The following is a 57,671-nucleotide window of genomic DNA, read 5'->3' as shown; positions in this document are numbered from 1 at the left end:
GAGCCGATTTTCTGGAGCAGGATTTGGTCATGACCAAAGATGACCGGTTAGTGGTGCTGCACGATCATTACCTTGATCGTGTGACTGACGTTGCCGACCGTTATCCCGCTCGTGCCAGAAAGGATGGACGTTACTACGCTATCGACTTCACGCTGGCAGAGATCAAAGGACTGAAATTCACGGAAGGTTTTACCGTGGAAAACGGCAGGAAAAAGCAGACTTTTCCAAAACGCTTCCCTCTGGGGAAATCTGATTTCCGCATTCATACCTTTGAGGAGGAGATCGAATTCATTCAGGGGCTGAATTACTCTACAGGTAAGAACATCGGGATTTACACTGAGATTAAAGCCCCCTGGTTTCATCGCCAGGAGGGCAAAGATATCTCGGCTAAGGTGCTTGATGTCCTGAAAAAGTATGGTTACAGCGATAAAAAAGATCCTGTTTACCTTCAGTGTTTTGATTATAACGAAGTGAAGCGGATCAAAACGGAGCTGGAGCCACAGCGAGGAATGGATCTCAAACTGGTTCAGTTAATCACTGAAACTGACTCAAAAGAGACGCAGGAGCAGCAGAATGGCAAATGGGTGAACTACAGCTACGACTGGATGTTCAAACCCGGCGCTATGAAGCAAGTGGCTGAGTACGCGGATGGGATCGGTCCGGACTACCATATGCTGGTAGAGGCGACTTCGACTAAGGGTCATATTCGTCTGACCGCGCTGGTGAAAGAGGCGCACCAGGCCAGAATGGTGGTGCATCCGTACACGGTCCGGGCAGACCAGCTTCCCGACTGGGTAGATAATGTCGATCAGCTCTACGATGTGTTGTACAACCAGGCCAACGTAGAGGGCTTATTCACGGATTTCCCGGATAAAGCGGTTCACTTCCTGCATCAGTAAACTTTTCCGCCCCGGTGCGCCGGGGCGGAAGATTACCGACTACACGTTATAAAGCTTACGCAGATAATGGGGCACAGCGTTATCCGCATTAGACCCAATCACTTCCAGCTCTGGCAGCAGATCTTTCAGACGATGGTGCGAATTGCTCATGATGCACCCCTTGCCCGCCATGGTCAGCATCTCTTTATCATTCATACCGTCGCCAAAGGAGATGCAGTCTTTCAGGCCAAAGCCCAGAGACTGAGCAACGGCGTCCAGTGCATGACCTTTCGAAACCCCACCAGCCATCACTTCCAGACAGGTCGGCAGCGAGAAACTGACGTTAACGCGGTCGCCCCAGCGAGCCACCAGCGCCTCTTCAAGCGGGATCAGCAGCTCAGGCTTACCGCAGGTAAAGAACACCTTGCTGATGCCATCCGTTGCCAGTGAACCCGGCTCATAGATCTGGTAATTGAAGTCAGATTCGCGGAAGAAATCCATCTCTTCAGGACGGTTACGGTTCAGGAACCACTCTTCATCACGGTAGACGTTGGTAAAAATATCCTCATGGCTGTGGTGCAGCGCAAACAGCTCACGGGCAATATCTTCGTCCAGATTGTGGCTGAAGACCAGCTCGCCAGCCGTGTTGTGCACACGCGCACCGTTAGAGGTGATCATAAAAGCGTCAATCCCCAGACTGTCCCGCATTTGAGCCACATCAATGTAGTGACGGCCAGTGGCGAAGATAAAATTCACCCCCTTGCGCGTCATCAGTTGCAGCGTTTCACGGGCAAAGGGAGATAAACGGTGATCCGGCGACAACAGCGTGCCGTCAAGATCGGAAGCAACAATAGGGTACATAAAACCTCTGGTTAGTCTGTTATCGGGCAGTCTGGCTGGCCCGCTACTGAGTCACATCTGAGTAGTGCAAAATTAATGTCTGGAGAAAAACGCCACAATGGCTTCCAGCGCTTCGGCACGCATGCTGTCTTTTTCAAACAAGATCTCATGACGCGCGCCTGCAATTACCTGCGGTTTTCCCCCTTCACAGGGCTGGCCCGCAGCGATCATGGCCTGACAGAAGAGATTCTGGGCCTGGTTATCCACCACTTTGTCCTCACCAGCCTGCAACAGCAGTAGCGGTGTGGAGATCTCCTTTGCCCGGCTGATAATACTCTGCCCGGCCTGCATCCCTTCACGCACCCAATGATAGGTTGGGCCGCCCACGCGCAGGCCGGGGTCATCAGCATAGAAACGCAGGTTGCGCCGGTAGCGTTCACGGCTGTGGGTCAGTTCATTGATGCCAAAGGGCCTGGCACGCCATTTCCCGGTGCCCATGGCGTAACCGTCCCGCAGCGCCGGGCGTTTTTCAGCCCACTCCAGGATGCGGTTCGCCATCCAGACCGGCATGGGAAGAAAGATACCGAACATTGGCGAAGCCAGCACCACCGCGTCAAAAGCCCCAGGCTTTCTTGCCAGCATCAACGCTAAAATTGCCCCGCCCATTGAGTGAGCCAGCGCATAACGGTGTTGGTAGTGGCGGCCAGCAACTTCCTTGAGATAAAGCGTTTCTAAATCGTCAACATAATGGTCAAACGCTTCGACGTGGCCGCGGTGAGAATCCTGCAACAGCCGACCAGAGCGGCCCTGACCACGGTGGTCAATAATGATGATGTCATAGCCGCACTGAAACAGATCATAGGCCAGCTCAGGATATTTCACATAGCTTTCGATCCTTCCCGGACAGAGCAGGATAACTTTATCGTGAAGCGCAGAAGTGAAGCGGACATAGCGTATTGTGACGTTTTCCACGCCGGTGAATTCGCACTCTTCGCGCTGCTGCCAGAAGTCCAGCAGCGGCCCCGTAGCAAAAGCAGCAAACGCTTTTTCACGCGTTGGCCAGCCATTTTTTTGACTTGTCATCGGCTTCAGCCCTTACTCCTTTTTCACCGCCCGGAAGGGATATCTCATTCCGTAGCGCAACCGCAAACAATGACGTATTGTGTCATACTTCTGCGCTATCAGGGAGCGTTACCCATGACCATCGAATGGTGGCTGGCTTATCTTTTAACCACCAGCATCTTAAGTCTTTCCCCCGGTTCCGGGGCGATCAATACCATGAGTACCGGTATCAGCCACGGCTATCGTGGTGCTGTGGCTTCCATTTCCGGCTTGCAGGTTGGCCTTTCGCTGCACATCATGCTGGTGGGCATTGGCTTGGGCGCCCTGTTCTCACAATCTCTGCTGGCTTTTGAGATCCTGAAATGGGCAGGCGCGGCTTATCTGGTCTGGTTGGGCATCCAGCAGTGGCGCTCTGCCGGTGGCATCGATCTTCAGGCGGTGGCCAAAGCTATGCCGCGCAGAAAGCTGTTTAAGCGCGCGGTTCTGGTGAACCTGACTAACCCGAAAAGCATTGTTTTCCTGGCGGCGCTGTTCCCGCAGTTCATCCTTCCCCATCAGCCTCAGGCTGTGCAGTATCTGGTATTGGGAGTGACGACGGTGGTGGTCGATATCATTGTGATGATTGGCTATGCCATGTTGGCTACCCGCATTGCCGGATGGATCAAGGGGCCACGTCAGATGAAATTGCTGAACAGAACGTTTGGCGGAATGTTTATGGCGGTAGGTGCGTTGCTGGCCTCGGCAAGGCGCATTGCCTGACAGTTTCAGGCCGGATCGGTCATCCGGCCTGAAATCTTAGCGTGAAAGGATCAGGTGGATGCCAAAACCGGCAAACAGGACGCCCGCAAAACCATCAATCCATTTTGCCAGACGCTGATAGCCCTGCCGCATCGCTGGCAGCGCAAAGATGCTGGCCACCAGGCTGAACCAGACAAAGGTTTCGCCGACAATCAGTAAAAAGAGTCCCCAGCGTTCCCCTGCGCCAACATTATCCCCGACAAACAGCGAGAACACGCTGCCAAAGTAGATTACCGCTTTGGGGTTTGAGAGGTTAGTCAGAAAGCCTTTCAGGAAAGTTTTGCCCTTTTTCGGCAGCACTACCGCTGCGGCATCTGGTTGTGTGGCCTGTTTGTGCTGCTGACGCGCAGAGCGCAGCATCTGCCAGCCCATCCACAACAGGTAAAGCCCGCCGCCAACCATGATCAGCTGATGCAGCCAGGCCATCTGTTGCAGGATCAGGTTCAGCCCCATCAGCGCCACGCCCGCCCAGATAACAATGCCCAGAGTAATTCCGGTAACGCCCAGCATCGCTTCCTTTCTGGAGCGGCTGACTGCGGTTTGCGATACAAAAAAGAAGTCCGGCCCCGGACTCATCAAAGCGACAAAATGAACCAGTGCCACCGTCAGGAATAACATCATCTTCTCTTCTCCTTTGACTCACTATCCAGGGAAACTACTCTTCATCATCAATATGCTCTTTAATCATCACCAGGAAGGGCTTTCCGAACCGTTCCAGTTTCCTCTGACCTACGCCGTTAATACTCAGCATCTCGGAGGCGGTAATTGGCAGCTGTTCAGCCATCTCTATCAGCGTGGCGTCGTTAAAGACGACATAAGGAGGAATATTTTCCTCATCGGCAATCGCTTTACGCAGTTTTCGCAGCTTGGCGAACAGCTTGCGGTCATAATTGCCGCCAAAAGATTTTTGGCTGTTATTACGGGGCTTAACGCTGACCAGCCTGGGCACCGCCAGCATCAACGGCGCTTCGCCGCGTAAGATCGGCCGGGCCGCTTCCGTCAGCTGTAACGCAGAGTGCATGGCAATGTTCTGCGTCACCAGCCCAAGGTGGATCAGCTGGCGCAGCACGCTCACCCAGTGTTCGTTGCTCTGATCTTTACCGATACCGTAGACGGGCAATTTATCGTGCTGCATATCGCGGATGCGCTGATTATTCGCTCCACGCAGCACCTCAACGATATAGCCCATACCAAAGCGCTGGCCTACACGGTAAATACCGGATAGCGCTTTCTGCGCTTCCACCAGCCCGTCATAACGACGCGGCGGATCCAGACAGATATCGCAGTTGTCACAAGGCTGCTGACGCCCTTCACCAAAGTAGTTCAACAACACCAGACGACGGCAGGTTTGCGCTTCAGCGAACGCGCCCATCGCATTGAGCTTATGCCGTTCAATATCCTGTAACGGCCCCGGCGCTTTTTCATCCAGACAGCGACGCAGCCAGGCCATATCCGCCGGGTCGTACAGCATCAATGCTTCTGCTGGCAGGCCATCACGACCGGCACGGCCCGTCTCCTGATAGTAGGACTCGATATTACGGGGAATATCGAAGTGCACCACAAAACGCACGTTGGGTTTATTGATGCCCATGCCAAAGGCGACCGTCGCCACGACAATTTGCAGATCGTCACGCTGGAACGCTTCCTGAACCTGCGCGCGATGGGCGTTATCCATTCCGGCATGGTAAGCACCAACGCTCAGCCCACGGCTTTGCAGCCTGGCGGCGGTGTCTTCCACCTTCGCCCGGCTGTTACAATAGATGATGCCGCACTTACCGCGCTGATCCTGCACATAGCGCAGCAGCTGCTCGGTAGGCTTGAATTTTTCCACCAGCGTGTAGCGGATATTGGGGCGGTCAAAGCTACTGATCTGGATCAGCGGATCGTTTAATTGCAGCAACCGGGCGATATCATTTCGCGTCGTTTCATCGGCTGTTGCCGTCAGCGCCATGACCGGCACATCAGGCAGACGCTGACGAAGCTGGCCCAGCGCACCGTACTCAGGGCGGAAATCGTGCCCCCACTGAGAAATACAGTGCGCTTCATCCACGGCCAGCATCGCCGGGTTCCAGTGCAGCAGGTTATCGAGAAAATTATCCATCATCAGGCGTTCTGGCGCGATGTAGAGCAGCCTGATCCGTCCCGTCCGGCATCCAGCCATCACCTCCTGTTGCTCTTCACGGGTCTGCGAAGAGTTGAGACAGGCGGCGGCCACGCCGTTGGCCAGCAGCTGATCCACCTGATCTTTCATCAGCGAGATCAGCGGAGAAACCACCAAAGTCAGGCCTTCTCTCACCAGCGCCGGAATTTGATAGCAGAGCGACTTGCCGCCGCCGGTCGGCATCACGACCAGGCAGTCACGCCCTTTCAGTGAAGCCTGAATAATGGATTGTTGTCCTGGGCGAAAGTGCTGGTAGCCGAAGGTCTCTTGCAGTACCTGTTCCGCCAGCGCTTCCTGATTGATTACAGCAGCCGTAGACACGAATTCCCCAAATCTGATGACAGGTGAGCGAACCTGAGCCGCTCACCGGAAAGGCATTAAAACAGATCGTTCAGCATCACACCCACACCCACGCGCGTCTGGCGGTGGTTATAATCAATCAGCGATTCGCCGTAGCCGCTGAAGACCTGGGTATAGAAACGAACGTGGTTAGTGATCGGGTAGCTCCAGCCCATTTCCGCGCCACCGTAACCGCTATTCCAGTTATAGTTGCTTTTGACGCTGAAAATGCTTTCGCCCCATTGATAGCCAACGGTCAGACGATAATACCCCATGTACTTGGTGATATCCGGGTTATCATCATTATTTTCGCTTTCTGGAATGCGGAACCAGGGTTTGGCTTCCACCATCCAGTTGCCGTTCTGCGCCATCAGTCGGGCATAGACCCGGTTCCAGCTGCGTGAAGTGGGTTCCGAGCGCCCGTTTGACTGGTGGTTCAGGCCCGTTTCCACATCTCGCAGTGTCCAGCCAGCGAAGCTATAATCTGTCGCCCAGCCCAGGAAAATCTGCGGCTGATAGTCGGTTTCGCGGAACGGCGAAGATCCGGCACGGTTAGAGAGCTGCCACCACGATGTCTGAGTATACGAGGCTGCCAGCACCGAGTTGTCACCCAAAATGCCACGCCACAGCGGAAAGGCCAGGCTGAGCTGGAATTTCACTTCATCGTGCTTGGCATTGTCTGTCCAGTTATAGCTCTGGATAGCCTCTTTATTAATGTTGCTGGTATCGGTATACAGAACATAGTTGCTTTCGTAGGGGAACAGAACGAAAGGATTGTCATGCTTTTCCAGCAGGTTAGCGATAATACTGCCACGCACGGCTGGCTGGTCATGGACCTCGGTAACCGTGGCTTCTTGTGCCAGAACTAACGTGGGAAACAGGAAGGCTGCTGCCAGCAATCCTCTCAGCATAGGCATAATGTTCTCCAGAACAGAAACGGGGTAAGTGGGTAAAAAGCACGCCATTCTACACAGAAACCGGTACGGAGATTAGCGCTGTTTTTGTAAATTACAGCGCGCCCGAGCCTGGCACGGGCACCAGTTATTCTGTATCGACCATTTTTTTTGCGAGGACTTTTCATGATCTCTGCTGTTCCTCTGGCTCAGGAGGCTGCACGCCGCCTGATCGGTAATATTTTTGTCTGTGACATGCCGTTTAATCAGGCGTTGGGCCTGAAACTGGAGAGGCTTGAATCAGACTATGCTGAGCTGAGTTTTGCTAACCAGACCAAACTGGTGGGAAATGTCGCCCAGAAAATTCTGCACGGCGGCGTGATTGCCTCAGTGCTGGACGTAGCAGCAGGCTTAGTCTGCGTAACCAGTGCGCTAACCCGCCAGGAGAGCATTACTGAAGAGGAGCTTCGGCAGCGCCTTGCAAGGATGGGCACGATTGATCTGCGTGTTGATTATCTCCGACCAGGACGCGGCGAACAGTTTATCGCCACCAGCAGTCTGCTGCGCGGCGGGAATAAAGTTTCCGTCGCCCGCGTAGAACTGCATAACGATGCGGGTGTATATATTGCCAGCGCAACCGCCACCTATCTTACGGGTTAGCTGTTGAGTTACCCCGTTTACCCTTATCCCAATCACTGTTCTTTTCGGAGCCACGTTACATGGATGCGCAACAAACCCGGCAGGGGATCTTCTTTGCTCTCGGCGCTTATTTCATCTGGGGCATTGCGCCAGCCTATTTCAAACTGCTTCAGCAGGTCGCCCCAGGCGAGATCATCACTCACCGGGTGATCTGGTCCTTCTTTTTTATGCTGCTGCTGGTCAGCATCAGCCGTAACTGGGGTAAGGTGAAGCTGATCCTGCAACAGCCGAAAAAGGTGCTGCTGCTGGCGGTCTCCGCTACGGTCATCTGCGCAAACTGGCTGATTTTTATCTGGGCAGTCAATAATCACCATATGCTGGAAGCAAGCCTGGGCTACTTTATTAATCCACTGTTGAACGTGCTGGTGGGGATGCTGTTTCTGAAAGAGCGCTTCCGCTGGTTGCAATGGCTGGCGGTAGCGCTCGCCGCCTGTGGCGTACTGGTGCAGCTATGGAAGTTTGGCTCGGTGCCGATCGTTGCGCTTGGCCTGGCCGTCTCCTTTTCGCTCTATGGCCTGATCCGCAAAAAAATTGGGGTGGATGCGCAAACGGGTATGATGGTTGAAACCAGCTGGCTGCTGCCGGTCGCGGCTATCTATCTGTTTGGCTTTGCAGAAAGCCCCACCAGTCATCTGGATCAGAATCCCTGGTCACTCAACATGCTGCTGATAGCGGCGGGCGTAATAACCACTATTCCGCTGATGCTGTTCACCGCAGCCTGTAGCCGCTTGCGGCTCTCCACCGTCGGCTTTTTCCAGTACCTTGGCCCCACGCTGATGTTCCTGCTGGCGGTGATCTTTTATGGCGAGCAGCTGACGCAGGATAAAGCCGTCACCTTTGCCTTTATCTGGGCAGCGCTGGCGCTGTTTATTTTCGACGCCGTCTGGACGCTGAAGCGCAGACCAGCCACGGTCGCCGAAAGTTGAGAGATAAAAAAAACCCCGCCATGCGGGGTTTCGTTTGTGCGGCCCGGCGTTAAAGCCAGTTCTTACGCTTGAAGTAGGCATAGGGAGCCAGCCCCGCCAGGATCATCAGCGCTATGGCACCCGGATAGCCGAAGCTCCATTTCAGCTCGGGCATGAACTCAAAGTTCATGCCGTAGCTGGAAGCCACCAGCGTTGGCGGCAGAAAGACCACCGAGACCACCGAGAAGATCTTGATGATGCGGTTCTGTTCGATATTGATAAAGCCCATTGCCGCCTGCATCAGGAAGTTAACCTTCTGAAACAGCGATTCATTGTGCGGCAGCAGGGATTCGATATCGCGCAATATTTCCCGCGCCTGCTCCAGTTGATTGCCCGGCAGCCGCGCCTTGCGGACTAAAAAGTTCAGCGCACGCTGCGTATCCATCAGACACAAACGCACCTTCCAGCCGATATCTTCCAGTTCTGCCAGCGTTGAGAGCGCCGCATCAAACTCATCGCCCTGATGTCCTTCCATGATCACCCGGCTTAGCTTTTCCAGGTCGCTGTAGATGTTTTCGATTTCATCAGCCAGCTGTTCGATTTTGGTTTCAAACAGATCCAGCAAGAGTTCGTAGGCGTTGCCGTCAATCAGTATCTGATTACGCGCGCGCATCCGGTAAAGGCGAAACGCAGGCAGTTCCCGTTCACGAAGGGTGTAAAGGCGGCCTTCACGAATGGTAAACGCCACCGTGGAGTTACCGGCATGGTCTTCTGCATCTTCATAAAAGAAAAAGGAGTGGATATGCAGGCCATCTTCATCTTCGAAGAAACGCGCTGAAGCCTCAATGTCTTCCAGTTCAGGACGGGTCGCCAGGCTCTGGCCCAGTTCGTTCTGCACGCGATCGCGCTCGTTCTCCTCGGGTTCGATCAGATCGACCCACACCGAACTGGTCAGCTTATCGTCAGGTTCTTCCAGCTCAAGGCGGGTTAAGCGGCTTTGGTCGAGTTTAAATGCGCTCAGCATAGCTGTACTCCCAATTCACGGTCACAAATGGGACAAAGCGCTTGTACACGGGAAACAGAGGTTTCAGTCAGTGACTATTCTGACTCAGAGCGACGGAGATGCGGGATCGCCAACAACCACGAAGGCTATCGGCAGAAGAGGATAGCCTTAGGAGTTGTACCTGCTGAGCAGGTCAATGAGCCAGTATCTACTGGGTGTGTCCAAGGCGAATGTCCTCTCAGGGTAATGGTGCGCGCATGTTACGCTGTGCTGAAAATGACGTCAACATCAGAGCCGGGATAAATGTGCACCAAACATTGACATGCGTTAGCAAAGGTTAACAACCGGGCGGGACGAAGAAATTCGTCCCGCTGACAGGGGGTTAGACCGTTTCCAGTTTGGCATAGGCGGCCACCAGCCACTTAATGCCCTGGCCCTGGAAAGCCACCTGCAAACGGCTGTGTTCGCCGCTGCCTTCCAGATTGACGATAGTGCCTTCGCCAAACTTGGCGTGCCGCACCCGCTGGCCTAATTTAAAGCCGCTGTCATTCTGCGCCACCGGCGTTCCCATCCGCTGATGATTTACCGGGCGGGTAACGCTGGCCCGCAGACGCACCTCTTCCACACACTCAACCGGCAGCTCGCCGATAAAGCGTGAGGGGCGATGATAGACCTCTTTGCCATACAGGCGACGGGTTTCCGCATAGGTGAGGGTAAGCTTCTGCATGGCGCGCGTGACGCCAACATAGGCGAGACGGCGCTCCTCTTCCAGCCTGCCGCCCTCATCCAGCGACATCTGGCTGGGGAACATTCCCTCTTCCATGCCGACAATAAAGACCTGCGAGAATTCCAGACCTTTGGCAGAGTGCAGGGTCATCAGCTGTACCGCATCCTGCCACTTATCGGCCTGGCCTTCGCCCGCTTCCAGCGCAGCGTGGGAGAGGAAAGCTTGCAGCGGCATCAGATCTTCATCTTCATCCTGATAACTGTACTGCCGCGTGGCGTTCACCAGTTCCTCAAGGTTTTCAATTCGCGCCTGCCCCTTCTCGCCCTTCTCCTGGTCATACATCAGCCAGAGGCCGGAATCTTTGATCACCCGGTCAGTCTGCACATGCAGCGGCATCTCACTGGTTTCCTGTGCCAGAGAATCCACCAGCTCCGTAAAGCGTTGCAGCGCAGAAGCCGCCCGGCCCGCCAGCGCCTTTTCCTGCAACAGCGCGCGTGAACTTTGCCACAGCGTTAGCTGACGCTCACGAGCGGTCTGCCTGACAACATCCAGCGTCCGGTCACCGATGCCACGCGTGGGCGTGTTCACCACGCGCTCGAAGGCCGCATCATCGTTGCGGTTAGCAATCAGACGCAGATAAGCCAGAGAGTCTTTAATTTCCTGACGTTCGAAGAAGCGCATACCGCCGTAGATCCGGTAAGGCATGCTGGTTTGCAGCAGTGCCTCTTCCAGCACACGCGACTGGGCGTTGCTGCGATACAGAATGGCGCAGTCATTCAGCGCACCGCCCTTCTCCATCCAGACCTTAATACGGTTCACCACGAAGCGGGCTTCATCCAGCTCGTTGAAGGCGCAGTAAATAGCGATTGGCTCGCCGTCACTGCCGTCCGTCCACAGCTCTTTACCAAGACGACCGCTGTTATTGGCAATCAGGGCGTTCGCCGCTTTCAGGATGTTGTTGGTGGAGCGGTAGTTCTGCTCCAGACGGATGGTTTCCGCGCCCCTGAAGTCGTTAAGGAAGCGTTGAATATTCTCTACCTGCGCCCCACGCCAGCCATAAATCGACTGATCGTCATCGCCAACAATGATCACTTTCCCGCTGTCGCCCGCCAGCATGCGGATCCAGGCGTACTGAATATTGTTGGTATCCTGGAATTCGTCCACCAGCACGTTAGTGAAACGCTCGCGGTAGTGGTTAAGAATATGCGGCTTATTGAGCCACAGCTCATGGGCACGCAGCAGCAGCTCGGCGAAGTCGACCAGTCCGGCACGATCGCACGCTTCCTGATAGGCCTGATAGATCCGCAGCCAGGTTTGCTCAATGGGGTTGCCGTAGCTTTCGATATGCTTTGGTCTTAAGCCTTCATCTTTTTTGCCGTTGATGTACCACATGCCCTGCCGTGCGGGCCACTGTTTATCATCCAGGTTCATCGCCTTAATCAGGCGCTTCAGCAGTCGCAGTTGGTCTTCGCTGTCAAGGATTTGGAAATCCTGGGGCAGGTTAGCATCCAGGTGGTGCGCACGCAGCAGGCGGTGCGCCAGCCCGTGGAAGGTACCGATCCACATCCCGCCCTGACTGGTGCCGATCAGTTGCTCAATGCGGTGGCGCATCTCCGCAGCAGCCTTGTTGGTAAAGGTCACCGCCATGATCGAATAAGGAGAGCAGTTCTCTACCGCCAGCAGCCAGGCAATCCGGTGAACCAGTACACGGGTTTTGCCGCTGCCAGCCCCTGCCAGCACCAGCAAATTGCTGCGCGGCGCGGCTACGGCCTCGCGTTGTTTGTCATTCAAGCTGTCTAGCAGGTCTGAAACGTCCATAGGCACCGTCAGAAAAGGGGGAGCGACAGGCGCTCCACTGGATATTTAACCAGTTTATTATATCAGCGCAGTCAGCGATGCCAACTGCGAAATTTCCAGCGTGGGCAGCAGGCGGGCATCGGCGATATGCCGCAGGTTACCGTTATGCAAATTGATCCAGCAGGCTTGCATGCCGCAGCGCACTGAACCTGCCACATCGGTGGTCAGGTCATCGCCCACATGAAGAATGCTTGCCAGCGGCAGATTGAGCTTTTCCGCGGCCGCGTGATACATATCTTCATAAGGTTTGGCGCGACCATCCGGCCCGGCGCGCAGGATAAATTTAAAGTATTTATCCAGGCCAAACAGATGAGGCTCTGCATTACCGTTGGTGACAGCCACCAGCGGGATACGCTCTGCCAGCGCCGCCAGCGTAACGTGCGTCTCTTCCGGCACCTCAATTTTGCTGCGCCACTGGGCGAAGTTGGCCATCACAGCCCGGGAACCTTCATCAGCCTCACGGGCATTGAGACCCACTTTCAGCATCGCCAGCTCCACCGCACGACGACGCCATTCGCTGACGTCATGGTAGATCTCCGGCTCCTGTTCGCGCAGGCTGTCGCGCAGCTGCTGATAGTGTTCAACGCTGAATTCATTCAGGGCGGGATGGTAAGACTGAAGAAACGCATGGGACTCTTTAGTGGTACGCAGGATCACCGGACGGTTATCGTACAGCGTGTCGTCCAGGTCAAAAGTCATCGCTGCAACAGGGCGCAGCGGTCGGTAAAAGTGCATCAGGATTTTCCTCGTTTGGCACGGGGATGGGCAGCATCGTAAACCGAAGCCAGGTGCTGGAAGTCAAGATGGGTATAAATTTGCGTGGTGCTGAGATTTGCGTGGCCAAGCAGCTCCTGGACCGCACGCAGGTCGCCGCTGGACTCCAGCATATGCGTGGCAAAGGAGTGGCGAAGCTTATGCGGATGGATATGGCTGGAGACGCCCTGCTTCACACCCCATTCAGCAAACCTTTTCTGTACGTTGCGGGCCGACATCCGTTTGCCCTGCTTTGAGAGAAACACCGCCTGGTCTTCTGGCGCAAACAGCTCGCGCATCTCCAGCCAGTGCTCCATCCACTGCACGGCCGTGCGGCCTATCGGCAGACGCCGCTCTTTACTGCCTTTACCCACGACCCAGACTTCGCCGGAGGCTAAATCCAGATGGCCGGTATCAATTCCCACCAGCTCAGAGAGACGCAGGCCTGCACCGTACATGATCTCCAGCATGGCGCGGTCGCGCACCGCCAGCGGATCGTTTAGGTCGATATCCAGCAGGCGGCTGACTTCATCCACATCAATATTTTTGGGCAGATGGCGCGGCGCGCGCGGCGTAGCGACACCTTTGGCGGGATTGGCCTTGAGAACCCCCTGGCTGATTTGCCAGTCGAGGAAACTGCGTAACGCAGAGAGGCGTAAGGCCAGACTGGCGGGCTTCAGGCCACCCCGGCGACTTTTTGCTGCCAGTGACCGGACCTGTGCCGCATCCAGCTTATCCCAGGCAGAGAGATTCATTTCAGTCAGCAACGCAATGCAGGCAGAGAGCTGCCGCTGATAATTGGTTTGCGTAAGCGGGCTGAGCTGCCGCTCCACCTTCAGGTAGCGCAGGAAGCCCTCTACGGCAGGCAGAAGCGGCGAGTCGCTACTCATGCGCGTTCAATCCAGCGCGTCAGGAGTTCAGGTAACATCAGAGACAAATGCTGCAACAGCACGGTGCCCATTCCTGACTGATAGTGCTGGCTGTCGCGGCTACTGAAAATCAGCACGCCCAGGTCGCCCTGCTCGCCCATCAGTGACATGGCGACCGAGCCAATCGCTTTAGCCTGAGGCAGCAGTAACAGCAGTTCGGGGCCGTTAAGGTTGCCCAGATAATGCTGCTGTTTGCCCAGGCGCTGAATACGCACCGCCTCAAAAGCAGGACGGGAAAGCGCCAGCTGAGTAAAGTCCGAAGGTGCGCCAATGCGCCATTTTTCACTGAACAGACGCACGTTCGCTCCCGCCAGCCCAAGCTCTCGCGCCCAGCGGTGCAGTCGGTTGAGCATATCGTGCAGGCTGTCGGCAGAAGAGAGACGCGCCTGCAAAGATAACAGGCGACTGAACAGCTGCTGGTTGGCGCTGGCCTGCTCCATCAGCAGGGTAATCTCTTCTTCCAGCTGAGTGATGTGGTTGCGCTGGCGAGCCAGCTGCCACTCAACCAGAGAAACCGTGCCGCGAACGGGGTGCGGCACCACCATCTGCTCTACCTGGCGGGCATTGCGGATAAAGAAGTCCGGATTTTGCAGCAGGAAGTCGCTGACGGCGCGATCGTCCATCAGCTCGCCTGACGCCTGTTGTTCTCCGACATTTTTCATAAATGGATAAATCCGTCATAAACGTGGGTGGCAGGTCCGGTCATATACAGCGGGTGGCCGGGGCCTTTCCAGGCAATGTTTAAGCTGCCGCCTGGCAGGTCGACACGAACTTTTTCCGCCAGCAACGCCTGCTGAATACCTACCGCAACGGCGGCACAAGCCCCGCTGCCGCAGGCCTGTGTTTCACCAGCGCCACGTTCATAAACGCGCAGGCGAATATGTTCGCGGCTGACAACTTCCATAAAGCCGACGTTGACCCGCTCCGGGAAGCGCTCATGGCTTTCCAGCACCGGCCCCAGGCTTTCTACGGCGGCGGTTTTTACGCTCTCTACGGTCAGCACACAATGCGGGTTGCCCATTGAAACCACGCCGCACATGATCGTCTGTTCCGCCGCGCGCATCAGATAGAGGTTTTCCGCTTTGTTGGCGCGGAAAGGAACCTGTTGCGGTTCGAAATTGGGTTCGCCCATATTGACGCAGACCATTTCATCCTGCGTCACGCTGAGCACCATGCGGCCCGTTTGTGTACTGACGCGGATATCATTTTTGTTGGTCAGCCCTTTCAGCCGCACGAAGCGGGCAAAACAGCGCGCGCCGTTACCGCACTGGGCAACTTCGCTGCCATCGGCGTTGAAGATGCGGTAATGGAAGTCGAGATCGGGATCGTAGGGCGGCTCCACGATCAGCAGCTGATCGAAGCCGATCCCCAGATGACGATCTGCCAGACGCCGGATCAGTTCTGGCGAGAAGTAGACGTTTTGCGTCACGGCGTCGACAACCATAAAATCATTGCCCAGACCGTGCATTTTGGAGAACTGCATTTTTGGCTCCAACGAGTGCGTCATAATTTACTGAGCCGATGGCATTTCCGTTTCAGTGGTCGACGTTCCGCTCTCTGTTCCATCCTGAGAAGAGATCGTAGTTGAGCTCTGATTTGTTGAGGTGCCGGACGCCGTACCGCTGTTCTGGTCTGGTGAGGTTGTTTCGACAGAGGAGCGATCGGTGGTCGTCACGGAAGTCTGGCCACTGCTGTCAGTGGTTTGCTGCTTTGGCTGTTCCTGCGGCGGGAAGTACAAAGGTCCTTTCAGTCCGCAACCTGCCAGGCTGGCTACAGCCAGTACCAGCGCCATCCGGCAAATTATTTTGTTCATGCTTATTCTGCTCGTTATCGGTGCCTGTTGATTGCCTATCATCGCAGGTGAAGTGCCAAAAGCAACAGGAAAAGCTGATCTGTTGCGGCGGAAGGCATTCCGCCAAAGCATCCTTTATGCAGCGGAAGGCATTCCGCTAAAGCATACTTAATGCGGCGGAAGGCATTCCGCCAAAGCATCCTTAATGCGGCGGAAGGCATTCCGCCAAAGCATCCTTTATGCGGCGAAAGGCATTTCACCAAAGCATACTTAATGCGGCGGAAGGCATTCCGCCAAAGCAACCTTTATGCAGCGGAAGGCATTCCGTCAAAGCATACTTAATGCGGCGGAAGGCATTCCGCCAAAGCATACTTAATGCGGCGGAAGGCATTTCACCAAAGCATCCTTTATGCAGCGAAAGGCATTCCACCAAAACACCCTAATCGCGGCAGAGCATCAATGCATTTGATAGCGCTGAGCGTAGTCGTCGTTGGCATCGTAGTCGGGAACGGTGGCGCAAAGCTGGGCCAGCGTCTGGCTACGGAAAGGAATAACCTGGAAACGGTTATCAACGCTCACAATCTGATAGAACTGCGGCAAATTGAAATTGATAAAGCTGGAACCATAGGTAAAACGGTCATGGGAAGAGGAGTAGAAGCGGCTGACGTCGCGCACAAGCTCCTCTTTACTGCCTTCACAATGGTGATAGATCTCTACCCGGTTGGTTTCATCCAGAATATAGATATTGAAGCCGCGATCGTCCCTGGTATCTTCAAAGAAGAACTGAATCAGCCCTTCACTGGCATAGCCGTTCACCACCGCAGGCAGCCGGGACTGATCGGTTTCCACTTTGATCGACAAACCGTGCAGTTTGTTGTTAGAGATAGCCCCATAGAATTCCACGGCATTCTCCAGCTTCTGCACAGAGACGCTAAGGCGCTCAAAGAACAGCCCCCAGGTTTGCCCGGCAACGCGAACGGCCTTGAACCGCCCCGGTTCCTGACGCGTACTGGAGAGGCGCAGCTCAATACATTCTGAAACCAGCTGCTGAACGCGGGTACGAATTAACCCACGCAAATGCTGGCTGTAGCAGAACACCTCTACGGAATCGGGCGGAGCCGCATCCTGATGCATTTTGCCAAGAATCGTTTTCAGCCCTTCAATCATCGCCTGCTCGCCGTTGAAATGCAGCGTTCGCACCTCATTCCACGAGTTGCGATAGAGCAGATCGATACTGCCAATCAGGCATTGCTGCTGCTGACCAAAGCTGAACACGTCCAGCTTGCGGAAATCAAAATGCACCACCTGATTGCGGAAGGCGGCCGTCGGGTCATATTCCAGGTTGACGATAATCGCCAGATGACGGATTTCGCACGGGCTGTAGAGCGCTTTCGGCGTTGGAGAGGGCACACGCAGCGGGAAATGGTGTGAGACATCCGCTACCAGCTCCTGCAAACGGGCCAAATCACAGGTCTCATTGCCTTTAATATGCAAACGCGTTTTGCTGGTCAACAGGCCGTTGAACCACGCCCAGGCCACCAGCTTGTTAAGATAACGGTTATATTCCAGCGGCTGATGACTGATAATCGACTGCATATCGGGCGACTGATTATAAAGATACCAGCCGGCGCGGTTGGCGCGCCCATGCGGGACATGAATAAAGGTCAGATGCGACTCAGAGAGATCGGGTGAAATCTGTGGGTTCACCAGGGTCACTTTACCCGGCAGCGCTTCAAACGCCGCATAGAGCTTGCGGGTCAATACGCCAATATCCTGCGGGCTGGCGCTGACGCTCAGATTATTGCGGCGGGCGAAGCGGATCAGATTGCGATAACTCTGCATCATCGCATCCAGCAATTCATTGTGCGCTTCCCGTACGCGACCGATCTTCCAGTCCGCGCGGCTGTCCAGGATTGTAAGACGCTCGGCATCCCAACCCCATTCCGTCACCAGCTGGTTAAGGATCTCACGCCGCCAGCCTGAGTCTTTGGCCTCTACCGACAGCTTTTCACACACTTTCAGATAGAAGCAGCGGCGAACCAGATCAAGCCGCGCATGGTCATCAATGCTGGTGAGATAGTGCGTCACCCTTTCCAGCATCATGCAGTAAGGATCCAGCCCATAAGAGACGATTTCACCATCATGCAGGCGCTGTTTAATATCCATCGCCAGCAATTTAGTACTGGGGTATTCCCAGGAGTACGCCTCAAGCAGCAGCGTTTTCAGCACGGCCTTGTAAGGCGAGTCGATACTTTTATAGAGCTGCCACAGGCTGGCGCCAAAATACTCTTCCGCAGAGAGCGTATCCAGGCCGCCCAGATCAAGCCACTCATTTGGGGTCAGTACACCCTTTTGATAGAGTGACATGACGTAGTCATCGTAATGCTCCTCCTCCTCGCCCGGTACCATATTCCACAGAATACGCTTACCGGCGAGTCGGACGGCCGTACGGTAAAATTCATCCAGTAACAGGATATGCTGAGTGGAACCGCAGTCTTCTCCGCCGAGACTGCCGCTTTCGTTATGGCGGAAGCGATTTTCATCAATCAGGAAGAAGCTGGCTTCCACGCCCATCGACGCACACCATTTTTGCAGCAGGTTACATTTTTTGTGCAGCGACAGCCGCTCTTCATTATCCAGCCAGGATTGGTGACAAACCCAGATATCCAGGTCAGAAGTCAGGTTTTGCCCAACGGAAGAGGTGCTGCCCATGGAGTAGACGCCGGTGATCGGCAGCTCGCCTTGTGGAGGCGTGGCAGCAAAGGAACCAGATTTTTGTTCTAAATCATTAAGATAAGCAGTCTGGCTTTCATCAGGCGTGTAAAAGCTGATGCCATGTGGAACGTTACCTTCAAGGTAACCCGGCATCAGCGGATGATGATAATGTAATAAGGTTGGCAGCAGACTGTAAACCTGTTGGAACGAAGGTCCCATGGCAGCCAGAGCGCGATCTACGCGCAGCTGGTTGATGGCATCCAGTCTCTGTTTCAGTGTCTCTATATAGAGGTACAAGACGTCTCGCCTGATTGTCCCAGTGCTAATAAAAAAACCCTGTTTCCCAAATCCGCCGCTTGATTTGAATATAATCGTGCGAATTATTGCTGGAAACGTGATCAATCTAACACCTGGCAGATTGACCGTAAAGAAAGTTGCGCTACACAACAGTTTAGCACGTTTTACGATCGCCCGACTTTTTGATCCCTCAGCTCGCCTTCTTCCTGCCGTTAAAAACCGTGGAAACTGACAGCATTCCCGTATCAATGATAGGATAATCAATGAACGATAAAAACGGTAAGAAGCATGTTAGACAAAATTTTAAGAATTGCCACCAGGCAAAGTCCGCTTGCACTCTGGCAGGCACATTATGTTCAGCAGCGTCTGATGGCTTGCCATCCGGGGCTTCGCGTCGAACTGGTCCCGATGGTCACCAAGGGTGATGTGATCCTGGACACGCCGCTGGCCAAGGTCGGCGGCAAGGGATTATTCGTCAAAGAGCTGGAACAGGCGATGCTCTCCGATCGCGCGGATATCGCCGTTCATTCAATGAAAGACGTGCCGATTGAGTTCCCGGAAGGGCTGGGGCTGGTCACCATCTGCGAGCGGGAAGACCCGCTTGATGCCTTTGTTTCTAATCAATACGATTCGGTAGAGGCTCTGCCTCAGGGTGCCGTAGTGGGGACTTCAAGCCTGCGTCGTCAGTGCCAGCTAAGCGCGCGCCGTCCGGATCTGGTTATCCGTTCGCTGCGTGGCAATGTGGGTACACGTCTGGGCAAGCTGGATGCCGGTGAATATGACGCTATTATTCTCGCCGTTGCGGGGCTGAAGCGTCTTGGCCTTGGCGACCGTATCCGCCACGCCATGCCAGCCGAAGAGTCGCTGCCTGCCGTGGGCCAGGGCGCAGTGGGGATTGAATGCCGACTGGATGATGCTCAGGCCATTGCGCTGCTCTCTGCACTGAATCACGAAGAAACCGCCGTGCGCGTTAAAGCGGAACGGGCGATGAACACGCGTCTGGAAGGGGGTTGTCAGGTGCCTATCGGCAGCTTTGCGTTGCTACAGGACGATGAGCTCTGGCTGCGCGGTCTTGTAGGGTCGCCAGATGGCAAAGTGATGGTTCGCGGTGAACGACGTGGCCCGCGAGAAGATGCTGAAAAAATGGGCATCTCTCTGGCTGAAGAGCTGCTGGACAACGGCGCCCGTGAAATCCTTAAAGAAGTCTATCAGGGAAATCCGCCGCAATGAGTATCCTGGTCACCCGCCCCGCCCCGGCTGCCGATGAGCTGGTCAGCCGATTATGCCAGCAGGGGCGGGCGGCCTGGGCTATGCCTTTAATAGAGTTCACGCCTGGCGTGGATCTCGATAAGCTGGCAGCCAGCCTGGCCTCCCTCCAGCCTGGTGACCTGGTTTTTATTCTCTCGCAGCACGCTATCCATTACGCTCAGCCAGCAATGTTACGCGCAAAGGCGACCTGGCCTGAAAGCTTGAACTATTATGCTATTGGTCGCACCACGGCTCTGGCACTTCATGCCGCCAGCGGGCTGGATGTTGTCTGGCCGCATGAGCGGGAGACCAGCGAAGTGCTGATTCAGCTTCCCGCCCTGCAACAGGTTGCCAACAAGCGGGCAATTATTTTACGCGGTAATGGTGGGCGGGAATTGCTTGCTGAGACCTTGCAAGCTCGTGGCGCTTCTGTAGAGTTTATTGAATGCTATCAACGCTGTGCAAAAATTTACCACGGCGCGGTTGAAGGCCGTCGCTGGCGCGACAGGCAGGTTGATACGCTGGTAGTCACCAGTGGTGAAATGCTGCAACAGCTCTATTCGCTGTTCCCCGAGATCGATCGCGAGGAATGGCTTCTGCACTGCCGACTGGTTGTCGTCAGTGAACGTTTGGCTACCTGTGCCAGGGAACTGGGCTGGCGCGACATCAGGGTGGCCGATGGTGCCGATAACGACGCGTTGCTGCGCGCGTTACATTAAACTTAAATATGGGATGTGCCACAATGACGGAACAAAAAGATTCCTCCGCCATGGTTGATGAAACCACCCCAGCGGTGGAGACCTCTACACCAGAACCACGCAAGTCGAAGAGTACCGGCACGGCGTTGGGCATTCTGGCGATAGCGATCGCGCTGGCTATTGGCGTGGGACTTTATATAAATGGTAAACACCAGGCTCAACAGCAGGCTGCGGCTAACCAGACGCTGGCTAATCAACTCGCCGATTTGCAACAGCAGGCCGCCAGCGATAAACAAACGCTGACGCAGCAGCTGACTAAGCAAACCAGTGCACTAGAGACTGCCCACCAGCAGCAGACGGCCACCAGCCAGCAGCTGGATGAGCTGAAAGAGAAGGTTGCCACCATCTCCGGCAATGATGCCCACACCTGGCTGCTAGCTCAGGCTGACTACCTGGTAAAACTGGCGGGCCGTAAATTGTGGAGCGATCAGGACGTCACTACCGCCGCGGCCCTGCTAAAAAGCGCCGATGCCAGCCTGGCCGATATGAATGACCCCAGCCTGATCGATGTGCGCCGGGCGTTAACCGAGGATATCAGCGGCCTCTCTGCGGTCAGCCAGGTCGACTATGATGGCATTATCCTGAAGCTGAATCAGCTCTCCAACGGTGTCGATAATCTGCGTCTGGCGGATAATGACAGCGACGACAGCCCTATGGATCAGGACAGCGACGAGCTTTCTTCTTCCCTGCGCGAGTGGCGTCAGAATCTGGTCAAGAGCTGGCATAACTTTATGGATGACTTTATTACCATTCGCCGTCGTGATACCACTGCCGAGCCTCTGCTGGCACCGAATCAGGATGTCTACCTGCGTGAAAATATTCGCTCGCGCCTGCTGATCGCCGCCCAGGCCGTTCCACGTCATCAGGACCAAATCTACAAGCAATCCATCGATACGGTATCCGCCTGGGTTCGTGCATGGTTTGATACCAATGATCCGGCCACCAAAGCCTTCCTCACGCAGCTTGACGACCTGAGCCAGCAGAGCGTTTCTATGGATGTGCCTGATGCGCTGCAAAGCCAGCCCATGCTGGATAAACTGATGCAAACGCGCGTGCGTAACCTGCTGGCGCAGCCCAGTGCCGGGCAACAGCAGCAGGGAGAATAAGCATGCTTAAAGTGCTGATACTGTTTATTTTACTGATTGCTGGCGTGGTGCTTGGCCCTCTGCTGGCGGGTCATCAGGGTTATGTCCTGATCCAGACTGACAGCTGGAATATTGAAACCAGCGTCACCGGACTGGCAATCATCCTGATCCTGTCACTGATTGTTATCCTGCTTGTTGAGTGGGTCCTGCGACGCTTATTACGCACTGGCGTGAAAACTCGTGGCTGGTTCCGGGGCCGCAAACGCAACCGCGCCCGCAAGCAAACCAATGCTGCGCTGGTCAAACTTGCCGAAGGTGATTATCGTCAGGTTGAGAAGTTGCTGTCGCGCAATGCCGATCATGCTGAACAACCTGTCGTCAACTATCTGCTGGCAGCCGAAGCAGCTCAACAGCGCGGCGATGAAACTCGCGCTAACCAACATCTGGAGCGGGCAGCCGAGCTGGCCGGGAGCGATCAGCTTCCGGTTGAGATCACCCGCGTACGTGTGCAGCTGGCACGTAATGAAGATCACGCGGCACGTCATGGTGTTGACCGCCTGCTGGAAGTGGCTCCGCGCCATCCGGAAGTGTTGCGTCTGGCTGAACAGGCTTATGTCCGTACCCAGGCCTGGAGCGCCCTGCTCGACATTCTCCCGGCGATGGAGAAGTCTCAGGTTTCTGACCCGGCACATCGTCTGGCGCTGCAACAGGAAGCCTGGCTTGGCCTGATGAATCAGGCCATGGCCGATCAGGGCAGTGAGGGCCTGAAGCGCTGGTGGCAGGCTCAGAGCCGTAAAACGCGTCATGAAACGGCCCTGCAAGTCGCTATGGCGGATCACCTGATTGTCTGTAATGACCATGAGACGGCGCAGGAAATCGTGCTGGATGGTCTGAAGCGCGCTTATGATGAGCGTCTGATCCTGCTGATGCCGCGCCTCAAGACCGGTAATCCGGAGCAGCTGGAAAAAGCGCTTCGTCAGCAAATCAAACAGCATGGCGCAACGCCGCTGCTGCACAGCACGCTGGGTCAGCTGTTGATGAAGCATGGTGAGTGGGAACAGGCAGCCGAAGCGTTCAGGGAAGCGCTTAAGCAGCGTCCGGATGCCTTTGATTATGCCTGGCTGGCAGATGCGCTGGACCGCCAGCATAAGCCTGAAGAAGCTGCGGAGATGCGTCGTGACGGACTGTTGCTGACTCTGAAAAACGCGCCTTAACGCTTTATCGCGCAATCAACCGGGCCTGGTGCCCGGTTTTTTTATGCCTTTTATCCACCCTACCGGCAAAAAAAACACCTGCACTAAGGCAGGTGTAAGAATCAGGTCGGTAAGACAATTTGGCTGGTATCCGACTCAACGTAATGTCCCGGACTCCAGTAAGGCCTGAGCGATACTGGCGGTTGGACAACGGATACCCTAAAGGGCTCTGCATCATTCCCGGATTTATGAAGCGTTAGCAATCATAAGGAGTGGAATGAGCATCTACAGCAGGATTATTGCACAAAGCGTGCCACAGTCCATCAGTTAAAGTTAAAAATTTATTATCCCTTGATTTTTAACACCTTATTTTTTGTAGCCGAACGCCTGAGAGGCATAACTTTTACTTTTTCGGCCTGAAAGCCTGTCAGAAGTCTCTGAACAGAGACAAAATGAGCAGCAAAAATATATATTCAGCTATTTCAAGAGGTTAAATGTCTCAATGTGGCGACGAAGCAGGAAGGTTTTTGCTTATCAGCTTTATCCGCAGCGTTCAGAGAAAATATGACCGTCAGAAAGGGCTCTGGACTTGCAGGGAATGATCAGGAGTAAGAGAGCAGTGAGGGTTTTATAGCTTTTTGCTTAAAGAGGTATAAACCACCGGGCAAAGAGAAGTGCGCAGAAAGCAAAAAACCCCGCCGAAGCGGGGTTTTTCAATATTGGTCGGCGAGAGAGGATTCGAACCTCCGACCCACTGGTCCCAAACCAGTTGCGCTACCAAGCTGCGCTACTCGCCGAATACTGCGTTACTTATTTACTGCGGCTCAGATCCGTGGACCTTAAGCAAAAAAACCTGCCTCGGCAAGTTTTTGAAAGTGGTCGGCGAGAGAGGATTCGAACCTCCGACCCACTGGTCCCAAACCAGTTGCGCTACCAAGCTGCGCTACTCGCCGAATACTGCTTCATCACATTACTGCTGATTTTGTGGTGCGAAGAGAGGGACTTGAACCCTCACGTCCGTTAAGACACTAACACCTGAAGCTAGCGCGTCTACCAATTCCGCCACCTTCGCATACCTGACAAAATCTGGGGTGGCTAATGGGACTCGAACCCACGACAACTGGAATCACAATCCAGGGCTCTACCAACTGAGCTATAGCCACCACATCTACTTCTGCACTTCTTTACTACTTAACGCGGTAAAACTACCACCGCAGCTCTTGCGCACAAAATTAATGGCGCGCCCGACAGGATTCGAACCTGAGACCTCTGCCTCCGGAGGGCAGCGCTCTATCCAGCTGAGCTACGGGCGCGTAGCGCCGTTGCGGATGTGCATACTACGGACTTGAGCCGATCCTGTCCAGGGCTTTTTATCACTAAATATCGCGTTTGATTACGCTTTGTGCGTTCTGTCTAAATGACGAACGTTTTACAGCCCTTTCGCGGCGAATATAGCCGCTTTTACCCCTTTAAGCCTGCCGAAAAAAGCGTACTTAAAGATCGCCGCGCCAGTGATAGTTAAGATATTTCAGCAATCTGAGCTGCCTGCGCAGGCGTGATGGCTGTGAAATAAGGCGGTAAAGCCACTCCAGCCCCATTTTCTGCCAGATCTTGGGCGCACGCTTAACCTGTCCGGTGAAAACGTCATAGGTGCCGCCTACGCCCATATAGAGAGCCTGCGGCCAGAGCAGCTTGCAATCCCGCATCAGAAGCTCCTGCCGTGGCGATCCCATCGCCACCGTCACAATCTGCGCGCCGCTGGCCTGAATACGGGCAAACAAGGCTTCGCGATCGGCAGGGGCAAAGTAGCCATCCTGTGAACCCACAATGTTCACGTTCCACTGGCGCCGCAGCTTATCTTCGGTTTGCGCCAGTACATCTGGCTTGCCTCCAATAAGGAAGACGGGCGTTCCTTCCTTTCCCGCCCGTTCCATCAGCGCTTCCCAAAGGTCGGCACCCGCTATCCGTGAGACGACAGCCTTGGGATATTTTTTACGGATTGAACGCACGATGCTGATGCCGTCCGGGTATCTGTATTCCGCCTCACTAATCAGCTGATGGATCTCGGGCTGGCTTTCCGCCGTCAGCACCTTTTCAGCATTAATGGCAACCAGCGTACCAGTTTTCAGCGTCTGCCCCTGATAGAGGTAATCCAGAAAAGCGGGCATATCGCGGAAACCCAGTAGCGTGAAGCCCCGGATTTGGTAAAGCGGTACGGAAGAAGGGAGATCCATGATGCGTTCCTTGAGGTCAAATGCAGCAAATCGGGCCAGAAGGCCCGATAAAAATCAGTTATGAACCGGCACCACCGGGGCACGGGGTCGGATCAGGCCAGCGCTGTCCAGCAGCCAGAACAGCAGTTTTGCCACCACAACAGCAGCGGCAAAAATCAGGCAGAAAAATACGATTCTGGAGGCGAACGCATCAAGCCCCTCGCGGGCGAGCACAATCATATTGAATACCGCGCCAAAACAGAAACTTTGCAAAATGGCCGCTTTATAGCGATTGGTTTCCTGCTGGCCTTTCTGGTAGAGCCAGTCGAACCATTTAATGATCAGCCCCACGCCAACCGCTCCCAGCGGAATAAACCAGGCGCCCCCCATAACCACCAGAGAACCTATCAGCGTCGGGGATATCGCCAGACCAGAATGGTTCTCCAGCACCTCCCAGGTGAAATAGTTAGCGCTGTTTAACACGATGGAGGGGCGGTCCGGCCACAGCCAGCTGGGGATAAAGACATAAAAATCCCGCACGATGGGCGCCAGCCCCTGAAAATCGATTTTGTCGTAATTTTGCAGCAGCAGCCCCAGGTTCTCCCAGGGTGAAAAGGTATCCCTGGTCAGATAGAGGAAAGTATAAAATGCCTCCGCGCCGCTGACGTCCAGGTTATAACGACGGAGCGCCAGCCAGAACATGCCGACAACCCCCGCCATACCCGCCACCGCCAGCATCCAGAGCGTGATCCAACCGCGAATAATGCCGATAAACAGAAACAGGGCGAAGGCAATAATGATGTTCGCTCTGGTGCCGCCAACGATCGCATAGGTGAGCAGCCCGAAAGCCACCGTGGTCACCAGGAAAAAGAGCCAGCTGCGAAAACCGGGCTTGAGGAAATAGACCACCAGCATCGCCGGAATAAAGAAATAGAAAAAGCGCTTCAGGGCCACGCCAGAAACCTCGGCAGAGAAGATCTGGCTGTAGCTCTGTAGCTTAAAGAGTAAAAAGCCGTTATGCAGGAAAAAAACCAGCACGGTGCCCAGCGCAATAAGAGCAAGAATGCCCCATATCAGGTGCGCCTCGACCCTGTTGATGCTGAAAACCTGGCGCCCCGGCTGCTCAGCGGCTGCCCTGAGACGCGTTTTGTAACTGACATAATAGATAGCATAAAAGCCGGTTGCTGAAAGCAGCGCCTGAAGCAGGTATTCCGCAGGCACCACCGCCACATTAAAGCCAAATACCAGCGTGCAGGTAAGCGGGAAGCCAAAATAGAATGTCAGCAGAAAAAGCAGCGAAAAGAAGACATTAAAATTAAATTTTACCCGCCGGAACTCACGCCATGTGAGCGTCAGGATCAGGCCAAGCGACAGCAGATAAACTACCAGCAGTCCCGCAAATTGCATCAGCGTCATGCCTTCTCTCCTTCCGCCAGAGCCAGCGCCTTTTTCCAGCCCTCCAGATAAGCGGGTTCAAAAAAGGCAATTGAAGTTTTATCCAGAAGCGTCATCTGCCGACGGGCTTCACTCACTACCCCGGCATCAAGCGCATCGCCGGCAAACAGCACCGGGATCTGTTGCTCGGTGAGATCCTGCCAGAAGGGATTTTTACGATTGACGACAAAGGGTATGTTGGCCTGAATCAGCAGGCACAGCGTGCCAATCCCCTGTTGGCGTTCAAAAATAAAATACCCCAGATCGCACTGTGAAATCAGCCGTAAATAGGCTTCAAACGCCAGCTTTTCCGTGAGGATCTGTAACCGTTCTGCGGCAAACAACGCCAGCCCCGCTTCACGCACCTGATGAATATATGCCTCATTATTCTCCGGATAGCCCAGCGGCACCACCACGTTGACCTCATCGCCAAACTGCTGATGGATCTCCCGCAGCGCCTGTAGATGACGGTTACTGGCATCCCCTGAGTTGCCCACCAGGATGGTCATTGTTGCCTGCTTTTCAGTGGGTAAAGGGGCCTGCGACAACCGCGTGGGGAAATAGAGCAGAGAAGCCGGGACAGCGGGATGGCGCTGCTGAAAATGGCTGATATCCCCGCGCGTGGCAAAGACCTGCCCCACACGCTTTTGCGCCAGACGCCGCATAAAATAGAAGAGACGAAACTTCAGCCCACCCGCCTCCTCGTAAAGATCCGCGCCCCAGATATGCCAGTACACCTGAGCCGGTTTGAGCTTGCCAGAAAGGATCGCCAGCCAGAGCCAGGGGTTGAACTGCCCATGAAAAAAGAAGCGTGTATTTCTGTCGGCTCTGGCCTGTGTCACTACGGCTTCAGCCAGTGCGCGTTTACTGGCAAACCAACGGATGGCCAGGTTATCAGCAGCAGACAGCTCCCCCGCTTTCCCTGCTACCCAAAACTGGCGAGGCTCCCGGCGTGGCACAGCTTCTGCCACAACATCGTTAAAGAAGCGCAACACGGTCTGATTGTGATGCGGGACAGGTGAGCCAAGAACGTGAATCAATGTTGTCATACTTTTCTACGATAAAGAAAAAAGGTGCCCGCACAGAGGACAAAATAAACCAGATAAGTTGCCATATAGGCCTGAGCCGCTCCGGTGGCGCCGTGTAAGGGGATCAGCCAGCGCGCAAACAGCGTCAGCAGCAGAAACTGGCTGATTTCCGTCAGAGCATAAAAACGCAGTGAAGCTTTGGCAATCACCAGATAGCCGAATACGTAAGAGCCAACCTTAAAAACATCGCCGGTGAGCTGCCAGATAAAGAGGTCGCGCATCCCGGTAAACTGGCTGGAGAAAAGCAGCCAGATAGCCACATCACGCAGCAGCCAGACCAGCAGGCTGACGCCCATTACGGCCGGTAAAACAAAGCTCAGAGAACGAAAGATCTCGCGCGAAATCTCCTGCTTGCTGGTCAGACGCGACAGCGTGGGCAGCAGATAAACGCTGAAGGAGGCGGTGATAAACTGGAGGTAGGCATCTGAAATAGTGGTCACGCCCTGCCACAGCCCAACCTGCTCCCAGCCGTTATGCTCTGCCAGCAGGTTTCGCATCATTATCCACGCCACGGGCAGCGTAACGGAGGTCATCAGGGCCATTAAGGTAAATTTGCTGAGGTTACGGGCAATCCCGCTGTGCCAGCACGGCTTAAGAAAGCGCAGCGGCAGATGCTCCCGCTTTGCCAGCAGGATCGCCGCCGGTATCACTACCAGCGCGGGCACCATTGCCATCCCCACCAGCGCCCCGCTGTAGCCGCCAAGCCAGTAACAAACGAACCAGGCCATCACGCCGATCAGGCTGCCGAGGATCAAAGCCAGCGCATTACCTTTGGCATCCCGATAGCCTTTCACCACCGCCAGTGCCAGATTAGCCCAGGCGATGCCAGCCTGTAGGAAAGCCACAATCCGCACCACGTTCTGGTATTCGCTGTGTCCAAACAGCTTCAGGCTTATCGGCGCGGCAAACAGCAGGAACACCACGGCCAGCAAGGTCGAGAACCCCAGCACCATGGCAGAAGCCGTGCCGGTCACGGCCCGTAACTGCTGCGGGTCGTGTTGATACTCCGCAACATATTTGGTTACGCCATTGAAGATACCGGCCCCTGCCAGCACGCCAAGCACGGTGATCAGCTGACGAAAATTGCCAGCCTGCCCCACGCCAGCCGGACCAAAAGAGAGCGCCAGCATTTTAACCACCAGCAGCCCGGCCGCAATTTTGACCAGGGTGGACGCTGCCGTCCACACAGAAGCTTTAGCCAGTGACATGTCAGGAAAAATAGCTCAGCAGCGAGCTAATCACCGTCTGCTGATTATTATCGGAGAGGTTATAGAACAGAGGCAGACGCAGCAGACGCTCGCTTTCAGACTGGGTAAAGCGATCTTCCCCCTCAAAGCGACCAAAGCGCTTTCCTGCGGGCGATGAGTGCAGCGGGATATAGTGGAAGACCGCCAGTATTTCAGCTTCTTTCAACCATTCGATGAGCGCGTTACGATCGTCATTGTCACGGAGCTTAAGGTAAAACATGTGCGCATTATGCTGGCAGTTTGCTGGAATAACCGGCAGGGAGATGCGCCCGCTCGCGGCAACAGGCTGTAGCGCGGTGTAATAATTTTGCCAGAGCCGCAGACGCTGATCGTTGATGCGGCTGGCGGCTTCCAGCTGCGCCCAGAGATACGCGGCTTGCAGATCTGCCATCAGGTAGCTTGAGCCGATATCCCGCCAGGTATATTTATCCACCTGCCCGCGGAAAAACTGGCTGCGATTGGTGCCTTTTTCGCGAACGATTTCGGCACGCTCTACCAGCGAGGGATCGTTGATCAACGTTGCCCCGCCCTCGCCGCCTGCGGTGTAGTTTTTCGTTTCATGGAAGCTGAAGCAGCCAATATGCCCTATCGTCCCCAGCGCCCTGCCTTTCCAGCTGGACATCACACCCTGCGCGGCATCTTCGATGACAAACAGGTGATGTTTCTCTGCCAGCGCCATAATCACGTCCATCTCACAGGCCACCCCCGCATAATGCACCGGAACAATCGCCCTGGTTTTCGGGGTGATAGCCGCTTCAATCAGGGTTTCATCGATGTTCATGGTATCCGGACGGATATCCACAAAGACGATGGTCGCCCCGCGCAGCACAAAGGCATTGGCGGTAGAGACAAAGGTATAGCTTGGCATGATCACTTCATCACCAGGCTGGAGATTAATCAGGATAGCGGCCATTTCCAGTGAAGCGGTGCAGGAGGGGGTCAGCAGCACTTTTTTGCTGCCAAATTTGTTCTCCATCCACTGCTGGCAACGCCGGGTAAAACCGCCGTCGCCGCAGAGTTTGCCGCTACCCATCGCCGACTGCATATAGTCGAGTTCGGTTCCCACTACCGGTGGGGCGTTAAACGGGATCATAAGTTACCTGTAAAGCCAGTAGGCGGTGCGTTCGATAACGCCCCCGCAGCGTTGATAAAGCCGGAGAGCAGGCAGATTTGCCAGCTGCGTGGCAACATGGAGCCGGGTCAGACGGCGGGCGCGGCTCCAGTCGGCTGCGGCTGCAACTAATCGCTGCCCCACGCCCAGTCCCTGTGCTTCTGGCAGGGTGGCAAGCAGCCCGATTCTGGCGCTGCCATCAGCAAGTTCCCGCAGCGAAACAAATCCCTGCAAGCTTCCCTGAGTATTCACCGCCAGCAGAGACTGATGATCAAAGGTGCCGAGCACCGCGTTTTCGCTCCACTGAGCATAGAACCTGCCGCTGTCATCGGGCTGATACCAGGGCGCACGGAAGCGGCTGTGGGCAAAGGCTCCCGCTGCGGCGGCACGCAGCGCGGGAATATGTTCCTGGCGGGCAATTTTAATCCCTTCTGGCCGGCTCGCGGAGTCAATGCCCAGGACAAAGTCTGCTTCCCCTTCCACCAGCCGGAAGCCCAGCGAAGTCAATGCATCCAGTTCGGCAACCTGCTGCGTCAGCACCTTTGCCTGAAGAATGTCATAGCCTTCGAACAGGGATTCGCTTAGCGGCGTTTCGCCGCCAAATTCGATCAGCCCGCTCTGCACCTGGAAGAATTCATTCTCCCAGTGCAGCGGTTTAATATTGACGAGGACGGGCATGCAGAAGATCTACCAGATATTGGCCGTAGCCGGTTTTTGCCAGCGCCTGCGCAGAACGAAGGACATCCTCATCCGTCAGCCAGCCGTTACGCCAGCCAATCTCTTCAAGGCAGGCAATTTTAAATCCCTGACGTTTTTCTACCGTTTGCACAAAGGTGCTGGCTTCAATCAGGCTGTCATGGGTGCCGGTATCCAGCCAGGCAAAACCGCGCCCGAGCAGCTGTACTGAAAGTTCACCTTGCTCCAGGTACATCTGGTTGATGGAGGTGATTTCAAGTTCACCCCGCTCAGAAGGTTTCACCTTTTTGGCAAATTCCACCACGCGGTTATCATAAAAATAGAGGCCCGTTACCGCCCAGCGAGACTTAGGGCTGCTGGGTTTTTCTTCTATTGAGAGCGCCCGGAACGCATCATCAAACTCAACCACGCCAAAGCGTTCAGGATCCATTACCTGGTAGGCGAAAACTGTTGCGCCCTGGGTTTTGGCCGCCACCTGGCGCAGTTTTGGACTGAACCCCTGGCCAAAATAGATGTTGTCCCCTAATACCAGACAGCACTCTTCACCGTTGAGGAAGGATTCACCAATAATGAACGCCTGAGCCAGTCCATCGGGATGCGCCTGCTCAGCATAGGTGAGCTGAATTCCAAATTCTTCGCCTGTACCTAAGAGCCGCTGAAAGTGCTGTTTATCTTCCGGCGTGGTAATGATCAGAATATCGCGGATCCCCGCCAGCATCAGTACGGAAAGGGGATAATAGATCATCGGCTTATCGTAAACGGGCAACAGTTGTTTCGAGATGCCGCGAGTGATGGGGTGTAACCGGGTCCCGGAGCCGCCCGCCAAAACGATACCTTTCATATAATCCTCCTCAGAGCATTCATAATGACAGCCCTAAACGCTCGCCCTGGTAACTGCCATCCAGAATGCTTTGCCACCACTGCGGGTGTGCCAGGAACCAGCTGACGGTTTTACGCATTCCTGTTCCAAAGGTTTCCTGCGGCCGCCAGCCCAGTTCACGCTCGATTTTACTGGCATCGATAGCATAGCGGCGGTCGTGGCCCGGTCTGTCGGCGACAAAAGTGATGAGTTCGCGAAAGTCAGCGATACCGCTGGGCTTAACGGGAGCCAGCTCATTCAGTAAGTCACACAGCGTTTCAACGACATCAAGATTACGCCGCTCGTTGTGCCCACCGATGTTATAGGTCTCGCCCACCCTGCCAGCCGTAACCACCTGATAAAGCGCCTCCGCATGGTCATCCACATAGAGCCAGTCCCGAATCTGGGCACCATCACCGTAAACCGGTAAGGGTTTGCCCGCCAGAGCATTGATAATCATCAACGGGATCAGCTTCTCAGGAAAATGGTAAGGGCCGTAGTTATTTGAGCAGTTGGTAACGATGGTCGGTAAGCCATATGTCCGGTGCCATGCCCGCACTAAATGGTCACTGCTGGCCTTGGTAGCCGAGTAGGGGCTGCTGGGTGCATAGGGCGTATTTTCGGTAAAGAAATCGTTCTCTGTTTCGAGATCGCCAAACACTTCATCCGTCGAGATATGATGGAAGCGGAAACGCTCTTTTTCATCCGCAGGCAGAGAGGCCCAATAGTGGCGGGCCGCTTCAAGCATCGTGTAAGTCCCCACAATGTTGGTTTCTACGAAAGCTTTGGGGCCATCAATTGAGCGATCGACATGGCTCTCAGCGGCAAGATGCATAATCAGATGGGGACGAAAATCGGCTATCACAGCCTCAATCGCCTCACGGTCACAAATATCGATTCTGGCAAAAGAGAAGCGGGGATTTTCAGCCACCGTCGCCAGCGAAGCCAGGTTGCCCGCATAGCTCAGCTTATCAATAACCCGCACCTGGTCGTCAGTGGTTGCGATGATATGCCTCACCACTGCCGAGCCAATAAAGCCTGCACCACCGGTGATCGCTATTCGCCTCACTGCCAGACTCCTTTGGTATCAACGATTTGATAACCCCGGACGCGTTGGGGATCGAGCGCTTTAAATTGCGCGTGATCGACCAGCATCACCAGCACATCCGCTTGCAGTAGAGCCTCGTCAAGCGAGACCAGCCCGGCTTTCTCTTTCAGAGAGCGGGGAAGCTGCTGGATATTGGGTTCAACAACCAGCATGGTGCCAGGGTGCCAGCCAGCAATCATTTCAGCCACATGCATGGCGGGACTTTCCCGCAGATCGTCAATGTCCGGCTTAAAGGCCAGACCAAAGCAGGCGATCGTCAGTTCGCTGGCACGTTTGTCGCTGCTGGTCAGGCTTTCAGCCAGCGCTTTTTTTACCTGTTCAAGCACCCACAGAGGTTTGCTGTCGTTCACCTCACGCGCCGTGCGGATAAGGCGTGCCTGAACCGGATTTTGCGCCACAATAAACCAGGGATCGACGGCGATACAATGTCCGCCAACTCCCGGACCGGGCTGCAAAATGTTCACCCGAGGATGAAGGTTCGCCAGGCGAATCAGCTCCCAGACGTTGATCCCCTGATCGGCGCAAATCAGCGACAGTTCGTTAGCGAAGGCAATGTTGACGTCACGAAAACTGTTTTCCGTCAGCTTACACATTTCAGCCGTGCGGGCGTTGGTCACCACGCATTCGCCTTCAAGGAAAATCCTGTAGAGATCGCAGGCGCGCTGGGAGCAGACTGCCGTCATGCCGCCAATTACCCGATCGTTTTTCACCAGTTCTATCATCACCTTGCCCGGCAGTACGCGCTCAGGGCAGTAGGCGATGTTCACATCGGCCGCTTCCCCCGCCTGCTGGGGAAAACTCAAATCAGGACGCGATGAGGAGAGCCAGGCCGCCATCTGTTCTGTGGCACCAACGGGCGAAGTGGATTCCAGGATCACTAAATCCCCTTTTTTCAGCACGGGCGCTATCGACTCTGCGGCGGCTTTAACCCAGGAGAGATCGGGCTGATGGTCATCTTTAAAAGGCGTCGGCACAGCAATCAGAAAAGCATCGGCGGCTTCCGGCTGCGTGGAGGCACGAAGAAAACCCTGTTCAACCGCCGTTTTCACCACGCGGTCCAGATCCGGCTCCACAATATGGATTTCGCCGCGATTGATGGTTTCAACCGCCTGTGCGTTGATATCGATGCCAATGACCTTTTTTTGCCGTGAAGCAAAGGCCGCAGCGGTAGGCAGGCCAATGTAGCCTAAACCAATGATGGAGATGGTATTGAAAGTCATAACGAAACCCGGTTATTTTTCAGGGCCTGTACGATACGTTCGCAGGCCAGGCCGTCCCCATAAGGGTTGTGGGCACGGCTCATAGAGTGATAAGCCTCTTCGTCCGTAAGCAGACGAGTGACTTCATTAACAATTTTTTGTGTGTCGGTGCCTACCAGCCTCACCGTACCCGCTGAAACCGCTTCGGGCCTCTCTGTGGTGTCCCGCATCACCAGCACCGGTTTCCCCAGTGAAGGGGCTTCCTCCTGAATACCGCCTGAATCGGTCAGGATCAGCCACGAGCGCACCATCAGCCAGACAAAAGGCAGGTACTCCTGAGGTTCAATCAGAAAGATATTGTCGATATCGCTAAGGATGCGGTTAACCGGCTCGCTGACGTTAGGGTTGAGGTGCACCGGATAAACAATTTGCGCATCCGGATGCAGCCGGGCGATTTCCGCCAGCGCGCTGCAAATCCGCTCAAAGCCGCCGCCGAAGCTCTCCCGTCGATGGCCGGTGACCAGGATCAGCTTTTTCTCAGCTATCAGGAATGGATAGCGCGTGGCCAGCCCCTGACGCAGCGATTCATCACTTAACACCCGATCCCGGACCCAGAAGAGCGCATCGATCACCGTGTTGCCGGTGACAAACATCCGCTCGCTACGCAGATTTTCACGCAGCAGATTCTGACGGGCATTTTCGGTCGGTGTGAAGTGCCAGGAGGCAAGGTGGCCCGTCAGCGTACGGTTGGCTTCTTCAGGCCAGGGAGAATAGAGATCGCCGGTGCGTAATCCCGCCTCAACGTGCCCTACAGGTATGCGGTGATAAAATGCTGCCAGGCTGGCAGCAAAAGAGGTAGTGGTGTCGCCATGTACCAGCACTACATCCGGTTTAAATTCGGCAAACACCGCTTTCAACCCTTCAAGAATACGGCTGGTGATTTCTGTCAGGCCCTGCCCCGGACGCATAATGTTGAGATCGTAATCCGGAACAATAGCGAACAGTTGCAGCACCTGATCGAGCATCTCGCGATGCTGGGCGGTGACGCAAAGACGGGCATCAATCTCGCTATCCTGTGCGAGTGCATGAACCAGCGGCGCCATTTTTATCGCTTCCGGACGCGTGCCAAAAACAGTTAATACTTTCACTGTTACTCTCTTTCATTCGTCTGTCTGGTAATGACAAGGCTGAACTTACTTGCGCTTCCGGCGAGCCAGGGCTATCCCAGCCCCTGTCAGGGCCCCTACAGCGCCCCACATGATCATCAGAAACAGGCGACGAGGGCTGTCACGTTTTACCGGTTCTTCCGGCGTACGCAAATAGCGATAAGTCTGGAAAGTCTTCACCAGCGTTGGGCCAACATTCAGGGTCGCTAACATCGCTCTGTTTTGATCATAGTCCAGATCGTAGCTTGGCCCGCTGGCCTGAAGATTCTCCAGCCTGGCCTGCAACAGCGGGCGGCCCAGCATAAAGAGTTCAGAATCTGGCAGCTGTTCGGAGGGCGTATCCGTTTTGGCCTGCTCAAAACCCTGCTGCTGAGCGATTTTCAACGCCTGCTGCACGCTGTTTACCTGCCGGTCATAGATCGCTTTTGCTACGGCTTCCTGTCTTTTAACCTGAGCTTTCAGCTGAGTGGTTTTAGCGGCCCATGCGCCGGTCAGCTCTTCATTCAGGTGCGTTGCAGCACGCTGACTGGCAAAGGCCACATACTGGCGCAGAAGCGTATTAGCCTCTTTCGCCGTTTCGGCAACCAGTCGCACGGAATCATTGAGGTTTTTAACCGCATCGGCTGGCTGATACTGAATATTGGCAATCAGCTCATCCAGTAGCGCTGCATCTTCACCGACGTTGCCGCTTTGCCGCTGCTTAAAATAATCGGTTTGCAGCCAGAACTCACGACGGGTGTCATACGCCGAGAGCTGCATAACAAACTCCTGGTACGCCTCATCCATCACCGAGGGTGGCAAAACCGCAGACTGACTGGCCCGGTAATCCAGGTTATCCAGAAACTGCTGCTGGGAGTAGTAACTGCTTAACATGTTGACGGTAGGACGATCGGTTACCGCAGTGGTGCTCCACTTTGGCGTCATCAACAGGGAACTGAGCCAGGCCAGCAGGACAAAAACCAACGCGCTCCCGGCAATCCATTTTTTACCCTGCCATAACGTGCAGCAGAGCCCGCGAATATCCAGTTCGTTATGGTTAACGTCAGGATGCGTCATACATCGTGTTCCTTTTATCAGGGCAAAATCAGTCTGTCCGGGACGCTTTACTGTTGCGGCGCATACGGCGTTTGAAGCGTTTCAGGAGACGCGCTACCCGCCATGCGCGTTTGATGCAGTAGCCATACAGCATAAAGGCCAGCAGGAACAGCACCAGCATCATCCATTCAGGGATGAAAGAGAGGTATTCTCCCAGCACACCCACCGCTGCCAGCAGCGCCGCTGCCGCGGTGATCAGGACAAATGCCTGGCGGGAGGTGAACCCGGCCCGCATGATCAGATGGTGAATATGCTGCCGGTCGGCAGAGAAAGGGCTCATACCCTTACTGAGGCGGCGGTACATTATTGCCACCATATCCATCAGTGGGATAGCAATTAACCACAACGCTGTGACCGGGGTAATGGGATGATTTTTCCCCTGCGTGGCTTCAAGCAGGATCCAGATAATCGTAAAGCCGATTAAGGTACTGCCGGCATCGCCCATAAAGACTTTATAGCGACGACCAAAGAGACCCATATTAAGCAGAATGTAGGGGACGATTGCCGCAATCATGGCGAAGCACCACATTGCCAGGCTCTGCTGTCCGTCTAACAGCAGAATAATGCCCATGGCCAGGAAAGTGACGCAGGATAAGCCGCCCAGCAGCCCGTCGATACCATCGACCATGTTAAACGCATTGATCGCCGCCCAGACGGCAAAAAGCGTCAGCACATAACCAAATGGGCCAACAACCAGTTCCCAGGGGCCAAAAATATAGCCCAGGCTGAGCAGATAAAGATTAGCCGCTGCCATCATTACGCCCGCCACACCAGCCTGTACAGCGGCGCGGAACTTGACGCTGATATCGTAACGATCGTCAATCGCACCAATCAGCACCAGTACGCCTGCACAACCAAGATAAAGGAGGGAGTGCGGGACATAATAATCTGTAATGGAGAACGTAAAACATATCCCGGCAAACACAGAGATACCGCCCACAAGCGGGATCACCCCCTGATGGCGTTTACGATAGTTGGGTTTATCCACTAACCCAATTCGTTTAGCTGCTTTCCGTGCAAAAAAAAGAAATGCAAGTGAAAACAGGAAGATAAACGCAAGCTCAGTACTCAAATTGAGTAAATTCACATTAACCAGCTCTCTGCTATGAATCTAATTGTATTCTCGGCATACATTGTGCCAAACACGTCACTAAGATTCTGTTTTTTTTTGAGCAAGAAGAACGCATTGCATCCCAAAGACGATACTTTTGCCCTGATCTGTTGAACGCTGTCTCAACTCAGTCCCGAAATATCGTATAACTCAAAAACGAAAAACGCCACGTCTGAGCGTGGCGTTCCCCGAGTTTTCTTATCTTTGCAGCCGCAGGCGACTTTTCATTCCCGAAAAGCAAAAAAGTGGAGGTTGAGCAAGCCCAGCCCCCGCTTTTTACGGCAGATAACACGCTTTAAGAGCGTTTCATCATGTCGAAGAACTCATCGTTGGTTTTGGTCATGGCCAACTTATTGATGAGGAACTCCATGGCGTCGATTTCACCCATTGGATGAATAATTTTACGCAGGATCCACATCTTCTGTAGCTCTTCAGAAGTGGTCAGCAGCTCTTCTTTACGCGTACCAGAACGGTTGTAATCGATAGCAGGGAACACACGCTTCTCGGCGATTTTACGCGCCAGATGCAGTTCCATGTTGCCTGTACCTTTAAACTCTTCGTAGATCACTTCGTCCATTTTCGAACCGGTATCAACCAGTGCGGTGGCGATAATGGTCAGGCTTCCGCCCTCTTCTACGTTACGAGCAGCACCGAAGAAGCGCTTTGGACGGTGCAGGGCGTTGGCATCCACACCACCGGTCAGAACTTTACCGGAAGCGGGAACCACGGTGTTATAAGCACGCGCCAGACGGGTAATGGAGTCCAGCAGGATGATCACATCTTTCTTGTGCTCAACCAGACGCTTGGCCTTTTCAATCACCATTTCAGCAACCTGCACATGGCGGGAAGCGGGTTCATCAAAGGTCGATGCGATGACTTCGCCTTTCACCAGACGCTGCATCTCGGTTACTTCTTCCGGACGTTCGTCAATCAGCAGAACCATCAGTACGCAGTCTGGATGGTTGTAAGCGATGCTGGTGGCGATGTTCTGCAACAGCATGGTCTTACCCGCTTTAGGGGGTGCCACGATCAGGCCACGCTGACCACGGCCAATTGGCGAAGCCAGATCCAGTACGCGTGCGGTCAAATCTTCTGTTGAACCGTTGCCACGTTCCATACGCAGACGGGAGTTTGCGTGAAGCGGGGTTAAGTTTTCGAACAGAATTTTGCTGCGGGCGTTTTCAGGTTTGTCGTAGTTAACTTCGTTAACTTTCAGCAGGGCGAAATAACGCTCACCTTCTTTCGGCGGGCGGATCTTGCCGGAAATGGTGTCACCAGTGCGAAGGTTAAAACGGCGAATTTGGCTTGGGGAAACGTAGATATCATCAGGACCGGCGAGGTAGGAGCTGTCTCCAGAACGGAGGAAACCAAATCCGTCCTGTAGTATCTCCAGAACGCCGTCGCCGAAGATATCTTCGCCGCTTTTCGCGTGCTGCTTGAGGATGGAGAAAATAATGTCCTGTTTGCGCATGCGAGCCTGATTTTCAAGCCCCATGTTTTCGCCGAGTGTAATCAGGTCAGAAACCGGCGTATTTTTTAATTCGGTAAGATTCATAATGGTGGGTTCTTAAACTCGGGGTAAATCTCGGAATGATTGTCGTAAGTGGTATGGCGAAAAATCCATGCCTGTTAATGGCACTCTTGTCAGCATCCCGACGATCACGTGCAGGAAAACGCGAATCAGATACGAGGAGACGGTAAGGACAAGACGCCGGAAATTCTGATGATGCTAACCGTCAGATTGCTGAATGCCCGTAAGGAGTAGATGGTTACGGCGTTCAACAAGGAGTAAAACTAAGATTCAAACTACAGGTAAGTGCGTAGTGCAGTAAAACCAACTTAGCATGACTGATGGCAAACGTCTAGCGGCCAGCTAAAAATATGCCGGGCGGCTGGTGGGGAGCAAAATCTTTCTCCGCACCAGACCCCGGACAGGCTGTTAGCCCAGGTTCGCGTTCAGGAACTCTTTGAGCTGGCCTTTAGACAGCGCGCCGACTTTGGTCGCCGCTACTTCGCCGTTTTTGAACAGCAGCAAAGTAGGAATACCACGAATCCCATACTTAGGCGCGGTGCCTGGGTTGTCGTCGATATTCAGTTTTGCGATTGTCAGCTTGCCGTCGTACTCTTCAGCAACTTCATCGAGGATGGGGGCGATCATTTTGCAAGGACCACACCACTCTGCCCAGAAGTCGACCAGCGTCAAACCTTCTGCTTTTAATACGTCAGTTTCGAAGCTGTCGTCGGTCAGGTGAACAATTTTATCGCTGCTCATGTCTTACTCCAAAAGATTATGCCTGGCTGGTTGGCGTAAAATCTGCCAACTTAGGTTGACTTTATTTCACCGGATACGCTTTCGTAAAGCAATAGTAAGCTGATATTCTACCACACTATGAGCAAAACACACTTAACTGAACAGAAGTTTTCCGACTTCGCCCTGCACCCTCAGGTGATTGAAGCCCTTGAAACTAAAGGCTTTCATAACTGCACGCCGATTCAGGCGCTGGCATTACCTTTCACGCTCTCAGGGCGTGATGTAGCGGGACAGGCGCAAACCGGTACCGGGAAAACGATGGCGTTTCTGACGTCAACGTTCCATCATCTTCTTTCTCACCCTGCACCAGAAGGGCGTCAGGTGAATCAGCCGCGTGCGCTGATCCTCGCCCCGACCCGCGAATTAGCCGTGCAAATTCATGCCGATGCTGAACCGCTGACGCAGGCAACTGGCCTCAAACTCGGGCTGGCTTACGGCGGCGACGGCTATGATAAGCAGCTGAAAGTGCTGGAAAGCGGCGTAGACATTTTGATCGGCACCACGGGTCGCCTGATCGATTACGCTAAACAGAATCACGTTAACCTTGGCGCCATTCAGGTGGTCGTGCTTGATGAAGCGGATCGCATGTTCGATCTCGGCTTTATCAAAGATATCCGCTGGCTGTTCCGCCGTATGCCGGCAGCAAACCAGCGTTTAAACATGCTTTTCTCCGCCACGCTCTCTTTCCGGGTTCGTGAACTGGCCTTTGAAAACATGAACAATGCCGAATATGTGGAAGTGGAGCCGGAGCAGAAAACCGGTCACCGCATCAAAGAAGAGCTGTTCTACCCTTCTAATGAAGAAAAAATGCGTCTTCTGCAAACCTTGCTGGAAGAAGAGTGGCCGGATCGCGCCATTATCTTCGCCAACACCAAACATCGTTGTGAAGATATCTGGGGCCATCTGGCTGCGGATGGTCACCGTGTTGGCCTGTTGACCGGTGATGTGGCACAGAAAAAGCGTCTGCGTATTCTGGACGACTTCACTAAAGGGGATTTGGATATCCTGGTCGCGACTGACGTTGCCGCCCGTGGACTGCATATTCCAGCCGTGACGCACGTCTTTAACTATGACTTACCGGACGATCGTGAAGATTACGTTCACCGTATTGGTCGTACCGGACGTGCTGGCGCCAACGGGCACTCAATCAGCCTGGCCTGTGAAGAGTACGCGCTGAATCTGCCCGCTATCGAAGAGTATATCGGTCACAGCATTACCGTAAGCCGTTACAACAGCGATGCGCTGATGAGTGACTTACCGCCAGCGAAACGGTTAACCCGTAGTCGCTCTGGCAATGGCCCACGTCGCGGCGGCAACAACAATCGCCGTAGCAGTGCGCCACGCAATAATAACCGCAAGCGTTCAGGTTAAGGCTGCCATGCTGAGCGCGTCATCACTCTATGCTGCTATCGATCTGGGATCGAACAGTTTTCATATGTTGGTGGTGCGCGAAGTTGCCGGCACCATCCAGACCGTGGCGCGCATCAAGCGCAAAGTGCGGCTGGCAGCTGGCCTCGATAGCGAAAGCCATCTCTCTGATGAGGCGATGGAGCGAGGCTGGCAATGCCTGCGGCTGTTCTCAGAGCAGTTGCAGGATATTCCCGCAGAACAAATTCGCGTTGTTGCCACCGCCACGCTCAGGCTCGCTGCGAATGCTGGCACCTTCCTGCAAACTGCTCAGCAAATTCTTGGCTCTGCCATCAATGTTATCAGCGGTGAAGAAGAAGCCCGGCTGATTTATCAGGGTGTGGCGCACACCACCGGTGGCTCAGATAAAAGGCTGGTCGTCGATATTGGTGGCGGCAGCACGGAACTGGTGACCGGCAGCGGTTCGCAAACTACCTCTCTTTTCAGTCTGTCGATGGGCTGTGTCACCTGGCTGGAACGCTATTTTGGCGATCGTCATCTGGGAAAAGAGAATTTCGAACAGGCTGAACAGGCCGCCCGGATGATGATTCAGCCAATCGCTGCGCAGTTGCGTGAGCAGGGCTGGCAGGTTTGCGTCGGCGCTTCCGGCACGGTGCAGGCGTTGCAGGAGATCATGATGGCTCAGGGCATGGATGAACGTATCACCCTGAGTAAATTGCAACAGCTCAAGCAGCGTGCCATTCAGTGCGGCAAGCTGGAAGAACTGGAGATCGAAGGGCTGACGCTGGAGCGGGCGCTGGTTTTCCCCAGCGGCTTGTCCATTCTGATTGCCATTTTCACCGAACTGAATATCAGCAGTATGACGCTGGCAGGCGGCGCGCTGCGTGAAGGACTGGTCTACGGCATGCTGCATCTGCCGGTGGATCGGGATATCCGCAACCGCACGCTGCACAATATCCAGCGCCGTTTTAATATCGATGCTGAACAGGCCGATCGTGTTCGTCTGCTCGCAGAGAGTTTTGTCCGTCAGGTGAGCCAGAGCTGGAAGCTGGATGAGCGATGTCGCGAGCTGCTGGACAGCGCCTGCCTGATGCATGAAATTGGGCTTAGCGTGGACTTCAAACAGGCACCCCAGCATGCCGCCTATTTAATTCGTCATCTCGATCTTCCTGGCTTTACCCCCGCGCAGAAAAAACTCCTGGCAACTCTGCTGCAAAATCAGGTGAACAGCATCGATCTGGCGCTACTCAGCCAGCAAAATGCCGTTCCTCCGCGTATGGCGGAAAGGCTGTGCCGATTGCTGCGGCTGGCCATTATTTTCTCAAGCCGCAGGCGGGATGACACTCTGCCCGCAGTGCGGCTGCATGCGGATGAGGATGCGTTACATGTGACGTTACCGGCTGGCTGGCTGGAGGCGCATCCGCTGAGGGCCGAGTTGCTGGATCAGGAGTGCCACTGGCAGAGCTATGTGCACTGGTCGCTGACCGTTGGCTGAAGCGTCTGAGGGCTGTAAAGCCCTTCTGGTGACAAGGGCTGAAAGCAGCCAGTAAAAAAGGGCCTCTGGCCCTTTTTTTACTCTGCGCAAAACCAGCGTGCTTATCTGCTTTTCGCCTTTTCCAGCATCGCCTTCAGGTTAGCCACGCGGCTCTGCCCTGTCTGCATCCGCTCTTCGGCGCTCACGACCTTGCGCTCGCTTTCCCATTTTACATCATCCTGCGGCAGTTCCAGCAGGAAACGGCTCGGCTCAGGACGGATCACCTCACCATACTGACGGCGCTCACGGCACAGAGAAAACGTCAGCTCTTTACGCGCGCGGGTAATGCCCACGTAAGCCAGCCTGCGCTCCTCTTCCACGTTATTCTCATCAATACTGCTCTGATGCGGCAGCAAGCCTTCTTCCATGCCGACAAGATAGACGTAGGGGAACTCCAGCCCTTTCGAGGCGTGCAGCGTCATCAGCTGAACCTGATCCGCGTCTTCCTCGCTTTCCCCGCGCTCCATCATGTCGCGCAGCGTAAAGCGTGTTACCACCTGAGTCAGCGTCATCGGCTCATCAATATCGCTGCCTTCCAGCATCTCCGTCATCCACTGGAACAGCGTGTTGACGTTCTTCATGCGCATTTCAGCCGCTTTGGGGCTGGCAGAGGTTTCAAACAGCCAGCTCTCATAATCAACGCCACGGATCAGGTCCCGTACTGCTGCCACCGGCTCACGCTCGGCCAGCTGAGCCACCTCCTGAAGCCAGAAGGTAAAACGCTGGAGAGATTCCAGGCCGCGACCGGAAAGCGTCTGGCCCAGCCCCATATCAAAACTGGCAGTGAACAGGCTTTTATTGCGCTGCATGGCCCACTCGCCCAGCTTCTGAAGTGTCGCCGGACCAATCTCGCGCCTGGGGGTGTTCACAATGCGCATAAAAGCGCTGTCATCATTAGGGTTGGTAAGAATGCGCAGATAGGCCAGCAGATCCTTGATTTCCGGTCTGGAGAAGAACGAGGTTCCCCCGGAAATGCGATAAGGAATGCGGTTCTGCATCAGCATTTTTTCAAAAACCCGCGACTGGTGATTACCGCGATAAAGAATGGCGTAATCCTTGTACTGGGTCTTGTTAATAAAGTGATGCGCTATCAGCTCGCCGATCACCCTCTCGGCTTCGTGATCCTCATGATTTGCCGTCACCACTTTCAGCTCAGCGCCGTAACCCAGTTCGGAAAAAAGCCGCTTTTCAAATACATGTGGGTTATTGGCAATCAGGATATTTGCCGCTTTCAGAATGCGCTCAGATGAGCGGTAATTCTGCTCAAGCTTGATCACCTGCAAAGCGGGAAAATCTTCTTTTAGCAGCACAAGATTTTGCGGCCGCGCGCCGCGCCAGGAGTAGATGGACTGATCGTCATCTCCTACCACGGTAAAGCGGGCACGAGAACCCACCAGCAGTTTCACCAGCTCGTACTGGCTGGTGTTGGTGTCCTGATATTCATCCACCAGCAGGTAACGAATGCGCTGCTGCCACCGTTCCCGCACCTCCAGGTTGCGCTGGAAAAGCAGCGTGGGCAGCAGAATGAGGTCATCGAAGTCGAGCACGTTGCAGGACTTGAGGTGTTTGTCATACAGCCCGTAGCAATGAGCAAAGAGTTTATCTCTTTCCGACTGGGCGCCTGCCGCCGCACGGCCTGGATCCATCAGATCGTTTTTCCAGTTAGAGATCGTTGAAATCAGCTGTTGCAGCAGATTTTTATCGTTTTCCAGCCACTCTTCGGTCAGATCTTTCAGCAGCGCCAGCTGATCCTGGTCGTCAAACAGCGAGAAGTTGGATTTCATTCCCAGAGCAGCATATTCACGTTTAATGATCTCCAGCCCCAGCGTATGGAAGGTTGAAATCATTAACCCACGCGCTTCTTTGCGCCCCAGCGTTTGCGCCACGCGCTCTTTCATCTCTCGCGAGGCTTTATTGGTAAAGGTTACCGCAGCAATATGCCGGGCCTGGTAACCGCATTCGCGGATCAGGTGCGCTATTTTATTGGTGATCACGCGCGTTTTGCCCGACCCCGCACCGGCCAGTACCAGACAGGGTCCGGTAACAAATTCGACGGCATGTTGTTGGCCAGGATTCAGACGCATAGGGAAGTCGCTCGATGAAATGACAGAAGGAAAGAGAAATTCAGCGTGGTAGTATAGCCAGCAGCATCCATACGACTCAAGGTACGATCATGGCAAAAACCGCAGCAGCACTCCATATCCTTGTAAAGGAAGAGAAACAGGCGCAGGAGATTCTGGCTCAGCTGGAACAGGGCGCAGATTTCGAGAAACTGGCTAAAAAGCACTCCACCTGCCCTTCGGGTAAAAAAGGCGGTCACTTAGGTGAATTCAAGCAGGGCGCAATGGTACCCGCTTTCGATAAAGTGGTGTTCTCCTGCCCGCTTCTGGTGCCTTACGGCCCGCTGCATACCCAGTTCGGTTATCACGTGATTAAAGTGTTGTACCGCAACTAGCAGTAGTGCGCAGACGAAAAAAAAGAGCGGAATTCCGCTCTTTTTTATTTCAGGCCGGACACGCTGTTATCAGCCTGCTACAGCGATACGCTTCATGTCGGTCATGTAGCCACGCAGTTTACGGCCAACAGCTTCAATTGGGTGATGGCGAATCGCTTCATTGACGTCACGCAGCTGCGCGTTGTCGATGGCGGTTGAAGATGCCTTTTCTTTGCCCAAATCGCCCGGCTGCAAGGTGGTCATAAATTCTTTCAGCAGCGGAACTGCCGCGTAAGAGAAGAGGTAGTTACCATATTCAGCGGTGTCGGAGATAACCACGTTCATCTCATACAGACGCTTACGGGCGATGGTGTTCGCAATCAGCGGCAGCTCGTGCAGTGATTCGTAGTAAGCAGACTCTTCAATGATGCCCGCAGCCACCATGGTTTCAAACGCCAGCTCAACGCCCGCTTTCACCATGGCTATCATCACTACGCCTTCATCGAAGTAATCCTGCTCGGCAATTTTGCCTTCAAACTGCGGTGCCGTTTCGAAGGCGGTTTTACCGGTCTCTTCACGCCAGCCCAGCAGTTTTTTATCATCATTTGCCCAGTCAGCCATCATGCCGGAGGAGAATTCACCGGAGATGATGTCATCCATATGCTTCTGGAACAGCGGTGCCATAATGGTTTTCAGCTGCTCGGAGAGGGCATACGCACGAACTTTCGCCGGATTAGAGAGGCGATCCATCATCAGAGTAATGCCGCCCTGCTTCAGCGCTTCGGTCACGGTTTCCCAGCCGAACTGGATCAGTTTCTCGGCATAAGCGGGGTCGGTCCCTTCCGCTACCAGCTTGTCGAAGCAGAGCAGAGAACCGGCCTGCAACATGCCGCAGAGGATGGTCTGCTCACCCATCAGGTCAGATTTCACTTCTGCCACGAAGGAAGATTCCAGCACGCCAGCACGATGACCACCGGTCGCCGCGGCCCAGGCTTTGGCAATCGCCATGCCTTCGCCTTTTGGATCGTTTTCCGGGTGAACCGCAATCAGCGTTGGCACGCCGAAGCCACGTTTGTACTCTTCACGTACTTCGGTGCCAGGACATTTCGGCGCAACCATGACCACGGTGATATCTTTACGAACCTGCTCGCCCACTTCAACGATGTTAAAGCCGTGAGAGTAACCCAGCGCTGCGCCCTCTTTCATCAGCGGCTGAACCGCCTGCACCACGGCGGAGTGCTGCTTGTCCGGCGTCAGGTTAACCACCAGATCGGCCTGCGGGATCAGCTCTTCATAAGTTCCTACTTTGAAACCATTTTCAGTGGCTTTACGCCATGAAGCGCGTTTTTCAGCGATGGCTTCAGCGCGCAGGGCATAAGCGATATCCAGACCGGAGTCGCGCATGTTAAGGCCCTGGTTCAGGCCCTGAGCACCACAACCAACGATGACGACTTTTTTCCCTTTCAGGTAGCTTGCTTCGTCAGCAAATTCTTCACGTGACATGAAGCGACATTTACCTAATTGCGCCAGCTGATTGCGCAGGTTCAAAGTATTGAAATAGTTAGCCATGGAAACTCCGTATAGGGTTGGGTCGGTCTTTTATCTGGTGATGAGTCACAACGCTGCTCACCCTGAATAATTCCTATCATATGACAGGAAATGCATTGCTTAAATTGATATATTAACAACGTGATATTGCAAGAACTGCAACGCAAAAATGAGGCCTGTAGCGCATGGATTTACGTGACCTGAAACTGTTCCTTCACCTGGCCGAAAGCCGCCACTTCGGCCGCAGCGCGCGAGCAATGCATGTCAGCCCTTCCACGCTTTCGCGCCAGATACAGCGCCTTGAAGAGGATCTGGGCCAGGCGTTATTCCTGCGTGACAACCGCACAGTCACGCTGACCGATGCCGGGGATCAGCTTCGCCTGTTCGCACAGCACACGCTTTTGCAATACCAGCAGCTGCTCCATTCAATAGGCCAGAACGGCCCCTCACTCAGTGGGGAACTGCGCCTGTTCTGTTCGGTGACGGCGGCTTACAGCCATTTGCCGCCCATTCTTGACCGGTTTCGTGCTGAGCATCCGCTGGTTGAGATCAAACTGACCACAGGCGACGCCGCCGATGCAGTGGAAAAGGTTCAGAGCGCCGAAGCTGATATTGCTATTGCCGGCAGGCCGGAAACGCTTCCTGCCAGTATAGGTTTTACGCCGATTGGGCTGATCCCGCTTGTTCTGATCGCCCCGGCTCTGCCTTGTCCCGTTCGCACTCAGGCTACCCAGCCGGAACCGGACTGGTCAGAGATCCCCTTTATCCTGCCGGATCAGGGGCCTGCCCGACAGCGCATCGATCTCTGGTTCCGCCGTCGGCGTATCCCGAATCCGCTGATATACGCCACGGTGTCGGGCCATGAAGCGATAGTGTCGATGGTGGCGTTAGGGTGTGGCATTGCCCTGCTGCCGGATGTGGTGCTGGAGAACAGCCCGGAACCGATTCGCAACCGTATTCTTGAACTGGATAACGTGGAGATGGTCGCCCCGTTTGAGCTTGGCGTTTGCGTACAAAAAAAGCGGCTCAATGAGCCGCTTATTGATGCGTTCTGGTCGCTAATGTAGCTAACCCGCCAGGAAGAAACTGAACGCCGGGTTATGGGTTTCGTCATGAAAATCGTAACCCAGCGCCTGCAAATGCTCCTCAAACTGCGGTTCGCTCTCGCTCAGCTCAAAGCCTGCCAGCACCCGGCCATAGTCGGTGCCGTGGCTGCGATAGTGGAACAGGGAAATGTTCCAGTGCGTGCCGAGCGTTTGCAGGAAGCGCAGCAGCGCACCCGGCGCTTCAGGGAACTCAAAGCTGAACAGGCGTTCACGCAGCGGCTTGGAAGGACGACCACCCACCATATAACGCACGTGCAGCTTGGCCATTTCATCATCAGAGAGGTCAACAACTTTATAACCGCCCTCATCCAGCAGCGACAAAATTTCGCCCCGCTCTTCCAGACCACGCGTCAGACGCACACCGACAAAAATGCAGGCGTTATCAGCATTGGCGTAACGGTAGTTGAACTCGGTGACAGAACGGCCGCCCAGCAGCTGACAAAATTTCAGGAAACTGCCTTTCTGCTCTGGAATAGTGACGGCCAGCAGCGCCTCTCGTTGTTCTCCCAGCTCGCAACGTTCAGAGACGTAGCGTAAACCGTGAAAGTTTACGTTCGCCCCTGAAAGCACGTGCGCCAGGCGCTCTCCCTGAATCTGGTGCTGCTGAATATATTTTTTCATCCCGGCCAGCGCCAGCGCACCCGAAGGTTCTGCCACTGCCCGGACATCCTCAAACAGATCCTTCATCGCCGCACAGATAGCATCGCTGTCCACGGTGATGATGTCATCCAGATATTCCTGGCACAGGCGGAAGGTTTCGTTGCCGATGCGCTTCACCGCCACGCCTTCAGCAAACAGCCCGACGCGCGGCAGATCGACGGGATGCCCCGCATCCAGCGCCGCTTTCAGGCAGGCGGAATCTTCAGCTTCCACCGCGATCACTTTGATCTGCGGCATCAGCTGTTTGATCAGCACGGCAACACCAGCTGCCAGGCCGCCACCGCCCACGGGAACAAATACCCGATCAAGATGGGCATCCTGCTGCAACAGCTCCATCGCCAGCGTACCCTGCCCGGCTATCACCATCGGATGATCAAAAGGCGGCACAAAGGTGTAGCCTTTTAGCTCCGCCAGTTCGATCGCTTTGGCTTTGGCTTCATCGAAATTGGCCCCAAAAAGGAAGGTCTCACCGCCAAATGCCCTGACCGCATCCACTTTGATATCGGCAGTCGCCACTGGCATCACGATCAGCGATTTAATGCCTAACCGCGTTGCTGAAAGCGCCACGCCCTGAGCATGGTTACCCGCGGAAGCGGTAATCACTCCACGCGCTTTCTGCTCTTCATTCAGCGTTGAGATCATCGCGTAAGCGCCACGCAGCTTAAAGCTGTGCACCGGCTGGCGATCCTCACGCTTGACTAAAATGGTGTTGCCCAGACGGGAAGAGATCTTCTCCATCTTTTGCAACGGCGTAACCTGCGCCACTTCGTAGACCGGCGAGCGGAGAACCGCCCGCAGATACTCCGCGCCGCAAGGCTCGGCGGGTAGCGGTTGAGACTCAGCCATAATTGTCAGCCTCCCAGCTTGCTCTTGTCACGTACCGCACCTTTGTCTGCGCTGGTTGCCAGTAAGGCATAAGCACGCAGAGCATAAGAGACTTCACGTTCACGACCGTGTGGCGTGTAAGCCTCGCTACCACGGGCCTCTTCCTCTTCACGGCGGGCGTGCAGCTCATTGTCCGGCACCTCCAGCTTGATGCCGCGGTTAGGGATATCGATGTCGATGATGTCGCCATCTTTCACCAGCGCTATAGTGCCGCCGCTACCAGCTTCGGGTGAAACGTGGCCGATGGAAAGCCCGGAAGTCCCGCCCGAGAAGCGGCCATCGGTGATCAGCGCACAGCTTTTCCCCAGCCCCATAGATTTCAGATAGGTAGTTGGGTAGAGCATTTCCTGCATGCCTGGCCCGCCTTTAGGTCCTTCATAGCGGATAACCACCACATCACCGGCAACGACCTTGCCGCCCAGGATTGCGGCTACGGCATCATCCTGGCTTTCGTAAACTTTGGCCGGACCACGGAAGGTGTGGCTCTCTTTCTCCACGCCAGCGGTTTTAACAATACAGCCATCTTCCGCCATGTTGCCGTACAGCACCGCCAGACCACCATCCTGACTGAAAGCGAATTCACGCGAGCGAATACAGCCTTCCTGACGGTCATCATCCAGTGTCTCCCAGCGGCAGTCCTGCGAGAAGGCCTGCGTGGTACGGATGCCCGCAGGGCCAGCCCGGAACATCTTTTTCACATCTTCATTTTTGGTCAGCATGATGTCGTACTGATCCAGCGTTTCCTGCAAGCTGAGGCCCAGCACGTTACGCACGTCCTGATTCATCAGACCGGCACGGCTCAGTTCGCCCAGAATGCCGAACACGCCACCAGCGCGGTGTACGTCTTCCATATGATATTTCGGTGTGCTTGGCGCCACTTTACACAGGTGTGGCACCTTACGTGACAGGCGATCGATATCGGACATATTGAAGTCGATATCGCCTTCCAGCGCAGCAGCCAGCAGGTGCAGAACGGTATTCGTGGAACCTCCCATGGCGATATCCAGCGTCATGGCGTTCTCAAAAGCGGCTTTATTAGCGATGTTACGTGGCAGAGCCGTTTCATCATCCTGCTGGTAATAACGTTTAGTCAGTTCGACGATGCGCTTGCCAGCATTCAGGAACAGCTCTTTACGGTCTGCATGGGTAGCCAGCAGCGAGCCGTTGCCCGGTTGCGAAAGGCCCAGCGCTTCGGTCAGGCAGTTCATCGAGTTAGCGGTAAACATGCCAGAACAGGAGCCACAGGTTGGGCAGGCTGAGCGTTCAATCTGCTCGCTATCCGCATCGCTGACGTTAGGGTTTGCACCCTGAATCATCGCGTCAACCAGGTCCAGCTTAATGATTTTGTCAGAGAGCTTGGTTTTACCCGCTTCCATCGGGCCGCCGGAGACGAAGATCACCGGAATATTCAGACGCAGGGAAGCCATCAGCATTCCCGGCGTGATTTTGTCGCAGTTGGAGATACAGACCATGGCATCAGCACAGTGGGCATTTACCATGTACTCGACGGAGTCTGCGATCAGTTCACGCGACGGCAGGGAGTAAAGCATGCCGCCATGACCCATCGCGATCCCATCATCCACCGCAATGGTGTTGAACTCTTTTGCCACGCCGCCGGAAGCTTCAATCTGCTCGGCAACCAGCTTACCCATATCACGCAGGTGAACGTGGCCAGGGACAAACTGGGTAAAGGAGTTAACTACCGCAATGATTGGCTTGCCGAAATCGTCATCGGTCATTCCGGTTGCGCGCCATAAGGCACGGGCGCCGGCCATATTGCGGCCATGGGTGGTGGTTGCGGAACGTAACTTAGGCATGCTCATACTCCAGAATCAGATAGTGCGCGGGCGCTATACGACGCCCGCTCAGGTATTTTTTATTATGGGTTAACTGAATCCAGCCAGCCCCATTTGTCTTCCGTTTCGCCGGTGAACAGGCCAAAGAACGCAGACTGAATACGTGCGGTAACCGGGCCACGCTTGCCTTCACCCACCTGAATACCGTCAACGCTACGGACAGGGGTGATTTCAGCAGCAGTACCCGACATAAAGACTTCATCCGCCAGATAGAGTGATTCGCGCGACAGCACCTGCTCGCGAACTTCAATACCCATATCTTTTGCCAGCTTGATGATGGCATCACGGGTGATCCCCGGCAGCGCAGAAGAGGTGAATGGTGGGGTAAAGAGAATACCATCCTTCACCTCGAACAGGTTTTCACCCGCGCCTTCAGAGATGTAACCCTGAGTATCCAGAGCGATACCTTCCTGATAGCCGTGACGACGCGCTTCGCTACCGACCAACAGTGAGGAGAGGTAGTTGCCCCCCGCCTTCGCCGCGGTTGGGATAGTGTTTGGCGCTACGCGGTTCCAGGAGGAAACCATCGCATCAATACCTTGCTCCAGGGCTTCTGCACCCAGATAGGCGCCCCATGGGAAGGCAGCGATGATCACATCAGTGCTGAAACCTTCTGGTGGGTTAACGCCCAGGCCGACATCCCCGACAAATACCAGCGGACGGATATAAGCACTTTTAAGTTTATTCACGCGCAGTACTTCACGGCACGCTTCCATCAGTTCGTCGACGCTCTGGCTGACAGGGAAACGGTAAATCTTGGCAGAATCATGCAGGCGCTGCATGTGCTCACGATGGCGGAAGACTACCGGGCCTTTGTGCGAGTCGTAGCAGCGGACGCCTTCAAAGACAGACGTACCGTAGTGCAGTGCATGGGACATCACGCTGACTTTCGCGTCTTCCCACTTAACCATCTCGCCATTGAACCAGATAAAGTCAGCTTTCTTCGTCATTCTTATTTCCTTTCGCGCTCAGGCGCGGATTTGTTGTGTTGTCTGTTGTTGGATCTGGACGTACGCGACATCCATCAGCTTGTTTAATTGTGTTGACAGTAAATCGACTGGACGCTGACTGGCAACGGTCATTTCAATATTAATGTTGTCGGCGTTGCTTCCTGTCGCCATGTTCATGGCGCAGACCTGAAAACCACGGTGGCGCACGACGCGTAATATACGCTCCAGTATTTCGGGTCTGAAACGGGCTTCGATAGACAATTGATGCTGCATCATGAGGTTTTCTCCATCATATTTTCGTTGCTGGCACCCGGCGGCACCAGTGGCCAGACGTTCTCATGCTCGTCAATTGCGACGTGGAGCATGTATGGCCCTTCACTTTGCAGCAAAGCGTCTAGTGCGGCTTCGACCTGATCTTTACGGGTAATGCGCTGGCCGGGAATATTGAAAGCGCTGGCCAGTGTGAGGAAATCGGGATTATCAGAGAGATTGGTTTCACTGTAGCGTTCAGAGAAGAACAACTGCTGCCACTGGCGAACCATTCCCAAACGCTGGTTATCGATCAGCACAATTTTTACCGGCAGCTGCTTGCGTTTAAGGGTTCCCAGCTCCTGCACGTTCATCATGAAGGAGCCGTCGCCCGAGACGCAAATTACCGTATCTTCAGGGCGGGCTACCTGTGCACCCACTGCGGCTGGCAGACCAAAACCCATCGTGCCTAATCCGCTGGAGGTGATGAAGTTTTCCGGGCGGTTAAAGCTCATATGCTGGGCTGCCCACATCTGGTGCTGACCAACATCTGTGGTAACTACTGCGCTGGCTGGCTTACGATCCGATAACTGTTTCAGGAACAGCGGCGCGAAAATAGCTTCGCCGGGATGGTCGTAACGCCAGCCATTTTCCGCTTTCAGCTGCTGGACGTGCTGACGCCAGGCAGCGATCTCTACCGGCTGATACAAATCCGGCAGCATTTTATTTAAGTCGCCTTGCAGGGCAACGTGTGCCTGACGCAGTTTATTCAGTTCAGCCGGGTCGATATCCATGTGAATCACGCTGGCTTCAGGCGCAAAGGTATTCAGTTTTCCGGTAACACGGTCATCAAAGCGTGCCCCTACAGCGATCAGCAGGTCGCACTGTTGGACTGCATAGTTTGCGGCTTTAGTGCCATGCATACCCAACATACCCAGATAACAGGGATCTTGTTCATCCGGCGTACCCAGACCTTTAAGAGTTGCCACGCAGGGAATACCGGTCTCTTTAGCGAACGCTCGCAACGCTTCAACCGCCCCCGCCATTCCCACGCCGCCGCCGACATACAGAATCGGCTTTTTCGCCTGAGCCAGCAGCGCACGTGCCTGCTGCAACGCCTGATGGGGATGGTCAGCTTCGGCTTCTACCGGCATCAGATGCGCCGTGAATTCGCCAACAGCTAACTGGATATCTTTAGGAATGTCGATCAGTACCGGGCCGGGGCGGCCCGACTGAGCAATGGCAAAAGCTTCAGCCATCACTTCCGGAAGTTCCTCCAGCGTTTCGACCAGAAAGCTGTGTTTGGTACAGGAGAGGGACATTCCCAGTACATCGATTTCCTGGAATGCATCCGTCCCGATAAATGCAGAAGAGACCTGGCCGGTGATTGCAACAACAGGAACGGAATCCATCATGGCATCCGCCAGGCCAGTGATCAGGTTGGTGGCACCGGGGCCAGAGGTAGCAATGCAAACGCCCACTTTTCCGGTAGAACGCGCGTAGCCGATGGCGGCCATTGCTGCGCCCTGCTCATGGCGGCAGAGTAGGTGTTCGACGCCTCCGTCATAGAGCGCATCATAGACAGGCATGATCGCCCCACCCGGATAGCCGAAAACAGTCTCGACACCCTGCGTACGCAACGCCTGAACCACCCACTGAGCACCATTCATAGTTATTTCCCCGCCTTCAGCCTGGAACAACAGCATTTTATTCTACTGTTCATCTTCTGTTCCTCTGTCGTTGATAACCTGCCAAAAAAAAACCCCCAGACCTTTCGGTGCGGGGGTTCTTCTGAAATCAGGCTTGATTTTTAAGCCTTTCTTTCTCCGAGCGTAGCCCCGCACGGCGTGATAATAATCACGACGACGTTAAGAAGGACCAGGCTAATGACTCGTAGAAGGGCTTTCATTTGTATTCGGTATATTCGCTAATTCGAAGTAATGCCTACAGAGTTATCACAGTTAGTGAGATGAATTCAACTTTTTTCACCATTTAATTTTATTGCTGACTTCACAAAAAGCATAAAAACAAAGGTTATTCAGTCAATAAGACAAATAGTGAAAAATATTCATTACGCCCTTGTCGTAACAAAAAGCGTGCAAAAAAAGCGCTTCTCATTACAGGAATAAGGCTCTTACCTTTTGTATCAATCTTGTAGTGCTGGCGCAAAAGTATGCGGGCTGGCTCGGCAGAACCACTATCTCATCTGGAAAATAACCTGCGGAGGGAAGAGGCTGGAGCAAACAAGGAGGATTTATGTCGCTATCTGTCGCCTATACCCGGGCCGCTCTCGGAATTACAGCCCCCCTGGTCTCTGTTGAAGTCCATATCAGTAACGGACTGCCCGCGCTTTCACTGGTAGGACTTCCAGAAACCACCGTCAAAGAGGCACGCGATCGGGTGCGCAGTGCGATCATTAATTGTGGTTTCACCTTTCCGGCAAAGCGGATTACCGTCAATCTTGCCCCGGCCGATCTGCCTAAAGAGGGCGGCAGATACGATCTCCCTATCGCGATAGCCATTCTGGCGGCCTCAGAGCAGATCCCTGTAGATAAACTGTCACAGTTTGAATTCCTGGGCGAGTTAGCTTTAACAGGCGCTCTGCGGGGCGTTCAGGGGGCGATCCCTGCTGCGCTGGCAGCCACTCAGGCGCAGCGACAGTTAATCCTCTCTACGGATAATCTGGACGAGGCAGGCCTGATCCAAAATGGTACGAGCTTGCTCAGTCATCATCTCCTTGATATCTGCCACTTTTTAGCAGGAGAGATCGAGCTTAAAGTCGCCCGTTGTGAGCGCACTGCGGCCCCCTGGCGGGGCGGGGATCTGAATGAGATTGTTGGACAGCAGCAGGCAAAGCGGGCGTTAGAGATTTGTGCCGCAGGAGGCCATAACCTTCTGCTTGCAGGCCCTCCCGGCACAGGAAAAACCATGCTGGCCACCCGGCTCAATGGCCTGATGCCGCCATTAAGCGATAAAGAGGCCCTGGAGAGCGCGGCCATTGCCAGCCTGGTCAGTAGCGGCATGATGCATAAACAATGGCGTCAGCGGCCTTTCCGGGCGCCTCATCACACTTCATCACGTTATGCTCTGGTTGGCGGCGGCGCCATACCAAAACCCGGCGAAATCTCTCTGGCCCATAACGGCGTGCTGTTTCTGGATGAATTACCAGAATTTGATCGCAAAACGCTGGAGGCACTCAGGGAGCCGCTGGAATCCGGGGAGATTTCCCTTTCACGTGCGCGGGCCAGGGTAACCTATCCCGCCCGCTTTCAGCTGATAGCCGCAATGAACCCCAGTCCGACAGGTCATTATCAGGGCACACATAATCGCAGCACCCCACAACAGACCCTTCGCTATCTTAATAAGCTTTCCGGCCCCTTCCTGGACAGGTTTGACCTGTCTCTGGAGGTCCCTCTCCTTCCTGCCGGCTCGCTAAGCCAACAGAGTAAAGCCTGCGAGAGCAGCCAAACCGTCCGGGAAAGAGTGCTGGCAGCCCGTGTGCGCCAGATTAATCGCGCCGACAAAATCAATACGTTGCTGACGCCTCAGGAGATCCTGCGTGACTGTAAGATAAGTACTAAGGATGCGGAGTGGCTGGAGGAGGTGCTTAACCAACTGGGATTATCTGTGAGGGCCTGGCAACGCATTCTTAAAGTGGCCCGAACGATAGCGGATCTGGCACAGCAAGAAGATATCCGGCGCGCGCATCTGCATGAAGCGTTAAGTTATCGGGGGATTGACAGGTTACTCATTCACTTGCAAAAGAGCCTGGAATAGAAAAAGGGGCCGCAGCCCCTTTTTGCTTAATCATCGCTATCCGTATAGTCTTCAACACCTTCCATCTGTGGCTTGCCACCAGAAAGCGTATGAAAACGCTTTGGACGTTTGATACGTGTCATATACTTTGACCAGACCCGTTCTGCTTCACTCTGTGGTTCGCGAATACCGCGACACACTTCGATGAACAGACGCTCTTCTTCCGTCACAGGCTCACGCTTTGCCAGATCCAGCTCATTAAAAGCGTAACCATAACGCTCAAGAAGTTGGGCTTCTTTGATGGTGAAATCACCATGACGCGAGAATCCGCGAGGGTAATGTTTGTTATCAAAAAAACGATTCGTTGTTGCGAAGCTTTCCGCCATTTTACACGCTCCTGACTCTTTTATGGCCGTGCTATTTATGGCGCGGAGTATTAGATAGGCTTGACAGAGTGTAAAACAAAACATTTAAATCATAACGACAAATGTTTTTTAGGAGATGGATGTGGATACGGAATTATTGAAGACCTTTCTGGAAGTGAGCAGAACCCGCCACTTTGGACGTGCCGCTGAAGCGCTCTATCTCACTCAATCTGCCGTCAGTTTTCGCATCAGGCAGCTTGAAAATCAGCTGGGAGTGAACCTTTTTACCCGTCATCGTAACAATATACGGCTGACCTCCGCCGGTGAACGCCTGTTGCCTTACGCCGAGAGCCTGATGAGTACGTGGATAATGGCAAAAAAGGAGGTCTCACACACGCAGCAGCATCATGAGCTTTCTATTGGAGCCAGTGCATCGCTGTGGGAGGCTTACCTTACGCCGTGGCTTCAGACGCTCTACGAGAACCGGGAAAGCCTGCACCTTGAGGCTCGCGTTGCTCAGCGTCATTTATTAGTAAAGCAGCTTCATGAGCGTCAGCTGGATCTGCTGATCACCACTGAGGCACCTAAGATGGATGAATTAACCAGTGAGCAAATCGGGCATATCTCGTTAACGCTGTACCGGTCGAGAAAATCGGATAAACGCGAGAAATATGACTACATTAAGCTGGAGTGGGGCGCAGATTTTCATCAGCATGAAAGCTATCTGGCCGGTGCAGATGATGTGCCGGTGCTGACCACAACGTCGGCTCATTTAACCCGACAACTGCTTCATACCACTGGCGCATGCGCCTTTTTACCGGATATCTGGCACAACGAATACCCGGATCTGACCATCATTCCCGATACGCCAGTGGCAGTAAGGCCGCTGTATGCCGTGTGGTTGCAGAACAGCGATCAGCAAGCGCATATCCGTCAGCTGCTCAAGTTCCCGGTGAATATGCAGTAAATTGACCACAATAATCATCTGTAACGGCCATTTAGTGGCCGTTTTTCGTTTATTTTACCGGCACTATTTAGCAAGTACGGGCCAGATATTGGCGTTTTGGGTGAGAAAATCAGAATGTTGATGAGCGAGCGCTCATTAATTCTGCGCCTGAAAGCTGGGAGATGAGTTTATTGAGGACAAAAAAAATCCTTTGCCGGAGCAAAGGATTATTTTTATTTTGGCAGGGGCGGAGAGACTCGAACTCCCAACACCCGGTTTTGGAGACCGGTGCTCTACCAATTGAACTACGCCCCTAAAAGGGTGGCGGAACGGACGGGGCTCGAACCCGCGACCCCCTGCGTGACAGGCAGGTATTCTAACCAACTGAACTACCGCTCCACCGATTCTGTACTGATTTCAGAAAAATTCTTCTGACTTCAGGTA

Annotated in this window: 50 protein-coding genes, 7 tRNA genes and 1 pseudogene (1 of these 58 running past the window's edge); 14 read left to right on the top strand and 44 right to left on the bottom strand. The window is 54.4% G+C overall.

What is annotated here, in order from left to right; all coding sequences use genetic code 11:
* Window positions 1–899 carry the 3' portion of a glycerophosphodiester phosphodiesterase gene (gene glpQ, locus AAH450_RS20290; protein WP_342911810.1) on the top strand. Its footprint begins 151 nt before the window's first position, so only the last 899 of its 1,050 coding nucleotides appear in the window; the start codon falls outside the window, past its left edge; its stop codon occupies window positions 897–899.
* Between the two features lie 39 nt (window positions 900–938).
* Here glpQ and yigL read toward each other — a convergent pair whose 3' ends face one another.
* Window positions 939–1,739, bottom strand: coding sequence for a sugar/pyridoxal phosphate phosphatase YigL (gene yigL / locus AAH450_RS20285; protein WP_318792124.1), 801 nt, complete (start codon window positions 1,737–1,739; stop codon window positions 939–941).
* Window positions 1,740–1,811: 72 nt separating this feature from the next.
* On the bottom strand, window positions 1,812–2,801 hold the full coding sequence (pldB, locus tag AAH450_RS20280) for a lysophospholipase L2 (protein ID WP_342911809.1): 990 nt from the start codon (window positions 2,799–2,801) through the stop codon (window positions 1,812–1,814).
* Between the two features lie 114 nt (window positions 2,802–2,915).
* Here pldB and rhtB point away from each other — a divergent pair, with 114 nt between their 5' ends.
* Window positions 2,916–3,539, top strand: a complete 624-nt coding sequence (rhtB, locus tag AAH450_RS20275; protein WP_318792126.1) for a homoserine/homoserine lactone efflux protein — start codon at window positions 2,916–2,918, stop codon at window positions 3,537–3,539.
* Between the two features lie 36 nt (window positions 3,540–3,575).
* Here rhtB and rhtC read toward each other — a convergent pair whose 3' ends face one another.
* From rhtC to pldA, 3 genes are read right to left on the bottom strand one after another with little or no spacing between them, the layout of a single operon-like run.
* Window positions 3,576–4,199: a threonine export protein RhtC gene (gene rhtC, locus AAH450_RS20270; RefSeq protein WP_342911808.1), complete on the bottom strand. Its 624-nt coding sequence runs from the start codon at window positions 4,197–4,199 to the stop codon at window positions 3,576–3,578.
* 34 nt (window positions 4,200–4,233) lie between these two features.
* Complete coding sequence (gene recQ, locus AAH450_RS20265) at window positions 4,234–6,060, bottom strand: ATP-dependent DNA helicase RecQ (RefSeq protein ID WP_342911807.1); 1,827 nt, start codon at window positions 6,058–6,060, stop codon at window positions 4,234–4,236.
* Between the two features lie 56 nt (window positions 6,061–6,116).
* Window positions 6,117–6,995 carry a phospholipase A gene (pldA, locus tag AAH450_RS20260; RefSeq protein WP_342911806.1) on the bottom strand — a complete coding sequence of 293 codons (879 nt, stop codon included), beginning with the start codon at window positions 6,993–6,995 and terminating at the stop codon, window positions 6,117–6,119.
* Between the two features lie 162 nt (window positions 6,996–7,157).
* On the opposite strand from pldA, the gene AAH450_RS20255 reads away from it, so the two are divergent.
* The gene (locus AAH450_RS20255; protein WP_342911805.1) at window positions 7,158–7,631 is read left to right on the top strand and encodes a thioesterase family protein; all 474 of its coding nucleotides are present in this window, start codon (window positions 7,158–7,160) and stop codon (window positions 7,629–7,631) included.
* A 59-nt stretch (window positions 7,632–7,690) separates the two neighbouring features.
* The gene (rarD, locus tag AAH450_RS20250; protein ID WP_342911804.1) at window positions 7,691–8,596 is read left to right on the top strand and encodes an EamA family transporter RarD; all 906 of its coding nucleotides are present in this window, start codon (window positions 7,691–7,693) and stop codon (window positions 8,594–8,596) included.
* Window positions 8,597–8,645: 49 nt separating this feature from the next.
* Here the strand turns inward: rarD and corA are convergent, their stop codons facing one another.
* The 9 genes and pseudogenes from corA to AAH450_RS20210 form a co-directional block, all read right to left on the bottom strand.
* Window positions 8,646–9,599 carry a magnesium/cobalt transporter CorA gene (gene corA, locus AAH450_RS20245; protein ID WP_342911803.1) on the bottom strand — a complete coding sequence of 318 codons (954 nt, stop codon included), beginning with the start codon at window positions 9,597–9,599 and terminating at the stop codon, window positions 8,646–8,648.
* 147 nt (window positions 9,600–9,746) lie between these two features.
* Window positions 9,747–9,803, bottom strand: a complete 57-nt coding sequence (gene ysgD, locus AAH450_RS21190) for a YsgD/CorL family protein (RefSeq protein WP_412916730.1) — start codon at window positions 9,801–9,803, stop codon at window positions 9,747–9,749.
* A 157-nt stretch (window positions 9,804–9,960) separates the two neighbouring features.
* Window positions 9,961–12,123 (bottom strand): DNA helicase II, encoded by a 2,163-nt coding sequence (gene uvrD / locus AAH450_RS20240; protein ID WP_318792133.1) that lies wholly within the window; start codon window positions 12,121–12,123, stop codon window positions 9,961–9,963.
* Between the two features lie 57 nt (window positions 12,124–12,180).
* On the bottom strand, window positions 12,181–12,897 hold the full coding sequence (gene yigB, locus AAH450_RS20235) for a 5-amino-6-(5-phospho-D-ribitylamino)uracil phosphatase YigB (RefSeq protein WP_342911802.1): 717 nt from the start codon (window positions 12,895–12,897) through the stop codon (window positions 12,181–12,183).
* The gene (gene xerC / locus AAH450_RS20230) at window positions 12,897–13,805 is read right to left on the bottom strand and encodes a tyrosine recombinase XerC (protein ID WP_318792135.1); all 909 of its coding nucleotides are present in this window, start codon (window positions 13,803–13,805) and stop codon (window positions 12,897–12,899) included. The genes yigB and xerC overlap by 1 nt, the downstream gene beginning before the upstream one ends.
* Window positions 13,802–14,506 (bottom strand): DUF484 domain-containing protein, encoded by a 705-nt coding sequence (locus AAH450_RS20225; RefSeq protein ID WP_342911801.1) that lies wholly within the window; start codon window positions 14,504–14,506, stop codon window positions 13,802–13,804. The genes xerC and AAH450_RS20225 overlap by 4 nt, the downstream gene beginning before the upstream one ends.
* Window positions 14,503–15,327: a diaminopimelate epimerase gene (gene dapF, locus AAH450_RS20220; RefSeq protein ID WP_318792137.1), complete on the bottom strand. Its 825-nt coding sequence runs from the start codon at window positions 15,325–15,327 to the stop codon at window positions 14,503–14,505. The genes AAH450_RS20225 and dapF overlap by 4 nt, the downstream gene beginning before the upstream one ends.
* Window positions 15,328–15,545: 218 nt before the next feature.
* Window positions 15,546–15,657: pseudogene (gene lptM / locus AAH450_RS20215) on the bottom strand (LPS translocon maturation chaperone LptM); the annotation flags it as partial.
* A gap of 435 nt (window positions 15,658–16,092) precedes the next feature.
* The gene (locus AAH450_RS20210) at window positions 16,093–18,648 is read right to left on the bottom strand and encodes a class I adenylate cyclase (RefSeq protein WP_342911800.1); all 2,556 of its coding nucleotides are present in this window, start codon (window positions 18,646–18,648) and stop codon (window positions 16,093–16,095) included.
* 288 nt (window positions 18,649–18,936) lie between these two features.
* On the opposite strand from AAH450_RS20210, the gene hemC reads away from it, so the two are divergent.
* From hemC to hemY, 4 genes are read left to right on the top strand one after another with little or no spacing between them, the layout of a single operon-like run.
* On the top strand, window positions 18,937–19,878 hold the full coding sequence (hemC, locus tag AAH450_RS20205; RefSeq protein WP_342911799.1) for a hydroxymethylbilane synthase: 942 nt from the start codon (window positions 18,937–18,939) through the stop codon (window positions 19,876–19,878).
* Window positions 19,875–20,615 (top strand): uroporphyrinogen-III synthase, encoded by a 741-nt coding sequence (gene hemD / locus AAH450_RS20200; protein WP_342911798.1) that lies wholly within the window; start codon window positions 19,875–19,877, stop codon window positions 20,613–20,615. Before hemC ends, hemD begins: the two co-directional genes overlap by 4 nt.
* Window positions 20,616–20,638: 23 nt before the next feature.
* Window positions 20,639–21,760 (top strand): uroporphyrinogen-III C-methyltransferase, encoded by a 1,122-nt coding sequence (hemX, locus tag AAH450_RS20195; protein WP_342911797.1) that lies wholly within the window; start codon window positions 20,639–20,641, stop codon window positions 21,758–21,760.
* Between the two features lie 2 nt (window positions 21,761–21,762).
* Window positions 21,763–22,953 (top strand): protoheme IX biogenesis protein HemY, encoded by a 1,191-nt coding sequence (gene hemY, locus AAH450_RS20190; protein ID WP_342911796.1) that lies wholly within the window; start codon window positions 21,763–21,765, stop codon window positions 22,951–22,953.
* A gap of 699 nt (window positions 22,954–23,652) precedes the next feature.
* Here hemY and AAH450_RS20185 read toward each other — a convergent pair.
* From AAH450_RS20185 to trxA, 19 genes are all read right to left on the bottom strand, one after another.
* Window positions 23,653–23,729 (bottom strand) — tRNA-Pro (locus AAH450_RS20185).
* Window positions 23,730–23,808: 79 nt separating this feature from the next.
* Window positions 23,809–23,885 (bottom strand) — tRNA-Pro (locus AAH450_RS20180).
* Window positions 23,886–23,917: 32 nt separating this feature from the next.
* Window positions 23,918–24,004, bottom strand: a tRNA-Leu gene (locus AAH450_RS20175).
* Window positions 24,005–24,019: 15 nt separating this feature from the next.
* Window positions 24,020–24,095, bottom strand: a tRNA-His gene (locus tag AAH450_RS20170).
* A gap of 73 nt (window positions 24,096–24,168) precedes the next feature.
* Window positions 24,169–24,245 (bottom strand) — tRNA-Arg (locus tag AAH450_RS20165).
* Window positions 24,246–24,425: 180 nt separating this feature from the next.
* Window positions 24,426–25,166 (bottom strand): lipopolysaccharide N-acetylmannosaminouronosyltransferase, encoded by a 741-nt coding sequence (wecG, locus tag AAH450_RS20160; protein ID WP_342911795.1) that lies wholly within the window; start codon window positions 25,164–25,166, stop codon window positions 24,426–24,428.
* 54 nt (window positions 25,167–25,220) lie between these two features.
* Window positions 25,221–26,561, bottom strand: coding sequence for an ECA oligosaccharide polymerase (wzyE, locus tag AAH450_RS20155; protein ID WP_342911794.1), 1,341 nt, complete (start codon window positions 26,559–26,561; stop codon window positions 25,221–25,223).
* Window positions 26,558–27,628 (bottom strand): TDP-N-acetylfucosamine:lipid II N-acetylfucosaminyltransferase, encoded by a 1,071-nt coding sequence (locus tag AAH450_RS20150; protein ID WP_342911793.1) that lies wholly within the window; start codon window positions 27,626–27,628, stop codon window positions 26,558–26,560. Before AAH450_RS20150 ends, wzyE begins: the two co-directional genes overlap by 4 nt.
* Entirely contained in the window at window positions 27,625–28,875 is a 1,251-nt protein-coding gene (gene wzxE, locus AAH450_RS20145; protein WP_342911792.1) for a lipid III flippase WzxE, read from the bottom strand. Before wzxE ends, AAH450_RS20150 begins: the two co-directional genes overlap by 4 nt.
* 1 nt (window position 28,876) lies before the next feature.
* Window positions 28,877–30,007: a dTDP-4-amino-4,6-dideoxygalactose transaminase gene (rffA, locus tag AAH450_RS20140; RefSeq protein ID WP_342911791.1), complete on the bottom strand. Its 1,131-nt coding sequence runs from the start codon at window positions 30,005–30,007 to the stop codon at window positions 28,877–28,879.
* Between the two features lie 3 nt (window positions 30,008–30,010).
* Entirely contained in the window at window positions 30,011–30,703 is a 693-nt protein-coding gene (gene rffC, locus AAH450_RS20135) for a dTDP-4-amino-4,6-dideoxy-D-galactose acyltransferase (RefSeq protein WP_342911790.1), read from the bottom strand.
* Window positions 30,681–31,562, bottom strand: a complete 882-nt coding sequence (gene rfbA, locus AAH450_RS20130) for a glucose-1-phosphate thymidylyltransferase RfbA (protein ID WP_342911789.1) — start codon at window positions 31,560–31,562, stop codon at window positions 30,681–30,683. The genes rffC and rfbA overlap by 23 nt, the downstream gene beginning before the upstream one ends.
* Before the next feature lie 19 nt (window positions 31,563–31,581).
* The gene (gene rfbB, locus AAH450_RS20125) at window positions 31,582–32,649 is read right to left on the bottom strand and encodes a dTDP-glucose 4,6-dehydratase (protein WP_342911788.1); all 1,068 of its coding nucleotides are present in this window, start codon (window positions 32,647–32,649) and stop codon (window positions 31,582–31,584) included.
* A complete protein-coding gene (wecC, locus tag AAH450_RS20120; protein WP_342911787.1) occupies window positions 32,646–33,908 on the bottom strand; it encodes a UDP-N-acetyl-D-mannosamine dehydrogenase in 1,263 nt (420 codons plus the stop codon). Before wecC ends, rfbB begins: the two co-directional genes overlap by 4 nt.
* Window positions 33,905–35,035 carry a non-hydrolyzing UDP-N-acetylglucosamine 2-epimerase gene (gene wecB / locus AAH450_RS20115; protein ID WP_342911786.1) on the bottom strand — a complete coding sequence of 377 codons (1,131 nt, stop codon included), beginning with the start codon at window positions 35,033–35,035 and terminating at the stop codon, window positions 33,905–33,907. The genes wecC and wecB overlap by 4 nt, the downstream gene beginning before the upstream one ends.
* Window positions 35,036–35,080: 45 nt before the next feature.
* Window positions 35,081–36,109, bottom strand: coding sequence for an ECA polysaccharide chain length modulation protein (gene wzzE / locus AAH450_RS20110; protein ID WP_342911785.1), 1,029 nt, complete (start codon window positions 36,107–36,109; stop codon window positions 35,081–35,083).
* A 28-nt stretch (window positions 36,110–36,137) separates the two neighbouring features.
* Window positions 36,138–37,235, bottom strand: coding sequence for a UDP-N-acetylglucosamine--undecaprenyl-phosphate N-acetylglucosaminephosphotransferase (wecA, locus tag AAH450_RS20105; protein WP_342911784.1), 1,098 nt, complete (start codon window positions 37,233–37,235; stop codon window positions 36,138–36,140).
* A 319-nt stretch (window positions 37,236–37,554) separates the two neighbouring features.
* Window positions 37,555–38,814 carry a transcription termination factor Rho gene (gene rho / locus AAH450_RS20100; protein ID WP_318792155.1) on the bottom strand — a complete coding sequence of 420 codons (1,260 nt, stop codon included), beginning with the start codon at window positions 38,812–38,814 and terminating at the stop codon, window positions 37,555–37,557.
* Between the two features lie 384 nt (window positions 38,815–39,198).
* The gene (gene trxA, locus AAH450_RS20095; RefSeq protein WP_318792156.1) at window positions 39,199–39,531 is read right to left on the bottom strand and encodes a thioredoxin TrxA; all 333 of its coding nucleotides are present in this window, start codon (window positions 39,529–39,531) and stop codon (window positions 39,199–39,201) included.
* A 117-nt stretch (window positions 39,532–39,648) separates the two neighbouring features.
* Between trxA and rhlB the strand changes: the two genes are divergently transcribed.
* Window positions 39,649–40,941: an ATP-dependent RNA helicase RhlB gene (rhlB, locus tag AAH450_RS20090; protein WP_342911783.1), complete on the top strand. Its 1,293-nt coding sequence runs from the start codon at window positions 39,649–39,651 to the stop codon at window positions 40,939–40,941.
* Between the two features lie 7 nt (window positions 40,942–40,948).
* Entirely contained in the window at window positions 40,949–42,433 is a 1,485-nt protein-coding gene (gene gppA, locus AAH450_RS20085) for a guanosine-5'-triphosphate,3'-diphosphate diphosphatase (RefSeq protein WP_342911782.1), read from the top strand.
* 101 nt (window positions 42,434–42,534) lie between these two features.
* Here gppA and rep read toward each other — a convergent pair whose 3' ends face one another.
* Entirely contained in the window at window positions 42,535–44,556 is a 2,022-nt protein-coding gene (gene rep / locus AAH450_RS20080) for a DNA helicase Rep (RefSeq protein WP_342911781.1), read from the bottom strand.
* Between the two features lie 89 nt (window positions 44,557–44,645).
* Here rep and ppiC point away from each other — a divergent pair, with 89 nt between their 5' ends.
* Entirely contained in the window at window positions 44,646–44,927 is a 282-nt protein-coding gene (ppiC, locus tag AAH450_RS20075; RefSeq protein WP_306208930.1) for a peptidylprolyl isomerase PpiC, read from the top strand.
* A 69-nt stretch (window positions 44,928–44,996) separates the two neighbouring features.
* Here ppiC and ilvC read toward each other — a convergent pair whose 3' ends face one another.
* Entirely contained in the window at window positions 44,997–46,475 is a 1,479-nt protein-coding gene (ilvC, locus tag AAH450_RS20070) for a ketol-acid reductoisomerase (protein WP_342911780.1), read from the bottom strand.
* Window positions 46,476–46,639: 164 nt separating this feature from the next.
* Here ilvC and ilvY point away from each other — a divergent pair, with 164 nt between their 5' ends.
* The gene (gene ilvY / locus AAH450_RS20065; protein ID WP_342911779.1) at window positions 46,640–47,521 is read left to right on the top strand and encodes an HTH-type transcriptional activator IlvY; all 882 of its coding nucleotides are present in this window, start codon (window positions 46,640–46,642) and stop codon (window positions 47,519–47,521) included.
* Here the strand turns inward: ilvY and ilvA are convergent, their stop codons facing one another.
* The 6 genes from ilvA to ilvL all read right to left on the bottom strand — a co-directional run bounded on the left by ilvA (window position 47,522) and on the right by ilvL (window position 54,069).
* Window positions 47,522–49,069 (bottom strand): threonine ammonia-lyase, biosynthetic, encoded by a 1,548-nt coding sequence (gene ilvA, locus AAH450_RS20060; protein ID WP_342911829.1) that lies wholly within the window; start codon window positions 49,067–49,069, stop codon window positions 47,522–47,524.
* A gap of 2 nt (window positions 49,070–49,071) precedes the next feature.
* Entirely contained in the window at window positions 49,072–50,922 is a 1,851-nt protein-coding gene (gene ilvD / locus AAH450_RS20055; RefSeq protein WP_342911778.1) for a dihydroxy-acid dehydratase, read from the bottom strand.
* Window positions 50,923–50,984: 62 nt separating this feature from the next.
* On the bottom strand, window positions 50,985–51,911 hold the full coding sequence (locus AAH450_RS20050; RefSeq protein ID WP_306208934.1) for a branched-chain amino acid transaminase: 927 nt from the start codon (window positions 51,909–51,911) through the stop codon (window positions 50,985–50,987).
* A gap of 18 nt (window positions 51,912–51,929) precedes the next feature.
* The gene (ilvM, locus tag AAH450_RS20045) at window positions 51,930–52,187 is read right to left on the bottom strand and encodes an acetolactate synthase 2 small subunit (protein ID WP_306208935.1); all 258 of its coding nucleotides are present in this window, start codon (window positions 52,185–52,187) and stop codon (window positions 51,930–51,932) included.
* Window positions 52,184–53,830, bottom strand: coding sequence for an acetolactate synthase 2 catalytic subunit (gene ilvG / locus AAH450_RS20040; RefSeq protein WP_342911777.1), 1,647 nt, complete (start codon window positions 53,828–53,830; stop codon window positions 52,184–52,186). Before ilvG ends, ilvM begins: the two co-directional genes overlap by 4 nt.
* Window positions 53,831–53,970: 140 nt before the next feature.
* A complete protein-coding gene (ilvL, locus tag AAH450_RS20035; RefSeq protein ID WP_318792163.1) occupies window positions 53,971–54,069 on the bottom strand; it encodes an ilv operon leader peptide in 99 nt (32 codons plus the stop codon).
* Between the two features lie 347 nt (window positions 54,070–54,416).
* Here ilvL and AAH450_RS20030 point away from each other — a divergent pair, with 347 nt between their 5' ends.
* The gene (locus AAH450_RS20030) at window positions 54,417–55,937 is read left to right on the top strand and encodes a YifB family Mg chelatase-like AAA ATPase (protein WP_342911776.1); all 1,521 of its coding nucleotides are present in this window, start codon (window positions 54,417–54,419) and stop codon (window positions 55,935–55,937) included.
* Window positions 55,938–55,963: 26 nt separating this feature from the next.
* Here the strand turns inward: AAH450_RS20030 and AAH450_RS20025 are convergent, their stop codons facing one another.
* Entirely contained in the window at window positions 55,964–56,302 is a 339-nt protein-coding gene (locus AAH450_RS20025; RefSeq protein WP_306208939.1) for a MaoP family protein, read from the bottom strand.
* Window positions 56,303–56,423: 121 nt separating this feature from the next.
* On the opposite strand from AAH450_RS20025, the gene hdfR reads away from it, so the two are divergent.
* Window positions 56,424–57,248 (top strand): HTH-type transcriptional regulator HdfR, encoded by an 825-nt coding sequence (hdfR, locus tag AAH450_RS20020; RefSeq protein ID WP_342911775.1) that lies wholly within the window; start codon window positions 56,424–56,426, stop codon window positions 57,246–57,248.
* 218 nt (window positions 57,249–57,466) lie between these two features.
* Here hdfR and AAH450_RS20015 read toward each other — a convergent pair.
* Window positions 57,467–57,542, bottom strand: a tRNA-Trp gene (locus tag AAH450_RS20015).
* A gap of 7 nt (window positions 57,543–57,549) precedes the next feature.
* Window positions 57,550–57,626, bottom strand: a tRNA-Asp gene (locus AAH450_RS20010).
* Window positions 57,627–57,671 lie beyond the last annotated feature (45 nt).

This window comes from Erwinia magellanica (assembly GCF_039023495.1).
In the GTDB taxonomy this organism is placed as follows: Bacteria; Pseudomonadota; Gammaproteobacteria; order Enterobacterales; family Enterobacteriaceae; genus Erwinia.
The sequence above is the reverse complement of the archived record's forward strand: the minus strand, read 5'-3'. Positions and strand labels throughout refer to the sequence as shown.

What these genes read in the sequence shown, in the direction of transcription:
- corA (WP_342911803.1), bottom strand. Translation starts at nt 9,599, where the DNA reads ATGCTGAGCGCATTTAAACTCGACCAAAGCCGCTTAACCCGCCTTGAG.
- AAH450_RS20255 (WP_342911805.1), top strand. Translation starts at nt 7,158, where the DNA reads ATGATCTCTGCTGTTCCTCTGGCTCAGGAGGCTGCACGCCGCCTGATC.
- yigL (WP_318792124.1), bottom strand. Translation starts at nt 1,739, where the DNA reads ATGTACCCTATTGTTGCTTCCGATCTTGACGGCACGCTGTTGTCGCCG.
- ilvM (WP_306208935.1), bottom strand. Translation starts at nt 52,187, where the DNA reads ATGATGCAGCATCAATTGTCTATCGAAGCCCGTTTCAGACCCGAAATA.
- rffA (WP_342911791.1), bottom strand. Translation starts at nt 30,007, where the DNA reads ATGATCCCGTTTAACGCCCCACCGGTAGTGGGAACCGAACTCGACTAT.
- AAH450_RS20225 (WP_342911801.1), bottom strand. Translation starts at nt 14,506, where the DNA reads ATGAAAAATGTCGGAGAACAACAGGCGTCAGGCGAGCTGATGGACGAT.
- rhtB (WP_318792126.1), top strand. Translation starts at nt 2,916, where the DNA reads ATGACCATCGAATGGTGGCTGGCTTATCTTTTAACCACCAGCATCTTA.
- uvrD (WP_318792133.1), bottom strand. Translation starts at nt 12,123, where the DNA reads ATGGACGTTTCAGACCTGCTAGACAGCTTGAATGACAAACAACGCGAG.
- dapF (WP_318792137.1), bottom strand. Translation starts at nt 15,327, where the DNA reads ATGCAGTTCTCCAAAATGCACGGTCTGGGCAATGATTTTATGGTTGTC.
- ilvY (WP_342911779.1), top strand. Translation starts at nt 46,640, where the DNA reads ATGGATTTACGTGACCTGAAACTGTTCCTTCACCTGGCCGAAAGCCGC.
- hemX (WP_342911797.1), top strand. Translation starts at nt 20,639, where the DNA reads ATGACGGAACAAAAAGATTCCTCCGCCATGGTTGATGAAACCACCCCA.
- rhtC (WP_342911808.1), bottom strand. Translation starts at nt 4,199, where the DNA reads ATGATGTTATTCCTGACGGTGGCACTGGTTCATTTTGTCGCTTTGATG.
- yigB (WP_342911802.1), bottom strand. Translation starts at nt 12,897, where the DNA reads ATGCACTTTTACCGACCGCTGCGCCCTGTTGCAGCGATGACTTTTGAC.
- AAH450_RS20150 (WP_342911793.1), bottom strand. Translation starts at nt 27,628, where the DNA reads ATGACAACATTGATTCACGTTCTTGGCTCACCTGTCCCGCATCACAAT.
- pldB (WP_342911809.1), bottom strand. Translation starts at nt 2,801, where the DNA reads ATGACAAGTCAAAAAAATGGCTGGCCAACGCGTGAAAAAGCGTTTGCT.
- hemC (WP_342911799.1), top strand. Translation starts at nt 18,937, where the DNA reads ATGTTAGACAAAATTTTAAGAATTGCCACCAGGCAAAGTCCGCTTGCA.
- ilvG (WP_342911777.1), bottom strand. Translation starts at nt 53,830, where the DNA reads ATGAATGGTGCTCAGTGGGTGGTTCAGGCGTTGCGTACGCAGGGTGTC.
- wecC (WP_342911787.1), bottom strand. Translation starts at nt 33,908, where the DNA reads ATGACTTTCAATACCATCTCCATCATTGGTTTAGGCTACATTGGCCTG.
- trxA (WP_318792156.1), bottom strand. Translation starts at nt 39,531, where the DNA reads ATGAGCAGCGATAAAATTGTTCACCTGACCGACGACAGCTTCGAAACT.
- hemD (WP_342911798.1), top strand. Translation starts at nt 19,875, where the DNA reads ATGAGTATCCTGGTCACCCGCCCCGCCCCGGCTGCCGATGAGCTGGTC.
- hemY (WP_342911796.1), top strand. Translation starts at nt 21,763, where the DNA reads ATGCTTAAAGTGCTGATACTGTTTATTTTACTGATTGCTGGCGTGGTG.
- ppiC (WP_306208930.1), top strand. Translation starts at nt 44,646, where the DNA reads ATGGCAAAAACCGCAGCAGCACTCCATATCCTTGTAAAGGAAGAGAAA.
- wzyE (WP_342911794.1), bottom strand. Translation starts at nt 26,561, where the DNA reads ATGACGCTGATGCAATTTGCGGGACTGCTGGTAGTTTATCTGCTGTCG.
- AAH450_RS20025 (WP_306208939.1), bottom strand. Translation starts at nt 56,302, where the DNA reads ATGGCGGAAAGCTTCGCAACAACGAATCGTTTTTTTGATAACAAACAT.
- AAH450_RS20050 (WP_306208934.1), bottom strand. Translation starts at nt 51,911, where the DNA reads ATGACGAAGAAAGCTGACTTTATCTGGTTCAATGGCGAGATGGTTAAG.
- ilvC (WP_342911780.1), bottom strand. Translation starts at nt 46,475, where the DNA reads ATGGCTAACTATTTCAATACTTTGAACCTGCGCAATCAGCTGGCGCAA.
- wecG (WP_342911795.1), bottom strand. Translation starts at nt 25,166, where the DNA reads ATGGATCTCCCTTCTTCCGTACCGCTTTACCAAATCCGGGGCTTCACG.
- rep (WP_342911781.1), bottom strand. Translation starts at nt 44,556, where the DNA reads ATGCGTCTGAATCCTGGCCAACAACATGCCGTCGAATTTGTTACCGGA.
- ilvL (WP_318792163.1), bottom strand. Translation starts at nt 54,069, where the DNA reads ATGAAAGCCCTTCTACGAGTCATTAGCCTGGTCCTTCTTAACGTCGTC.
- pldA (WP_342911806.1), bottom strand. Translation starts at nt 6,995, where the DNA reads ATGCCTATGCTGAGAGGATTGCTGGCAGCAGCCTTCCTGTTTCCCACG.
- rffC (WP_342911790.1), bottom strand. Translation starts at nt 30,703, where the DNA reads ATGCCCGTCCTCGTCAATATTAAACCGCTGCACTGGGAGAATGAATTC.
- gppA (WP_342911782.1), top strand. Translation starts at nt 40,949, where the DNA reads ATGCTGAGCGCGTCATCACTCTATGCTGCTATCGATCTGGGATCGAAC.
- ilvD (WP_342911778.1), bottom strand. Translation starts at nt 50,922, where the DNA reads ATGCCTAAGTTACGTTCCGCAACCACCACCCATGGCCGCAATATGGCC.
- wzxE (WP_342911792.1), bottom strand. Translation starts at nt 28,875, where the DNA reads ATGTCACTGGCTAAAGCTTCTGTGTGGACGGCAGCGTCCACCCTGGTC.
- rfbA (WP_342911789.1), bottom strand. Translation starts at nt 31,562, where the DNA reads ATGAAAGGTATCGTTTTGGCGGGCGGCTCCGGGACCCGGTTACACCCC.
- rhlB (WP_342911783.1), top strand. Translation starts at nt 39,649, where the DNA reads ATGAGCAAAACACACTTAACTGAACAGAAGTTTTCCGACTTCGCCCTG.
- rarD (WP_342911804.1), top strand. Translation starts at nt 7,691, where the DNA reads ATGGATGCGCAACAAACCCGGCAGGGGATCTTCTTTGCTCTCGGCGCT.
- AAH450_RS20030 (WP_342911776.1), top strand. Translation starts at nt 54,417, where the DNA reads ATGTCGCTATCTGTCGCCTATACCCGGGCCGCTCTCGGAATTACAGCC.
- wzzE (WP_342911785.1), bottom strand. Translation starts at nt 36,109, where the DNA reads ATGACGCATCCTGACGTTAACCATAACGAACTGGATATTCGCGGGCTC.
- xerC (WP_318792135.1), bottom strand. Translation starts at nt 13,805, where the DNA reads ATGAGTAGCGACTCGCCGCTTCTGCCTGCCGTAGAGGGCTTCCTGCGC.
- rho (WP_318792155.1), bottom strand. Translation starts at nt 38,814, where the DNA reads ATGAATCTTACCGAATTAAAAAATACGCCGGTTTCTGACCTGATTACA.